A 55,985-nucleotide genomic window follows, 5' to 3' on the forward strand; every position below is an offset into this window, starting at 1 on the left:
ATTGGCCGCGCAGCACCCGAACGATCAGGCGACACAGCAGGCGTTGCAACAGGTCCAGCAGATGCTCACCCAGAGCCAGGCCGTCAATCGGCCAGCGGCCGTGGTACTGCGGGAGGTCGGGGCCTCGGTCGGGAAGCTGGTCGATCAGGGCAAGGCCAATGTCGATCAGAAGAGCAGTCAGCAGCAAATGGATATGTCGAGACTGCAGGAACTTACCAACAAAAGAAACGCGTCCATGTCCGTAATGACCGAATCCATGAAGAAAGCGGAAGCCTCCCGCTCCGAGACAGTGCGACAAATGCGCTGAGTTGACACCCACGCGCGCCTGATCGACAAAGGGCCTTTTATGGAGGACTGGCCATGCTACTTCAGGCGCGCGCATCGACCCTGCTGATCATCGACATTCAGGAACGCCTGTTCCCGGCGATTCACGACACTGAATCGGTGCTGGAACACAGCGGCTGGCTGCTGGCCATCGCGCGGCGTCTGGGTGTGCCGGTGCTGGCCACCGAGCAGTACCCGAAGGGGCTTGGGCCGACCGTGCCGGAGCTGCGCGATGAGCTTCGAGATGGCGAAGTACTGGAGAAAATCGCCTTCTCCGCCGTCGCTGATCCCGGCTTGTCGCAGTTGCCTGGCGGTGATCGCCGGCAGTTCGTGGTGTGCGGCACCGAGGCCCACGTTTGCGTACTGCAGACGGTGCTGGGCCTGCTGGCCGAGGACCGCGAGGTGTTTGTCGTGGCAGAGGCCGTTGGCTCCCGTCGCCCGCAGGACAAGGCGCTGGCGCTGGAACGGATGCGTCAGGCGGGCGCGGTGATCGTCTCGCGGGAGATGGTCGCCTTCGAGTGGATGGAGCGTGCGGGGACGGAAGTCTTCCGCGAGATCAGCAAGCAGTTCATTCGCTGATCGGTTCAACCTTCAGCGGGTGACGAATAGCCGGTCGCCGAGGAAGTCGAGGAATACCCGCAGTTTCAGCGACATGCGCCGGCCCGCCGGCCACAGCGCGTGGAAGCTGCCCAGGTGTGTGGTGTTTTCGCTCAGCACCTGCACCAGCCGGCCGTCGTTCAGCGCGCTGCGCACCGCAAAGTCGGGCAGGCAGGCGATGCCCATGCCCTGGCTGGCGACATTGATCAGCATGTCGGCGGTGTTGCAGATCAGCCCGCCGTCCAGGCGTGGTTCTGCTTCGCCGGGGGCGAGTTGCAGCGGCCAGCGCTGCACCAGCCCGCTGCTCGGGTAGCGGTAGTGCAGGCACAGGTGCTGGGTGAGGTCCGCCGGACGCCGCGGCCTGCCGTACTGGCGCAGGTAGCCGGGCGAGGCGACCAGCAGCAGGCTGAAATCGCCCAGCTTGCGCGCCTTGAGCCGCGAGTCGCGCAGCTCGCCACCGCGCACCACGAGATCGAAGCCTTCTTCGATGACGTCCACCAGCCGGTCGGTGAAGTCGATGTCCAGCTGGATGCGCGGGTAGCAGCGGAGGAATTCCGGCAGCACCTGCGGCAGCAGCCCAGCCACCAGCGGCATGCTGATCTTCAGTCGGCCGCGAGCCTGCTGGGTGGACAGCGCCAGTTCCTGCTCCGCTGCTTCCAGCTCATCGAGGATGCGCCGGCAACGTTCGAGGAACAGCTGGCCTTCGTTGGAGAGGCTCAGGCTGCGGGTGCTGCGATGGAACAGGCGCACGCCCAGGCGCTCTTCGAGGCGCGCGATGCTCTTGCCCACCGCCGAGGCGGAGAGGCCGAGCAGGCGCGCGGCCTGGGCGAAGCTCAGGGTGTCGGCCACCTGGAGGAAGACACGCAGACCGTTGAGGCTGTCCATGGACAGGTATCCGTGCGGGCGGGCAGCTATTGTGCCGCGTGATGGGTAATCGATTGCGGACGCTGATGTCCGTTATGTTCGGAATCCTAGCCTGTTTTTCCTCAATGTCGGGTTGATTAGCGTGGCACGGGTCTTCCTTGATTGATTACGGACCTGCCATGAGCCCTTCCCACGACCTCCCCGAAAACCGATCCGAGGCCTCGCGCTGGCTGCTGTTGCTCGCCGCCAGCCTGACGGCGGTGCTGATTCCCCTGTGCTTCACTGGCCCGGCCGTGGTGCTGCCGGCCATTGCCCATGAGCTGGGCGGCTCGGCGGTGGCGCTGAACTGGATCGTCAACGGCTACGTGCTGGCCTACGGCGCGGCGATGATGGCGGCCGGCAGCCTGGCGGACGTTTACGGGCGCAAGCGCATCTGGCTGGTCGGCCTGGCGCTGTTCTGCGTGACCACCCTGGCGATCCCCCTGGCCGGCTCGGTGGCGGCCATCGACGTGCTGCGCCTGGTGCAGGGCGCGGGTGGCTCGGCGGCCTTCGCCGCCGCCATGGCGGCGCTGGCGCAGGAGTTCGACGGGCCGATCCGCACGCGGGTGTTCAGCCTGCTGGGCACCACCTTTGGCGTCGGCCTGGCGTTCGGTCCACTGCTCGCCGGTTGGCTCACCGACGGGCCGGGCTGGCGCTGGGTGTTCCTGGTACCGGCGGTCTGCGCGCTGGCCTCGGTGCCGGTGGTCGTGCGCTACTGCCGCGAGACGCGCGACCCGCAGGCGCGCGGCCTGGACTGGTCCGGCGCGCTGAGCTTCACCGCCGCGCTCAGCCTGTTTACCTATGGCCTGCTGCTGGCGCCGGAGCAGGGCTGGGCTAGCTTCCCGGTAATCGCCACGCTGGTGCTGAGCGGCGTATTGCTGGTCGTGTTCGTTGCCGTCGAGCGTCGTGTGGAGCGGCCGTTGCTGGACTTGTCGCTGTTCAGCCAGTGGCGTTTCGTCGGTGTGCAACTTCTGGGCGCATCGCCGGCGTTCGCTTACGTGGTACTGATCGTGCTGCTGCCGGGGCGCTTCATCGGTATCGAGGGGCAGGGCGCGCTGCAGGCCGGCTGGACCATGCTGGCGCTGTCGGTGCCGCTGTTGGTGGTGCCCTTCCTGGCGGCGCTGCTGGCGAAACACTTCAGTGCTGGCAGCCTCTCGGCGATCGGCCTGCTGATCGTCGCGGGAGGCTTGCTCTGGCTGGCGCGCAACCTGGAGGTGGGTATTGCGCCGGATGCACCGCTGCTGGTGATCGGCATCGGTATCGGCCTGCCCTGGGGGCTGATGGACGGTCTGGCGGTGAGCGTGGTCGAGCGCGAACGTGCTGGCATGGCGACGGGTATCTTCAACACCGTGCGGGTGTCCGCCGATGCGGTGGCCATCGCCGTGGTCGGCGCCTTGCTGGCGACCCTGATCGCGGCGCAACTGGAGCCACTGGGTCTGGCCACGGCGGAGCGTTTGATGAGCGCCAACCAGCTGGCCATCGGCAACCTGGCGGCCGTGGTCGAGCAGTTGCCGCAGCTGGCGCCAGAGCAACTGCGCAGCGATTACGTCGCGGTGTTCAGCCGGGTGCTGGAGCTTCTGGCGGGCGTGACCTTCATGGTCGCCGGGCTGGTGTTCCTGCTGCTGGGTCGGGAACGCGCGCCGGTACTCGCCGCCGAGACTTGAGCGCGTTGGCGGCGCATAACGCGTGCCGCATTATGCGCCCTACGGTTGTGCTTGGCGCGAGGCGTAGGGCGGATAACCGCTTGCGGTTATCCGCCGAACCGTTGTCCGCGGGATGGCGGTGTGAATCAGTAGCGGCGGTGTTCCGGTTCGAGGAAGGTCCAGGCGACGAAGCGGCTCTGCTTCTGTCCCTGAGCCATGTCTACGGTGCGGATGGAGAGGGCGCCGGCCTTCTTCAGTGCGCGGCGGAAGTCGTCCAGGTTGCCGGCTTTGGACACCAGCGAGCTGAACCAGCGGACCTGCTGGCCGACCTCGGCGCTTTCCGCCGCCAGCTTGCGCAGGAAGGCGATCTCGCCGCCTTCGCACCACAGCTCGTTGCTCTGCCCGCCGAAATTCAGCTTGGGCAGCTGGCGCGACGGGTCGAGCTTGCCGAGGTTCTTCCATTTGCGCCGGCTGCCGCTGCTGGCTTCGTCGGGCGAGGAGTGGAAGGGCGGGTTGCACAGGGTCGCGTCGAAGCGCTCGTCGGCGCCGAGCAGGCCACGGAAGATGTGCTTGGGCTCGTGCTGCTGGCGCAGCTCGATAGCCTCGGCGAGGCCCGGATTGCCGTTGACGATGGCATGGGCGGAGGCCAGGGCGGCCGGCTCGATGTCCGAGCCGAGGAAGCGCCAGCCGTAGTCGCGGTGACCGATCAGCGGGTAGATGCAGTTGGCGCCAACGCCGATGTCCAGCACGCGCACTTCGGGCCCGCGCGGCACGCCGCCGCCGTTTTCCTCGGCGAGCAGGTCGGCCAGGTAGTGCACGTAGTCTGCGCGGCCAGGGATCGGCGGGCAGAGGAAGCCGGCGGGGATGTCCCACTGACCGATGCCGTACTGCGCTTTCAGCAGCGCGCGGTTGAACACGCGCACCGCCTCGGGGCTGGCGAAATCGATGCTCGGCTTGCCGTAGGGGTTGGTGATGACGAAGCGACCCAGCTCCGGGCAGCCCTCGATCAGCGCCGGGAAGTCGTAATGCCCCTGGTGGCGGTTGCGCGGGTGCAGCAGGTTCGGTCGCTTGGCGGCAGGGTCGCGCAGGGCCTGCGCAGGCTTTGCCTGGGCGGCGGGGCGTTTGGGCGGTCTGGGTGCTTTCGACATGAGGGTGCGCGGGGCTGGGAGGCGGTGGGCGATTTTCCCACAGATGGGCGCGTCAGCCGAGCAGCACGTTGCCCAGGCGGTCGAACAGCAGGCAGCAGAGCAGCAGCGGAATCGGCAGGCCGAGCAGGGTGCCGAGCATGTAGGGCCAGAAACCGATGCCCGACAGAGCCAGGCTGTAGTTCAGCGTCGGCGAGGTGATGAAGGCGTGGCGCAGCAGGAACACGCTGCTCGCCGGGCGCTGGTCGAGGTGGCTGAACACCGCGCGGGTGAGCTTGTTGTTCAGCAGGCGCAGGCCATTGCCGCCGACGGCGCGCACGATCAGGAAGGTGAAGCCGCAGGAGAATACCGCCGCGCAGTAGGTGATCAGCCCACCCCATAGCTTGCCCATGGCCAGCACGGCGGCGGCGAGGAACAGCAGGCCGGGGATGTGCAGCAGGTTGCCCAGGGCGAACAGCCCGACGAACAGCAGCAGGCCGCGCAGGCGGTGGTCGGTCAGCTCGTTGCGCAGGTAGTCGAGGCTGAACTCCTCGTGCAGCCCGCTGGCGCGGTACAGCAGCACCAGCACCACGGCAAAGGCGACCAGCAGGAACAGTCGGCGCAAGCGCCAGAGGGCGGGTGGGACGGCAAGCATACGGGCGGGCTCAGGGGTACTGCAGGATGTCCTTGATCTTCGGCAGGTGCGCGGCGATCCAGCGCGGATCGATGGCGCCCCAGTCGCGGATGCGGTAGTGGCCGGCGTTGTTGCGCTCGCCGTCGTGCTGCTCGAAGGCGCAGTCGATGTCCAGGTCGGCCAGCGCGGCCAGGGTGTCCTGGGCGGTGCGCCGGGGCATGCCGGTGGCGTCCATCAGCGCCGGGACGCTGGTGGCAGTGCCGCTGTCGATCAGCCAGGCGACATACAGGCGGCGGTAGAAACTGCTTTTGGTCTTGCTCACTTCCATCGAGACGATTCCTTGGCGATCTTGTAATGGGCGGCTACAGCGGCAGCAGCCAGGGTACCAGCACAACGCTGACGATCATCACCAGAATCGTGAAGGGTACGCCAACCTTGACGAAATCGGCGAAGCGATAGCGTCCCGGTCCCAGCACCAGGGTGTTCACCGGCGAGGAAATCGGCGTCATGAAGGCGGCCGACGCGGCCAGCGCGACGATCATCGCGAAGGCTTCCGGAGAGGCGCCCAGGGCCTTGGCCGTGGCGATCGCGACCGGCGCCATGAGCACGGCGGTGGCGGTGTTGGAGATGAACAGGCCGATCACCGCGGTCAGCACGAACAGGCTGGCGAGGATGGCGTAGGGCCCGGCGCCGCCAAGGGCGCCGACCAGGCCATTGACCGCCAGGGTGATGCCGCCGGTCTTCTGCAGCGCCAGGGCAAAGGGCAGCATGCCGACGATCAGCAGCAGGCTCTGCCAGTGGATGGAGCGGTAGGCACTGTCCATGTCGATGCAGCGGAACGCGCCCATCAGCAGGCAGGCGATCAGCGCAGCCATGACGTTGGGGACCAGGCCGCTGACCATCAGGATCACCATCACCGCCAGGCTGAACAGCGCATGGGGCGCCTGGCTGGCGGCGGGGGCAGCCTCGTCCACTTCCATCGGCAGGCCGAGCACGAGGAAGTCGCGACCACGGGTCTGCAACTGACGGATGTCCTTCCACGGTCCGACCACCAGCAGCGTGTCGCCGACTTTCAGCTTGGCTTCCAGCAGCCCGTCCACCACGGCTTCGCGGTTGCGGCGCAGGCCGACCACGTTGAGGCCGAACTGGCTGCGGAACTCCAGGTCGAGCACGCTCTTGCCCAGCAGGGCGGACTCCGGGGGCAGGGTCACCTCGGCCATGCCGACCTCATGGGAACGCTCGCTGAAGTAGTCGCCCTGCAGGCTTAGCGGCTCCAGGCCGTACTCGTGGTAGAGGCCCAGCAGGTCGGTGCGCTCGCCGAAGATATCCACCAGCAGCACGTCACCGGCCTGGAGCTGGATGTTGGCGTTGGGGCTGAGGATCTTCATGCGGAAATGCGCGGTGCGCTCGATGGCCACCACGTTGGTGCCGGCGCGGGCGCGCAGCTCCACTTCGCTCAGGCTCATGCCCACCAGCCGTGAATCGTGGCGGATGCGCAGGCGGCGCTCGCGGCCGGCGAGCTGGTAGTCGCGGATCAGGTCGCCCAGGGTGCGACGCTTGACGTTCTGCCCGGCATCGCTGTCGTCATCGCCCAGCCAGCGGCGCGCCACCAGCATGTAGGCGACGCCGAGCACCAGCACCACCAGGCCGAACGGCGTGAAGCTGAAGAAGCCGAAGCCCTTCGAGCCTTCGCGCACCAGCTCGCTGTGGATCACCACGTTGGGCGCGGTGGCGACCAGGGTGAGCATGCCGCTGATCAGCCCGGCGAAGCTCAGCGGCATCATTAGCCGGCGCGGTGATACGTGCAGGCGCGCGGCGATGCTCAGGACCACCGGAATGAAGATGGCGACCACGCCGGTGGAACTCATCACCGAGCCAAGCCCGGCCACGGCGAGCATCAGCAGCACCAGCAGGCGCGTCTCGCTGGCGCCGGCGCGGCGGGTCAGCCATTCGCCGATGCGGTAAGCCACGCCGGTGCGAACCAGGCCTTCGCCGATGACGAACAGCGCGGCGATCAGGATGACGTTGGGATCGGCGAAGCCGGCCAGCGATTCCTGCACGCTGAGGATGCCCGACAGCGGCAGGGCGACCATCACCAGCAGGGCGACCACGTCCATGCGCGGACGGTTGATGACGAACAGCCCGACGGCGGTGGCGAGCAGGGCGAGGACCCAGATCAGTTGCAGACTCATGCGCTTCCCTAGCGATTTCCCGGCGCCATTGTGCCCGCAGGAGCGGGCGCAATGCCTTGACCCGGTGCAGCTTAGCGAAGCCTGCGCTGCTGCGGGGGATGCTTGAAGTCCTCAGGGCAGCCGTGCGACCGGGGTGATCTGCTGTGGATCGGTGCGCAGTTCGATCAGCGCCGGCTTGCCGCTGGCCTGGGCACGCTCGAAGGCGGCGGCGAAATCCTCGGTTCTCTCCACCAGCTCGCCATGGGCACCGAAGGCGCGGGCGAGGGCGACGAAGTCGGGGTTGCGCAGCTCGGTTGCGCTGATGCGGCCGGGGTACTCACGCTCCTGGTGCATGCGGATGGTGCCGAGCATGCCGTTGTTGACCACGATGACGGTCAGCGCCGCGCCGTACTGCACGGCGGTGGCCAGCTCCTGCGGGTACATCATGAAGCAGCCGTCGCCGGCGAAGCACACCACGCTGCGCTGCGGTTCGCGCAGCTTGGCGGCGATGGCGGCAGGGAAGCCGTAGCCCATGGCGCCATTGGTGGGGGCCAGCTGGCTGCGCGGCGCGCGGTAGCGGTAGAAGCGGTGCACCCAGACGGCGTAGTTGCCGGCGCCGTTGCTGACGACCGCGTCATCCGGCAGCGTTTCGTTCAGGTACTGGACGACCTGGGTGAGGTCTACGCCCTGTGGCGGTTCTGCGTTCTGCGGTGGGGTGATGTAGCTGAGGTAATCGGCGCGGGCGGCGGCGGTCCATTCGGCCCAGGGCGTCTCGGCGAGCGGAGCGAGGCCGGCGAGGGCGGCGGCGATCTCCGGCATGCCGGCCTGGATGCTCTGGTCCGCCTGGTAGACGCGGCCCAGCTCGCTGGCGTCAGGGTAGACGTGGATCATTTGCTGCAGCGGGCGCGGGCTCTGGATCAGGGTGTAGCCGGCGGTCGGCGTTTCGCTCAGGCGCGAGCCAAGCACCAGCAGCAGGTCGGCTTCCTGCACGCGGGCGGTGAGCTTGGGCGAGGCGCCGAAGCCGAGCTGGCCGGCGTACTGCTCGTCGCGGTTGTCGATCAGGTCCTGGCGGCGGAACGAGGCCACCAGCGGCAGGCGGTTGGCGCGGGCGAAGGCGCGAACCTGCGCGCAGGCCTGCGGCGTCCAGCCGGTGCCGCCGACGATCAGCAGCGGGCGCCGGGCCTGGCTAAGGCGCTCGCGCAGTTCGGCCAGCGAACCGGCGCTTGGCGCTGCTCGGGTGATCGGCGTCGGCGCTACGTCGGCGACCTGTGCAGAGCCGAACAGCACTTCCTCCGGCAGCCCGATCACCACCGGGCCGGGCCGCCCGGACTGGGCGACGCGGAAGGCGCGGGCGACGATCTCGGGCAGGCGACGGATGTCGTCGACCTCGGTGGCCCACTTGGCCAGGCCGCCGAACATCTGCCGATAGTCCACTTCCTGGAAGGCTTCGCGGCCCTTGAATGCGCTTTCCACCTGGCCGATGAAGAGGATCATCGGCGTCGAGTCCTGCATCGCCGTGTGCACGCCGTTGGCTGCGTGGGTCGCGCCCGGCCCGCGGGTGACGAAGCAGATGCCTGGGCGGCCAGTGAGCTTGCCGTAGGCATCGGCCATGTTCGAGGCGGCGCCTTCGTGGCGGGTGACGATGGTCTGGATGGCGGCCGCGTCATGCAGCGCATCGAGTACCGGCAGGTAGCTTTCGCCGGGAATGCAGTAGACGGTATCCACCGCGTGGCGCAGCAGGGCATCGACGAGGATCTGGCCGCCGTTGCGGGCCGGAGTATCGGACATGGGCGTGGGGTTCCTTGGCAGGGGAGCAGGGTGCAGCTGTGCGCTGATCTTCGGCGAACCGGCGCGGTGATCCAAGCGAGCATTCTTCGCAAGGTCATTCCTCCGGGGAATGAACGGCGGCTCGAGGGAGGTGCATGCCAGAGCGGGCGCGACGACGAACCGCGCTGGCATTTCCCGATGTTTGTCTATGGTTGATGCACGGACGCAGACGCGTCCGCAGGACGATTTTGCTGCAAAAGGAGAACCTCCCATGTACCACCTCTCGTCCCGAGCACTGCTCGCCGGCTTCTTCGCCACCTCCAGCCTGCCCCTGTATGCTGCCCTGCCTTCGGCGCCGGGGTACGTCGATGACAGCGGCTACAGCGCCGCCGCGAAAACCCGCATCCTCCCGGCGATGTTCGAGCAGAAGCTCACCAGCACGAAGTACATCGCCAAGGCCGACAACCCGCTGATCACCCTGGCCGAATCCACCGGCTTCAAGCAGACCTCCGATTATCACCAGACCCGCGCCTGGCTGCAGAAGCTGGCCGATGCCTCCGGCGGCGCCATCATCCTCAGCGACCTGCCGGAGAACAGCGCCACCGGCGAGCCTATGCTGCTGGTGACAGCCAGCCGCGAGGCGGACAAGTCGGCAGCGGGGCTGAACAAGTCCGGCAAGCCGACGATCTTCGTCGAAGCGGAAATCCACCCCGGCGAGGCCAACGGCAAGGACGCCATGTTCATGCTGCTGCGCGACATGACCACCGGCGACAAGCCGCTGGCCGCGCTGCTGGACAAGGTGAACATCCTCTTCATCCCCACCGTGAACATCGACGGCGACCTGCGCCGCAGCCCCTACGGGCGGATCAACCAGAACGGCCCGGAGGTCACCGGCTGGCGCGTGAACGGCCTGAACTACAACCTCAACCGCGACTTCACCAAGCTCGACAGCGCGGAGATCCGCAACGTTGCCTCGGTGTTCAACCAGTACGACCTGAGCTTCTTCGCCGACACCCATTCCACCGACGGCGCCATGTACCCCTACGACAGCTCCTACTGCCACAACGGCAACGGCTGGTCGCCGGCTTCCAGCGAGTGGATGGACAAGGTCATGCGGCCGCCGGTGTACAAGGAGCTGGAAGGCGACGGGCATGTGGTCCACGAGTGCATCAGCTTCAACGACAACCAGGACCCGACCCAGGGCTACTACCCCTATCGCACCGACCTGGCGCGCTTCTCCAACCAGTACGGCGACATCCGCAATGTGCCGTCGATCCTCATCGAGCAGCACGCGCTGCATCCGTATGAAACCCAGGTGCTGGGCAACTACGTGATGCTCAAGGCGATGTTCCAGGTGATCGGCGACAACGCCGATTCGCTGAAACAGGCCATTGGCAAGGACCGCGAACGGCTGGCGGCGCAGAAGGAGGTGATCCTTACCTGGAAGCCGGGCGATGCCCAGCACACGCCGTTCACCGTGGGTGATTACCGCTACGAGGAGTCGCCGATCACCGGCAAGAAAACCATCGTCTGGAGCAACAAGCCCAAGCAGCTGAACGTGCCGGTCACCGACAACTCGGTGCCGGACCTGGTGGTGAAGCGGCCGAAGCAATACGTGGTGCCGGTGCAGTGGAGCGAGGTGATCGCGCGCCTGAAGTCCCACGGCATCCAGATGAAGACCCTGGACAAGGCGACGCCCATCGAGGTGACCCTGTACCGCATGGATAACATCAAGTTGGCCGGTGGCTTCGAGCCTGATCGCGCGGCCACCAACGAGATTCCCGGTTATGAGGGGCATCTGCTGGTCAGTGGCGTCGGCAAACCCTTCCAGCGCCTGCAGACCTACCCGGCAGGCTCGGTGGTGATCGACACCGACCAGCCGCTGGGCGTGCTGGCGGTCAACTTGCTGACGGCGGAAAGTCCGGACTCGTTCTGGTCCTGGGGCTTCTTCAACTCGACCCTGGTGGTGGCCGAGGAGCCGGAGGAATACGTGATGGAGCCGATGGCGCGCAAGATGCTCGCCGAAGACCCGAAGCTGAAGGCCGAGTTCGAGAAGAAGCTCAAGGACGACAAGGCCTTCGCCAAGGACGCCCAGGCACGGCTGCAGTGGTTCTTCGAGCGCACGCCGTTCCATGACGTGAATGCCTACGTGTACCCGGTGGGGGCGGTGTACTGAAGCCCGACCTGCAGAAATGACAACGGCGCCCGAGGGCGCCGTTGTTTTACCGTCCCAGGCCTTAAAGGCTGGCGATCTTCTCGCGCTGCTGGATCAGGTTGGTCACGGCCTGCTCGGCTTCAGCGAGCTTGGCGCGTTCCTTCTCGATCACTTCCGGCGGGGCCTTGGCGACGAAGCCTTCGTTGGACAGCTTGCCGCCCACGCGTTTGACTTCGCCTTCCAAACGCTGGATTTCCTTGTCCAGGCGCGCCATCTCGGCAGCCTTGTCGATCAGGCCGGCCATCGGCACCAGTACCTGCAGGTCGCCGACCAGCGCGGTAGCGGACATCGGCGGCTCTTCGCCTTCGTCCAGCACGCGGATGGTCTCGAGCTTGGCCAGCTTCATCAGCAGCGGCTCGTTGTCGGCCAGGCGGCGGTGGTCCTCGGGGGAGGCGTTGTTCAGCACCAGGTCGATACGCTTGGCCATGGAGATGTTCATCTCGCCGCGGATCTGGCGGATGCCCAGCATCAGGGCCTTGACCCACTCGATGTCGCCTTCGGCGGCGGCGTCGATCTTCGCCTCGTCGGCGATCGGCCAGGGTTGCAGCATCAGGGTGTCACCAGACTTCGCGGCGGCGCCCTTGATGCGCTGCCAGATTTCCTCGGTGATGAACGGCATGAACGGGTGTGCCAGGCGCAGTGCGGTTTCCAGCACGCGCGCCAGGGTGCGGCGGGTGCCGCGCTGGCGCTCGATCGGCGCGTTCTCGTCCCACAGTACCGGCTTGACCAGTTCCAGATACCAGGCGCAGTACTCGTCCCAGATGAACTCGTAGAGGGCCTGGGTGGCCAGGTCGAAGCGGAAGGCGTCGAGCTGACGCGCGACTTCGATCTCGGTGCGCTGCAGGGCGGAGATGATCCAGCGGTCCACCGAGGACAGCTCGACCGGCTCGCCATTCACGCCGGTGTCCTTGCCATCGGTGTTCTCGATGACGAAGTTGGCGGCGTTCCACAGCTTGTTGCAGAAGTTGCGATAGCCCTCGACGCGGCCCATGTCGAACTTGATGTCGCGACCGGTGGAAGCCAGCGAGCAGAAGGTGAAGCGCAGGGCGTCGGTGCCGTAGCTGGCGATGCCTTCGGGGAACTCGGCTTTCGTCTGCTTGGCGATCTTCTCGGCGAGCTTGGGCTGCATCATGCCGCTGGTGCGTTTCTCCAGCAGCTCGTCGAGGGTGATGCCATCGACGATGTCCAGCGGGTCGAGCACGTTGCCCTTGGACTTGGACATCTTCTGGCCCTGGCCGTCGCGCACCAGACCATGGACGTAGACGGTCTTGAACGGGATCTGCGCGGTGCCATCGCCATTCTTGATCAGGTGCATGGTCAGCATGATCATGCGCGCAACCCAGAAGAAGATGATGTCGAAGCCGGTCACCAGCACGTCGGTGGGGTGGAAGGTCTTCAGGTATTCGGTCTGTTCCGGCCAGCCGAGGGTGGAGAAGGTCCACAGGCCCGAGCTGAACCAGGTGTCCAGTACGTCTTCGTCCTGGCGCAGGTTGGCGTCGCCCAGGTTGTGCTTGGCGCGGACTTCGGCTTCGTTGCGGCCGACGTAGACGTTGCCGGCGTCGTCGTACCAGGCCGGGATGCGGTGGCCCCACCACAGCTGACGGCTGATGCACCAGTCCTGGATGTCGCGCATCCAGCTGAAGTACATGTTCTCGTACTGCTTGGGCACGAACTGGATGCGGCCGTCTTCCACGGCGGCGATGGCGGGTTCGGCCAGCGGCTTGGTGGAGACGTACCACTGGTCGGTCAGCCACGGCTCGATGACTGTGCCGGAGCGGTCGCCCTTGGGCACTTTCAGCGCGTGGTCGTCGATCTTCTCCAGCAGGCCGGCGGCTTCGAAGTCGGCAACGATCTGCTTGCGCGCGACAAAGCGGTCGAGACCGGCGTAAGCGGCTGGCAGGCTGGCGTCCAGCTCGGCGTTGACGCTGCCGTCGAGCTTGAACACCTGTGCGACGGCGAGGACGGCGGCGTCCTTGTCGAAGATGTTGATCAGCGGCAGGTCGTGGCGCTTGCCGACTTCATAGTCGTTGAAGTCGTGGGCCGGGGTGATCTTCACGCAGCCGGTGCCGAACTCGCGGTCGACATAGTCGTCGGCGATGATCGGGATACGGCGGCCTACCAGCGGCAGGTCGATGAAGGTGCCGATCAGCGCGGCGTAGCGCTCGTCTTCCGGGTGGACGGCGACGGCGCTGTCACCCAGCATGGTTTCCGGGCGGGTGGTGGCGACGATCAGGTGGTCCTTGCCGTCGGCGGTCTTGTTGCCGTCGGCCAGCGGGTAGCGCAGGTGCCAGAGGTGGCCCTTCTCGTCGTGGTTCTCTACTTCGAGGTCGGAAATGGCGGTGTGGAACTTGGTATCCCAGTTGACCAGGCGCTTGCCGCGGTAGATCAGGCCGTCCTCGTGCAGGCGCACGAAGGCTTCCTTCACGGCGTTGGACAGGCCTTCGTCCATGGTGAAGCGCTCGCGCGACCAGTCCACGGAGGAACCCAGGCGGCGAATCTGGCGGGTGATGGTGCCGCCGGACTGATCCTTCCACTCCCAGACCTTCTCCAGGAACTTCTCGCGGCCCAGATCATGACGGGCGATGCCCTGGGCGGCCAGCTGGCGCTCCACCACCATCTGGGTGGCGATGCCGGCGTGGTCGGTGCCTGGCTGCCACAGGGTGTTGCGGCCCTGCATGCGGCGGTAGCGGATCAGCGCGTCCATGATGGCGTTGTTGAAGCCGTGGCCCATATGCAGGCTGCCGGTGACGTTCGGCGGCGGGATCATGATGGTGTACGGCTCGCCGGAACCTTGCGGGGCGAAGTAGTTCTCTTTCTCCCACAGGGGGTACCAGTGGGATTCGATGGCGTGGGGCTGGTAGGTCTTGTCCATGAGCGCGGCGGGACCCTGATAAGGCTAGACGGAAAACCGCTGAGTATAACGGGAGGCGGGGAGTTCAGGCCACCGGGGGCTTATCGGCGGCTTTCGGGGTGCAGGCGTGGGCGGTCTGGCGCCGACGCCCGTTGTAGGAGCGGGCCATGCCCGCGATCGCGCCCATGGGGCGCTTCTATAGGCTGGCTCTGGTGTTTCCCCGGGCGGGGAGTCAAGTCTTGCGCTGGGCCAGCAGGCGCTGCATACGCGCTTCGAGCCGGCGTTGCAGTTCGGCTTCGATCTGCGGGGCGAAGTCGTCGAGGACGTCCTGCAGGATCAGTTGGGCCGCGGCGCGCAGTTCCAGGTCCAGGCGGTTCAGCTCGCTGGCGGCGGGAGTGGCCTGCGGCGCGGCGGGCTGGGTGGCTGCAGGCTCCGGCGCCTGGGGCGCGGGCGTGACGACGTCGGAGAGCAGCGGGATGTTGTCCGGCTCGAAGGATTCGGTGAGCAGGGGCGGCTCGGCGCCCGACTCGTCCAGCAGGTCCTGGATCTTCTTCAGGTCTTCCAGCAGGTGGTCGGGGTCGTGCGGGGGCTTGTGGTTGTCCATGGTGTCTTGGCTGAGACGCTCTCAAGGGCGCGGCAGGCGGTGGTCCTGCAAAGGATAGCCCTGCTCGCGGTAGCGACGGAAATTCTCCCGCGCAGCCTGACGAATCGCCGGCTCCTCGATCACCAGTTCGGCGACCCGGTTGAAGCGGTCGACGAAGGCAGGAATGGCCAGGGTCAGGTTGATCAGCAGGTCCCGGTGGCTTTCCGGCGGCTCGCCGAGGGCGAGCACGATCGGCGAGTCGGCATCTTCTTCCACCGCGTTGTGTGGGATGAAGGTTTCGTCCCGGAAGTTCCATAGCCGGGCGTCCAGCGCATCGCGCTGGGCCTCGTCGCTGCACAGCACGAAGATACGCATGCCTTGCCGCCAGGCTTTTTCAGCCAGGCGGCAGGCGATGGTCAGGCGTGCGTCGGGATCGGCGCTGGGAATGACGTAGAAATCCACACGCGTCATGCGTTCGATCCCATCGGCAGGTTGCACTGTGCCATTACTTGGCGCGATCCAGCAGGTACTGGGTCAGCAGCGGAACCGGACGGCCTGTGGCGCCCTTGTCCTTGCCGCCGCTGATCCAGGCGGTGCCGGCGATGTCCAGGTGCGCCCAGTGGAACTTCTTCGCAAAGCGCGACAGGAAGCAGCCGGCGGTAATGGTGCCGGCCTTCGGCCCGCCGATGTTGGCGATGTCGGCGAAGGGGCTGTCGAGCTGTTCCTGGTACTCGTCGAACAGCGGCAGCTGCCAGGCGCGATCGTCGGCGACTTCACCGGCCTTGAGCAGTTGCTTGATCAGCGCGTCGTTGTTGCCCATCAGGCCCGAGGTGTTGGAGCCCAGGGCGACGATGCAAGCACCGGTCAGGGTGGCGATGTCCACCACGGACTGCGGTTTGAAGCGCTCGACGTAGGTCAGCGCGTCGCACAGTACTAGGCGGCCTTCGGCGTCGGTGTTGAGGATTTCGACGGTCTGGCCGCTCATGGTGGTGACGATGTCGCCCGGACGGGTGGCGCCGCCGCTGGGCATGTTCTCGGCACAGGCCATCACGCCCACCAGGTTGATCGGCAGTTGCAGTTCCAGCACGGCGCGGAAGGTGCCGAACACGGAAGCGGCGCCGCACATGTCGAACTTCATCTCGTCCATGCCCAGGCCGGGCTTCAGGCTGATGCCGCCGGTGTCGAAGGTGATGCCCTTGCCGACCAGTACATGCGGAGCCTCGTCCTTTTTCTTCGCGCCGTTGTATTGCAGCACGATCAAGCGCGGTGGCTGGTCGCTGCCCTGGGCGACGGCGAGGAAGGAGCCCATGCCCAGCTCGCGCAGTTTCTTCTCGTCGAGGACTTCGACCTTCAGGCTCTTGTATTCCTTGCCCAGCGCCTTGGCCTGCTCGCCGAGGAAGGTCGGGTGGCAGAGGTTCGGCGGCAGGTTGCCCAGGTCGCGGGTCAGCGCCATGCCGTTGGCGATGGCCTGGGCTTCCTTGGCACCGTGCTCGACAGCAGCGGCGTCGGCCTTGTCGGCGAGCAGGGTGATCTTTTTCAGTTTTGGCGCTTCGGCCTTCTGGCTCTTGAAACGGTCGAAGACGTAGGTGCCGTCGGCCAGGGTTTCCACCTGCAGGCGGGCCTTGCCGTGGGCGTTGCGGCCTTTCACTGCCAGGTCGCCCAGGGCCAGGACGGCGTCGGCGCCACCCAGGTTTTTCAGATTGTTCAGGACGGCGGAAACCAGTTTGCGGTAGGCGCGGTCGGAGAGTTCGCGCTCTTTGCCGGCGCCGACCAGCAGGACGCGCTCGGCCTTAATGTTGGGTAAATCTTGCAGCAGTAGTGTCTGGCCCACCTTGCCTGCCAGATCGCCGCGCTTGAGCAGGTTGGCGATGGCACCGCCGGTGGCTTCGTCGACGGCCTTGGCGGTGGCGCCAAGCTTGCGGCCTTCGCCTACGGCGATGACCAGGGTGGCGGTCTTGAGAGTTTCCGGACGTACGCTTTTTACAAGGAATTCCATGGCTGAGTGTCCCCGGGATAAAGAGCAGAAAGGTCTGCGAATGAAGGTGGACTGCGCAGTGACAGGCCTGGCGAATCGCAGGATAATGCCGGCTATTTGCGCTGGGTCGCGTCCGCGCGTACCCGGCAATGCTTCACGGCGGCTAGTTTGAGCGTAGCCGCCTGAGCGTGACAACCCTGGAGTGTCCGGTTTGATTGTCTTCCGTTACCTGTCCCGTGAAGTGTTGATCACCATGAGCGCGGTGAGCGCCGTGCTGCTGGTCATCATCATGAGCGGCCGTTTCATCAAGTACCTGGCGCAGGCGGCCCAAGGCCTGCTCGATCCGGGTTCGCTGTTCATGATCATGGGCGTGCGCCTGCCGGGCTTCCTGCAGCTGATCCTGCCGCTGGGCCTGTTCCTCGGCATCCTGCTGGCCTATGGCCGCCTGTACCTGGACAGCGAGATGACCGTGCTCACCGCCACCGGCATGAGCCAGCAGCGCCTGTTGGTCATCACCCTGGCGCCGGCGCTGTTCATCGCCCTGCTGGTGGCCTGGCTGAGCCTGTGGCTGGCGCCCCAGGGCATCACCCAGATGCAGCTGCTGCTGAACAAGCAGGATGCGATGACCGAATTCGACACCCTGGCGCCCGGGCGCTTCCAATCGATGCGCGATGGCACGCGAGTGACCTATACCGAAACCCTGGCCAACGAGCGCACCGAGCTGGGCGGGGTGTTCATCTCCGACAAGAACCGCCCGCGCAATGGCAAGGACGGCGGCACTTCGGTGCTGGTCGGCACCACCGGCGTGCAGGAAATCCATGCTGACGGCAGTCGCTACCTGATTCTCAAGGACGGCTATCGCTACGATGGCACGCCCGGACAGGCCGATTACCGCGAGATCAAGTACGACACCTACGCGGCGCTTCTGCCCAAGCCGGAAGTGAGCAGCGAGATCGACGACCGCGACGCCATTCCCACATCCGACCTGCTGGGCAGCGACGATCCGCGCATGCAGTCCGAGCTGCAGTGGCGCCTGTCCATCCCGCTGCTGGTCTTCGTGGTGACCGTGCTGGCGGTGCCGCTGTCACGCGTCAACCCGCGGCAGGGCCGCTTCCTCAAGCTGCTGCCAGCCGTGCTGCTGTACATGGCCTATCTGGCGCTGCTGATCGCCGGACGCGGCATGCTCGACAAGGGCAAGATCCCCATGGCCCTGGGCCTGTGGTGGATCCATGGGATATTCCTGAGCATCGGCCTGTTGTTGCTGTACTGGGAGCCGCTGCGTCTGAAGCTGGCCGCCAAGCGAGCGAAGTCGGGCGGAGTGATGAAGCATGCGTAAGCTGGATCGCTATATCGGTACCACCGTTTTCGTTTCCATTCTTGCGGTGCTAGGGGTGATCCTCGGTTTGGCTGAGCTGTTCGCCTTCGTCGACCAGTTGGGGCAGATCGACGAGAGCTACACCCTGACCGAAGCGCTCAAGTTCGTGCTGCTCACGGCGCCGAGCCGCGGCTACGACATGCTGCCGATGGCCGCGCTGATTGGCTGCCTGGTGGGCTTGGGTACCCTGGCCAGCAACAGCGAACTGACCATCATGCGCGCCGCTGGCGTGTCGCTGCAGCGCATCGTCTGGGCGGTGATGAAACCGATGCTGGTGCTGATGTTCGCCGGCATCCTGGTGGGCGAGTATGTGATTCCCTACACCGAAACTGCTGCCCAGAGTGGTCGCGCCCTGGCCCAGAGCAGCAATGGCTCGCAAAGCTCCAAGTCGGGACTGTGGCACCGCCAGGGGCATGAGTTCATCCACATCAACGTGGTGCGCCCGGATGGCGTGTTGCTCGGTGTGACCCGCTACAACTTCGACGACAACCGTCGCCTGCAGAGCGCGAGCTTCGCGCGTCAGGCGGTGTTCGAGAACGACCAGTGGCAACTGCAGGATGTGACCACCTCCGTGCTGCACGCGGCTGAGAAGCGCAGTGAAGTCGTGAGCAAGCCCAGCGAGATCTGGAATATCCAGCTCAGTCCGCAACTGCTCAACACCGTCGTGATGGAGCCGGAGGCGCTGTCGATCACCGGCCTTTGGAATTACATCCATTACCTGCAGGACCAGGGCCTGAGCTCCAACCGCTATTGGCTGGCGTTCTGGACCAAGATCCTGCAGCCGCTGGTGACCGCCGCCCTGGTGCTGATGGCGATTTCGTTCATCTTCGGCCCGCTGCGTAGCGTGACCCTCGGCCAGCGCGTGTTCACCGGCGTGCTGGTGGGCTTCACCTTCCGTATCGCCCAGGATCTGCTCGGCCCGTCGAGCCAGGTATTCAACTTCCCGCCGCTGCTGGCGGTGCTGGTGCCGGCTGCGATCTGTGCCTTCCTCGGCACGCTCCTGTTGAAACGGGCGGGCTGAGTCCGCTCGCGGGATAGAACCTGCGCCCACAAAAAAGCCGGCAATCGCCGGCTTTTTTATTGCCCTCACGTCAGCCCCGTCCCTGCGTTGCCTTGCGCACCGCCTTGGGGATCTGGATCACCACGCTTTCCGAGTAGCGGTCCTGCCAGGTGCGCTTGTCCTTGTCCCAGAGCATCCAGAGGAAGCCCAGGCCGGCGCAGCCCCAGGACGCGATGGCGATGACAAAGCGCAGCAGCGCCTGCATCAGAGTGATGCGCGTGCCGTTGGCGTTCTGTACGCGAACGCCCCAGACCTGCATACCCAGTGTCTGACCGCTGTGAGTCCAGAACTTCGCGAAGAAGGCGAAAATGCTGATGAACAGCAGGCTGGACAGCAGTGGGTCACCGGTCAGCGCACCCTGGTCGGCCAGCATCCGGAGCTTTTCGCTGCCATAGATCAGGCGCAGGAAGCCTTGCTGGTAGACCAGCGTCACCACCATCAACAGGGCCACGCAGAGCAGGAAGTCGTAGAACATCGCGGCAAAGCGACGGAGGAGCGTGGCGGGCGGGAAGTCTCCCACGGGCTGGAGCTGCTGCGGCTTGGACATGAGCGTCTTCTGTGGTGATCAGGATGGATGGGGCCGGGATTATACGGATTCCATCACGCGGCGCCCGGTGGCGGAGGCTGTTCTAAGCTCAAACCACGTCGCTACCCATGGGGGAGTGGCAATGCGTCGCAGGTCGCGGCGCCGTCGAGCAAGGAACAAGGATGCCGCTTCGCAGCTATACCCGGCGCCGGCTGCTGCCCCGCCTGGTCTTCTCCCTTTCCATGGCCCTGCTGCCGTTGCTGCTGGGCAGCGCCATCATCTATTGGCAGGCCTTGCGCACCCTGAGCGTCGAGGCACGTACTGCTTCGAACGAGGCCGTTCGGCTGTTCGACGTGATGCTGGGCAATGCGGCAGGGGCCGCCAAGGTGGCCCTGCTGCATGTGGATGAGGGCTGCGACGATGCGACGCTCGTCCTGCGCGAACAGGTGGCGGTGGTGCCGTTCGTCCGGTCGGTCAACCTGACACGAGATGACCATATCTATTGCACGTCGCTCTTCGGCGATTTCGAAGCGCCCCTGGATCCGAGCCTGTATGTCTCCGGGCGGCTGCGGATGATGGCCGGTAATGAAGTCACGCCAAACTACGCGCTGTTGATCCTGCGGCGGGTCGAGGGGCGTCACGCCGCGCTGGCGACCGTGGATGGGCGTTACCTGAGCAACACGCTGCAACTGGTCGATCAACGCAGCGATTTGCAACTGCAGGTCGGCGGGCAGTGGATGGACGAGGAGGGCAGGGTGTTCGACAGCCAGCCCGCCCCCCTGCCGTTGGGGCATGTCGAGCTTTCCTCCGAGCGATTCCCCTACAAGGTCATCGGTGGCTTCCCCGAAGGGGCGCAATGGCGGCATATCCACGAAGATGCGTGGCCGCTGGTGGCGCTGTTGTTGATGCTGGGTGGGGCATCGGGCGTGGCCTGCTACTGGCTGTGGGGGCGTTCGGCGACGCCAAGCCTGGAGCTTGAGCGTGCCTTGCTCGCCGGGGAATTCGTACCGTACCTGCAACCGCTGGTCGACGCCCGGGACGGCCGCTGGGTCGGTGCTGAAGTGCTGATGCGCTGGGCCCATCCGCGTGAGGGTATGGTCGGTCCCGACTTGTTCATCCCGATGGCCGAACGCTCAGGGCTAATCGTGGCGATGACCCGCGAACTGTTTCATCAGGTGGCCGATGGACTGGCGCCGCACGCGCATCTGTTGGGCGAGGGCTTCCACCTGGGCTTCAACATCAGTGCCCGGCACTGCACGGAGCCGGGATTGTTCGCGGATTGTCGTGACTTCCAGGCGCGCTTCCTGCCCCATCGCCCGGAGCTGACCCTGGAGCTGACCGAGCGCGAACTGATCGTTTCCAGCGAGGTGACCGACGAGCTGTTCGACAATCTTCATGGCCTGGGCGTCAAGCTGGCCATCGACGACTTCGGCACTGGCAACTCCAGCCTGGCTTACCTGCATCGCTTCAAGGTGGATGCGCTGAAGATCGACAAGAGCTTCGTGGCGATGATCGGTGTGGACGCACTGTCCTCCCATATTCTGGACAGCATCGTCGAACTGTGCGGCAAGCTGGACCTGATGATCATCGCCGAGGGGGTGGAAACCGAGCAGCAGCAAGCCTATCTCGCCTCGCGCGGCGTGGAGGTGCTGCAAGGGTACCTCTTCGATCGACCGATGCCGCTGGCGGCATTTGTCGAGGCATTGCGGGATCTACGCTCCGGGAGCTGACCCTGCCCACGGGCCGCGCGCCGGATGCCCGCCGGGGCCGCCATGCAAAATCGCGCACCCTGCTGCGAGTGAATGGCGGCCCCCGGCTCGATCCGCATGATCAAGCTGTCTCGATAGTGAGCTGATCAATAGCTGAATTAGGATGTTCCTGAAGATTCAGAAAAATATTCTTTGGTTACTTAATTTATTTTGATAGTTAAAGGTTATCAGTCCGCTTGTGGTTAGCTTGCAATATGATAATGCCGCTTTGTTTTCATGTTTTTTTCACGCTTTATTGATGTGAATTCAATGGTTGGTACGGTTGTTCTGGGTGTCGCTATAGAAACTTTTCTAGTATTTGGATTGAGCGGGTAAGTGCCCGGAATATAGTCCTTGCTGCTTATGGTGCATTTCGCTCTGAAGCCTCGTGATACGTAGCCTGCGGCTTTGCTTGTGAGGCGGGTGGTTCGCGTTTTAATTAGCTATTTCTATATAGGGCTAAACTTCGGCGACGACTGGTATTGAAATAGATGGTCGGCGGGGTGGCGATTCGCCATTTAACTAATAGAGTCATGAAAAAGGGCCGGCAGAGTGAGTCTCGATAATGCCAGTTAGTTCCCGTGGTTTTACCCTGATCGAATTGATGGTGGTGGCGGCGATAGTGGCGATCCTGGCTGCCATCGCTTATCCCAGCTACCAGCAGTACATCATTCGCGGCAAGCGTTCGGCGGCCCAGGCGCAAATGATGGACATCGCCAATCGCCAGCAGCAGTACCTACTGGCCAACCGCTCCTACGCCACCAAGACGCAGCTGGAAAGCGGCGGCTACGCCCTGCCCAGCGAGGTGTCGAGCAATTACGGCTACTCCATCACCGTCGGCAGCGGGACCCCGCCGACCTTCACTATTACCTTTACCCCGAGCGGCGCGCAGGCCAGCGACGGCAATCTGACCCTGAGCAGTGACGGCAGCAAGACGCCGGCGGTCAAGTGGTGACCGACATGCTGACCTCCCGACAACGCGGCTTCACCCTGATCGAGTTGCTCGTCAGCATCCTTATCATCTCGCTGGGCCTGCTCGGCCTGGCCAAGCTGCAGATGCGCATGCAACTGTCGGACATGGAGTCCTACCAACGCGCCCAGGCGCTACTGTTGCTCAATGACATTTCCAGCCGGATGAACGCCAACGCGAAGAACTCTTCCAGCTACGTCACCGGCAGCAGCTCGCCGGTAGGTGCAGGCATGACCTGCCCGACCAGCAGCGGAACCCGTCAGCAAGCCGACCTCGCCGACTGGTGCAACAGCTTGCAGGGCGCGGCGGAGGTGGGCGGCGGCAGCGTGAAGGCCGGCGCCATGCTCGGCGGGCGAGGCTGCATCGAGTCGCTGGGCAGCAATCAGTACCTGATCACCGTGGCCTGGCAGGGCATGTCGCCGATCTCGGCGCCGCCTTCGAGTGTCGCGTGCGGCAGTGGTAGCTACAACGGTGGCTCCGGCTGCAGCAGCGACCTCTGCCGGCGGGTAGTCACGACCATCGTGCGGGTCGCTTCGCTATGAGCGGCGTATCCCGTCACCGAGGCTTCACCCTGGTGGAGATGATGATCGCCGTGACCATTAGCCTGCTGATCATGGTCGCGGTGCTGACGCTCTACCTCAACCTGCGCCGGACCAGCGACGACATGGCGCAGACCAACTCGCTGATCGAGAATGGTCGTTTTGCCGTCGGATTGCTGCAGGAGGACTTGGCCCATGCCGGATTCTGGAATGGCTATGTACCGCAGTTCGATGACCTGACTGCGACCGATCCACCTGCTGATTACCCCACGGCGTTGCCACCGGTGTGCTCGGCCTTTTCCACCTGGACGCAGCAGGACAGGATCAATTCCGTCGGCATCGTGGCACAGACCTTCTCCGCGGTGCCCCCAGGTTGTTCGGCAATAGTCACCAACCTGGCCAGCAACTCCGATGTGCTGGTGGTGCGGCATGCCGATACCTGCTCACCGGGTGTTGGCAATTGCGATGCACTGGCGGCCGGCAAGGTGTATTTCCAGTCGTCCTTCTGCAAGAACGAGACCCTCGGGGCCTTTGTGCTGGACACCACCGGGTTCACCCTGACGAGCCTCAATTGCCTGACCATCGCCGAGCGTCGCAAGTTCGTCATCGATCTGTATTACGTGCGCGATTACGCGGTGAGCGCAGGCGATGGCATACCGACCCTGATGCGCTCCACCTTCGATCTTTCCGGTGGGGCCACGCCGGCCAACGCGCTGCAGGCAGCAGTACCGCTGATCGAGGGGGTCGAGGCCTTCCGCGTCGAGCTGGGCCTGGACAGCCTCAGCAAGTCGAACGATCCGACCGATTACCTCGCGGCGCCGCATTGGGATGACCCCAATACCCGGGTCACCGTGACCAACCGTGGCGATGGCTCGCCCGACGGCAGCTTTGTCCATTGCGGGGCCGGTTCCTGCACGGTGGCCCAGCTGGCGAATGTGGTGGAAGCCCGGCTCTACGTCCTGGCTCGCGCCCGCACGCAAACCGCGGGCTACACCTCGGACAAGACCTACGCCCTGGGTAGCTCCACCCTGGGCCCGTTCACCGATGGCTACAAACGGCATCTGTTCACCTCCAGCGCCACGCTGGTGAACGTATCCCGTCGGAGGCAGACGCCATGACGACGCAGCGCAATTCGAGAGCCCAGCAGGGCGCGACCCTGGTGGTCGCCCTGGTGATGTTGCTGATGCTGATGCTGATGGTCGGCAGCGCCTACACCCTCAGCGGCACCAATCTGAAGGCAGTGGGCAACATGCAGTTCCGCAACGAGGCCATTGCCGCGGCTGATGTCGGTATCCAGCGGGTCATCGGCTCGGCCTTCACCGCCGCGCCGGCGGCCGAGCAGCTCAATGTCGACATCAATAACGACGGTACCACCGACTACCAGGTTTCCATGGCGTCGCCGGTGTGCATGAGCGCCAGGCCGAGTCCCTCCAATCTGGCTTGTGGTGGTGGCCAGGCAGCCATGTGTTCCACGGGATGGGACACCGTCTGGGGGCTCAACGCCGATGTCACCGATGCCGTGACCGGCACCTCGGTAAGAGTGCGTTCCGGGGTGCGGGTGCACCTGACCGATTCGCAGAAAGTCGCCGCGTGCGGAGCATGAACATGAACAAGAGCTGCCAGGCCGGAATGCTCCGGCGGATTTTCGCCCTCTGCCTCCTGTGCGTCGCCCAGTCGGCCGTTCGTGCCGAGGACATCGACCTGTTCGTCGGCACGCCCAGCGGTGCCACGGACGCGCCCAACGTCCTGATCATCCTGGACAACACCGCCAACTGGACCACGCCGTTCAGCAACGAGATGACTGCGCTGGCCTCTGTGGTCAACGGGCTGCAGGTGAACAAGTTCCGCGTCAGTCTGATGCTGTTCAGCGAGACCGGCAGCGGCAACAAGGGTGACGACGGCGCCTATGTGCGTGCCGCCATGCGTCTGCTCGACAGTTCGACCAAGCCCAAGTATCAGACGCTGGTCACCAGCCTGGACGTGGGGAGCGACAAGTCCAATGGCGGCAAGATCAGCAAGGCCATGGAGGAGGCCTGGCTGTATTACTCGGCGGGCACGCCCAATTCCGGCAACCAGAAGGTCAAGACCGACTTCGCCGGCAACGCCAGCGGCACCACCGCATCCAACGCGCTCTATGCCCTGAGCGGCAACGCCCTGGCGTCGAAGGACGCCACCACCTATAACAACCCGATCGTCGCTGGCTGCGCGAAAAACTTCATCATCTACATCAGTAACGGCGCGGCGCAGGACAACACCAACGATATCAAGCAGGCGACCAGTGCATTGACTGCTGCCGGGGGCAATACCACGGCGATCCCCATTTCCCCCAGCGGCTCGCAGGACAACATGGCCGACGAATGGGCGCGCTTCATGAAGAAGAGCACCCAGGCCATCACCACCTACACCGTGGATATCAACAAGGTCACCACCGGCCAGGGCCCGGGTTGGACCGCCCTGTTGAAGAGCATGGCCAACGTCAGCAGTGGCAAATATTTCGACGTGACGGCCAGTGGCACGCAAATATCCGATGCACTGAATGCCATCTTCTCCGAGATCCAGGCCACCAACAGCGTGTTCGCCTCCGTCACCCTGCCGATCAGCGTCAGCTCCCAGAGCACCTACCTGAACCAGGTGTTCGTCGGCATGTTCCGCCCCGACTCCGATTCCTTCCCGCGCTGGCCCGGCAACCTCAAGCAATACAAGGTGGGCGTGGTCAGCAGCCAGCTCACCACGGTGGACGCCAACGGCAACAGCGCAATCAACAGCGGCACCGGCTTCATCACCGAATGCGCCCGCAGCTTCTGGACGCCCACCTCGCTGGACAACTACTGGGCGTTCAAGCCGCAGGGCAACTGCCTGACCGTGACCGGCTCCGACCTGTCCAACTATCCCGACGGCAACATCGTCGAGAAGGGCGCCCAGGCCTATGTATTGCGCCAGGCCAGTTCGCGGACCATGAAGACTTGCGACCCCACGACCTGCACGACGCTGACCAACTTCAACACCGCCAACACGGCCGTCACCCAGGCCCTGCTGGGGGCGGCAGACGCCACCGAGCGGACCAACCTGATCGGTTGGGCCATCGGCGCCGACAATCAGGACGAGAACCTCAACGCCAACGTCACCGAGATGCGCTCCTCGGTTCACGGCGACGTCGTGCACTCGCGCCCCGCGGCGGTCAACTACGGAACCACGTCCTCACCCCTGGTGGTGGTCTACTACGGCGCCAACGACGGGCTGTTGCACGCTATCAACGGCAACCGCAGCGGAACCGTCGCGGGCGTCTCGGCCGGCAGTGAAATCTGGTCGTTCATGCCGCCGGAGTTCTACCCGCGGATCAAGCGCCTGCGGGACAACACCACCACCATCAGCTTCCCCGGCCATACCACGGGCACGCCCACGCCGCAGCCCAAGGACTACGGCATGGACGGCTCGGTTTCCGTGGTGCAGCAGGGCACCAGCACCTGGATTTACTCCGCCATGCGCCGCGGCGGCCGCTCGATCTATGCCTTTGACGTCACCACCCCGGCCAGCCCGACCCTGAAGTGGAAGATCGGTTGTCCCAACATGGCCAATGACACCAGCTGCGGTACTGGCCTCAGCGGCATAGGGCAGACCTGGGCGACGCCGGTTCCCGTCCTGGCGCAAGGCTACGGCAGCGGTGCGTCGACGATCCTGGCCATGGGCGGTGGCTACGACAAGTGCGAGGACGCCGATCCCAATACCTGCACGGCGACCTCCAAGGGCAATCACATCTATCTGCTGGATGCGGACACCGGCGCCTTGCTGAAAACCTTCGACACCGATCGCGGGGTCGTCGGCAGTGTCGCCCTGGTCACCAACAGCAGCGGCCTGATCGCCTACGGCTATGCCTCGGACCTGGGTGGCAACGTCTACCGGATTTCCGGCGTCGATGCCTTCAGTGCCATCGGCAGTACCCCGCCGGCCAACTGGACCATGACCAAGATCGCGTCCCTAGGGTGCGCGACGGCTACCTCCTGTGCGGCCAACCGCAAGTTCCTCTACGGCCCGGAGGTGGCCTCCGTCAACGGCGAGTACGTGATCCTGCTCGGCTCCGGCGACCGTGAGAAGCCACTGCTGACCTACACCTCCGCCGCCAGCGTGGCGAACCGCTTCTATGCCCTGCGCGACAAGCCCAGCGACGTCAACTGGCTGACCCTGGAGAACGCCACCTGCGCCGCCAACCTGATCTGCAACAACTCGCTGCTGCCCATTACCTCCACGGCAACGCCTACCAATACGCAGGTCGCGGCCTATCCCAAAGGATGGTACCTGGGCTTGCAGTCGACCGAGCAGGTGGTGACCTCGGCGCTGCTGCTTTACAACAACATCACCTTCAGCACCCACCAGCCTGCCGTGGCCAGCCCCACCAGTTGCTCCAGCCTGGGTACCGCGCGCGTCTACAACATCAGCTACCTGAACGCCGCAGGCACCGGTGACCAGCGCTTCGGCGTCATCTCCGGCGGCGGCCTGCCTCCGTCACCCGTGGCAGGGCGCGTACAACTCGACGACGGCAGCCTGAGGGACTTCATCATCGGTGGTTCTTCCGATTCACCGCTGAAGGTCTCCGAGCCGACCGCGCCGGGTACCAGTCCGCAGCCCAAATCCTGGGTGTTCTGGGATATCGAGCGATAGGAGGGGCGGCCATGAATGTGAGCTTCCGGCGTGCTTCCAGCGGTTTTACCCTCTTGGAGCTGATGGTGACCCTTGCGGTCTTGGCAATCCTGATCGGCATCGCAGTGCCTTCGCTTGGGGACGCGACCCTTAGCGGCAAGCTTGCCTCCAGTGCCAACGATCTGGTGGCAGGAGTCGCGATGGGGCGCAGTGAAGCGATCAAGCGCAATACGGTCACCAGCATGTGCGTATCCAGCAACGGTACCAGTTGCGGCTCGGGTGGATGGGAGCAGGGCTGGATCGTCATCTCCGGTTCCACCGTGATCCAGAAGCATCCCGCCGCGCCGACGGGGTTCAAGGTCACTTCCAGTGTCGCCAAGATCGACTTCCAGCCCAGTGGCGTTGGCAATACCCAGGCGAGCGTCACCGTCTGCCGCTCGGCGCCCACCGCGGGAGCCCAGGAGCGGGTGGTGAACGTCAGTGCGACCGGGCGTGCCTACGTCAGCAAGACCGCCACGGGAAGTTGCTCGTGAGGCTGTGAGGGGGCCGTCGCCCAAATCCGGCAGGGCAAATCGCAGACAACAAAAAACCGGCCAGAAGGCCGGTTTTTTGTGGGTTCCGGCAGTTCATCAGAACTGCCAGAACCATATGGTGGTGCCCCGGGAGAGACTCGAACTCTCACTCTGTCGCCAGAAACGGATTTTGAATCCGCCGCGTCTACCATTCCGCCACCGAGGCAATGGCGCGGCAGTATAGGGAGACGCTCTGCGCCGGTCAATCGGCTCGCATGGTCAGAAATGGGCAATTCCAGTAAGATGTGCGCCCCTTCGAGATAGCTCTTCCCATGCGCGTCGCTGACTTTCATTTCGACCTGCCCGAGGCGCTGATCGCCCGCCATCCGCTTCCTGAACGCCGCTCCAGCCGTCTGCTGGTGCTGGACGGTCCGAGCGGCGAGCTCAGCCACCGGCACTTTGCTGACATTCTCGGCTTCCTCAAGCCGGGTGACCTGATGGTGTTCAATAACACCCGGGTGATCCCTGCCCGCCTGTTCGGCCAGAAGGCCTCCGGCGGCAAACTGGAAATCCTCGTGGAGCGCGTGCTGGACAGCCATCGCGTGCTGGCCCACGTGCGCTCCAGCAAATCGCCCAAGCCGGGATCGAAGATCCTCATAGATGGCGGTGGCGAAGCCGAGATGCTGCAGCGCCACGACGCGCTGTTCGAGTTGGGCTTCAGCGAGGATGTGCTGCCGCTCCTGGAGCGCGTCGGCCACATGCCGCTGCCGCCTTATATAGACCGTCCTGATGAGGACGCCGACCGCGAGCGCTACCAGACCGTCTACGCCGAGCGCGCGGGGGCAGTGGCGGCACCGACTGCCGGTCTGCACTTCGACGAGGCCCTGCTGGAGTCGATCCGGGCCAAGGGCGTGGACACCGCGTTCGTCACCCTGCATGTCGGCGCCGGCACCTTCCAGCCGGTACGCGTGGAGCGCATCGAAGACCACCACATGCACAACGAATGGCTGGAAGTCAGCCAGGACGTGGTCGACGCCGTGGCAGCCTGCAAGGCGCGCGGTGGTCGGGTGGTCGCTGTTGGCACCACCAGCGTGCGGTCGCTGGAAAGCGCCGCCCGTGACGGCGTACTCAAGCCGTTCAGTGGCGACACCGATATCTTCATCTTCCCAGGGCGGCCGTTCCATGTGGTCGACGCCCTGGTCACCAACTTCCACCTGCCCGAATCCACCCTGCTGATGCTGGTCTCTGCCTTCGCCGGCTATCCCGAGACCATGGCTGCCTACGCGGCGGCAGTAGAGCAGGGCTATCGCTTCTTCAGTTACGGCGATGCCATGTTCATCACCCGCAACCCGGCACCGCGCGGCCCCGAGGACTGATCCATGAGCTTCATGAAATTCGAACTGCTGGCCACCGAGGGCAAGGCCCGTCGCGGCCGCCTGACCTTCCCCCGTGGCGTGGTGGAAACCCCGGCGTTCATGCCGGTGGGCACCTACGGCACCGTGAAGGGCATGCTCCCGCACGACATCGAGGGCATTGGCGCACAGATCATCCTCGGCAACACCTTCCACCTGTGGCTGCGTCCGGGCACCGAAGTGATCCAGAAGCACGGCGACCTGCATGATTTCATGCAGTGGAAGGGGCCGATCCTCACTGACTCGGGCGGCTTCCAGGTGTTCAGCCTGGGCGCGCTGCGCAAGATCAAGGAGGAGGGCGTGTACTTCGCCTCGCCGGTGGACGGCGCCAAAGTCTTCATGGGGCCGGAAGAGTCCATGGCCGTGCAGCGTGCGCTGGGCTCGGACATCGTGATGATCTTCGACGAGTGCACCCCTTACCCGGCCGAGTTCGACGTCGCCAAGCGCTCCATGGAGCTGTCGCTGCGTTGGGCCAAGCGCTCGAAGACCGCCCACGGCGATAGCCCGTCGGCGCTGTTCGGCATCGTCCAGGGTGGCATGCACGAAGAGCTGCGCATGCGCTCGCTCGAAGGCCTGCAGGAAATCGGCTTCGACGGCCTGGCCATTGGCGGCCTGTCGGTGGGCGAGCCCAAGGAAGAGATGATCCGCGTGCTGGACTTCCTGCCCCGGCACATGCCCGCTGACAAACCTCGTTACCTGATGGGTGTGGGCAAACCCGAAGACCTCGTGGAAGGTGTGCGCCGGGGCGTCGACATGTTCGACTGCGTCATGCCCACCCGCAATGCGCGCAATGGCCACCTTTTCGTTGACACCGGGGTGATCAAGATCCGCAACGCGGTGCACAAGCACGATGAGTCTCCGCTGGACCCGACCTGCGATTGCTACACCTGCAAGCACTTCTCCCGCGCCTACCTCTACCACCTGGACAAGTGCGGCGAAATGCTCGGCAGCATGCTCAATACCATCCACAACTTGCGGCATTATCAGCGGCTTATGGCTGGTTTGCGCGAGGCAATCCAACAGGGTACATTGGCGAACTTTGTCGACGCCTTCTACGCCAAGCGCGGCCTTCCCGTGCCGCCGCTGGCGGACTGACCTTATTCATCGAAAAAGCTTTGAGACAGGAGTTTCCAATGAGTTTTCTGATTCCCGCTGCCTACGCTGACGCCGCAGCTCCCGCCGCTGCTGCAGGCCCGGCCGGCACTGGCTTCGAGTGGATTTTCCTGGTCGGTTTCCTGGTCATCTTCTACCTGATGATCTGGCGTCCCCAGGCCAAGCGCTCGAAAGAGCACAAGAACCTGCTGTCCGGCCTGCAGAAGGGCGATGAAGTCGTCACTTCCGCCGGTATCGCCGGCAAGGTGACCAAGGTCGCCGAGGACTTCGTCGTCGTCGAGGTTTCCGACAACGTCGAGCTGAAGTTCCAGAAGGCCGCGATCGCCGCGACCCTGCCGAAAGGCACCCTGAAGGCGATCTGATCCTCCACCTAGAAACCCAACCGACGGGGCGCAAGATGCGCCCCGCGTCATAACGGGCGGTGTCATGCTCAACAAGTATCCCCTGTGGAAGTATCTGCTGATCCTGGCGGTCCTGGCCGTCGGTTTCATCTATTCCGCACCCAACCTCTATCCGGACGATCCGGCCGTCCAGATCAGTGGCGCGAGCACCGCGCTGCAGGTCACCCAGGCCGACGTCGACAAGGCCAGCAAGGCGCTCGCCGATGCCGGTATCGCCGTCAAGGCTGGCTCGCTGGGCAAGAGCAGCGGCCTGATCCGTCTGGTCAAGCAGGAAGACCAGTTGCCGGCCAAGGACATCGTCCGCCGCGCGCTGGGTGACGACTACGTAGTCGCCCTGAACCTGGCCCAGACCACGCCGAACTGGCTGCGCAATATCGCCGCCCACCCGATGAAGCTGGGTCTCGACCTGTCCGGTGGTGTGCACTTCCTGCTGGAAGTGGACATGGAAAAGGCAGTCGACGCTCGTATGAAGGTGTACGAGAACGAGGTCAAGAGCGCCCTGCGTAAGGAGCGCGTGCGCTACCGTAGCCTGCCTGTGCAGGACGGCGGCATCCAGCTGGGCTTCACTGAAGAAGCCGACCTGGACAAGGCCAAGTCGATCATCGCCAAGGATTTCCGCGATTTCGAAACCGCTCAGAGCGAGCGTAATGGCATGCAGGTCCTGCGCCTGGCCATGACCGCCACCAAGCTGGCCGAAATCCGCGAGTACTCGATCAAGCAGAACCTGACCACCGTCCGCAACCGCGTGAACGAGCTGGGCGTGTCCGAGCCGCTGGTACAGCGCCAGGGCGCCAACCGCATCGTCGTCGAACTGCCGGGCGTGCAGGACACCGCCGAAGCCAAGCGTATCCTCGGCAAGACCGCCAACCTGGAGTTCCGCCTGGCCGCCGAGCCGGATGCGATCAAGTCCTCCACCGAGACCTTCGATTTCCGCGAGCCGCGTCGTCCGCCGGCGACCTTGGAGCGTGGCGTGATCATCACCGGTGACCAGGTCACCGACGCCAGCGCCAGCTTCGACGAAAACGGCCGTCCGCAGGTGAACATCCGTCTGGATGGCCACGGCGGTGAGCTGATGAACCGCGCGACCCGCAACAACGTCGGCCGCAGCATGGCCGTGGTGTTCATCGAGCAGAAGCCGATCACCCGCTACACGAAGCAGGTCGTCGACGGCGTCGAGCAGGAAGTCGCTGTTCCGGCGTTCAAGGAAGAGAAGCAGATCATCAGCCTGGCGACCATCCAGTCGCCGCTGGGCAACCAGTTCCGCATCACCGGCCTGGACGCTCCGGGCGAGTCCTCGGAGCTGGCCCTGCTGCTGCGAGCCGGTGGCTTGGCTGCGCCGATGTACTTCGCTGAAGAACGCACCATCGGCCCGAGCCTGGGTGCTGACAACATCGCCAAGGGCATCGACGCCTCCCTGTGGGGCATGGTCTTCGTTTCCCTGTTCATTATCGTCATCTACCGCTTCTTCGGCGTGATCGCCACCGTCGCCCTGGCCTTCAACATGGTCATGCTGGTGGCGCTGATGTCGATCCTCGGCGCGACCCTGACCCTGCCGGGTATCGCGGGTATCGTGCTGACCATGGGGATGGCGGTGGATGCCAACGTGCTGATCTTCTCTCGAATAAGGGAAGAACTGGCGGCGGGTATGTCGACGCAGCGGGCGATTCATGAAGGCTTCAACCGTGCCTTCACTGCGATCATCGACGCCAACCTGACCTCGCTGCTGGTCGGCGGCATCCTCTACGCCATGGGCACCGGCCCGGTGAAGGGCTTCGCCGTGACCATGTCCCTGGGTATTCTCACCTCGATGTTCACTGCCATTCTGGTCACCCGCGCAATGGTGAACCTGATCTACGGCGGCCGCGACGTTAAGAAGCTGTGGATCTAAGGGGCCAGAGATGAATATCAAGATCGGTACTATCAACTTCATGGGCGTGCGCAACGTTGCGTTCGCCGCGACCCTGATCCTGACCCTGATCGCCCTTGGCAGCTGGGTCTTCAAAGGTATCAACTTCGGCCTGGACTTCACCGGCGGTACGTCGATCAAGCTTACCTACGAGCAGCCTGCCGATCTCTCCAAGGTGCGCGAGCAACTGGTCGCCGCCGGTTACAGCGAAGCCGTGGTGCAGAGCTTCGGTGATACCAGGGACGTGCTGGTGCGTATGCCCAGCGAAGACCCGGAACTGGGCAAGAAGGTCGCCACTGCGCTGCAGAAGGCCGATGCTTCCAATCCGGCCAAGGTGAACGGCGTCGAGTACGTCGGCCCGCAGGTGGGTGAGGAGCTGCGCGACCAGGGTGGCCTCGGCATGCTCCTGGCGCTTGGCGGCATCCTGCTGTACGTGGGCTTCCGCTTCCAGTGGAAATTCGCCCTGGGTGCGATCCTCTCGCTGATCCACGATGCCATCATCGTGATGGGCGTGCTGTCGTTCTTCCAGATCACCTTCGACCTGACCGTACTCGCCGCGGTGCTGGCGGTGGTGGGCTACTCGCTGAACGACACCATCGTGATCTTCGACCGGGTGCGCGAGAACTTCCGCGTGCTGCGCAAGGCAAGCCTGATCGAGAACATCAACATCTCGACCAGTCAGACCCTGCTGCGGACCATCGCCACCTCGGTGTCGACCCTGCTGGCCATCGCTGCTCTGTTGTTCTTCGGTGGCGACAACCTGTTCGGCTTCTCTATCGCCCTGTTCGTCGGCGTGATGGCGGGTACCTACTCGTCAATCTATATCGCCAACGTGGTGCTGATCTGGCTGAACCTGTCCACCGAGGACCTGATTCCGCCGCCGAGCAAGGAAGTCGACGAGCGCCCGTAATAGAGCGTTCCCGGCCTTCCAGAGAAAACTCCCGCTTCGGCGGGAGTTTTCATTTGTAGGTGCTGTGTCACGAAACGGCCGGAACTTTCTTACAAATCGATTGCTCCAAGGCAAGGTAAAGGGCGAGGCCCGAATGAGAAGAAAGACCAGGAGAACCCTATGAACAAGTCGTTGCTAATCGGTACCGTGCTGGGCGCTGTAGGCGTGACTGCCGGTGGCGCCGTGGCTACCTACAGTCTGGTGGACCGCGCGCCGCAATACGCCGAGGTGCTCGCCGTTCAGCCGGTCAAGGAAACCATCAAGAATCCGCGCCAGGTCTGCAAGGACGTGGCAGTGACCCATCAGCGTCCGGTCAAGGACACCCACCAGATTGCCGGTACGGCGATCGGCGCCATCGCTGGCGGCCTGCTGGGCAACCAGATCGGCGGCGGCAACGGCAAGAAGATCGCCACCGTGGCGGGCGCCATCGGCGGCGGCTACGCGGGCAACAAGGTGCAGGAAGGCATGCAGGAGCGTGACACCTACACCACCACCGAAACCCGCTGCAACACCGTCAACGACACCAGCGAGAAGGTTGTCGGCTACGACGTGAAGTATCTGCTCGATGGCAAGGCCGGTCAGGTCCGCATGGATCGCGATCCGGGCTCGCAGATTCCGGTCGACAAGAGCGGCCGACTGATCCTGGGTCAGCAATAAGCAGTCGCCAGGTGTGGAACGAAGAGGGCGCCCGATGGGCGCCTTTTTCTTTGGCTCCTTGTAGGAGCGAGCTTGCTCGCAAATCGCGCAAGGCTATGGCTTCAGGATAGAAAAGCTTCGCGGGCAAGCTCGCTCCTGCAGGATTTGCCTTCTCGCAGGCACAAAAAAGCCCGGCATTGCCGGGCTTTTTCTATCGTGGCTCAGGCTCAGGCTCAGCGCTTGAGCGACGCCGGCAGGTGCGGCTGGATGCTGGTCAGCAGTGCCTTGAAGCACTTGGTGTTGCCAGCGACGATCTGGCCTTTCTCGAGGAACTCGTGACCGCCGGTGAAATCGCTCACCAGGCCGCCCGCTTCCTGGATCAGCAGGGCGCCAGCGGCCATGTCCCACTCGGACAGGCCGAACTCCCAGAAGGCGTCGTAGCGACCGGCGGCGACATAGGCCAGGTCGAGGCTGGCGGCGCCGGCGCGGCGGATGCCGGCGGTCTGGCCGACCAGGCTGCGGAACATGCCCAGGTAGGCGTCCAGGTTGTCCATCTGGCTGTCGCGGAACGGGAAGCCGGTGCCGAGCAGGGCGCCTTCCAGGCTCTTGCGGTTGCTGACGCGCAGGCGGCGGCCGTTCAGTGCGGCGCCACGGCCGCGGCTGGCGGTGAATTCTTCCTGGCGGATCGGGTCGAGGACCACGGCGTGCTCGAGGCGACCGCGGTATTTGCAGGCGATGCTGACGGCGTAGTGCGGAACGCCGTGGATGAAGTTGGTGGTGCCATCCAGCGGGTCGATGATCCACAGGTAGTCGGCACCTTCGCCGCTGCCTTCGAGCATGCCGCCTTCTTCGCCCATGATCCCGTGGTTCGGGTAGGCCTTGCGCAGGGCTGTGACGATGGAGAGCTCGGCCGCGCGATCGACTTCGGTGACGTAGTCGTTGGCTTCTTTCTCGTTGACCGACAGGGTATCCAGGCGTTCGATGGAGCGGAAGATCAGTTCACCGGCGCTGCGAGCGGCGCGCAGGGCGATATTCAGCATAGGCTGCATGGAGAGGTCACCTGGGTCGTTAAAGAAAGCCGAATATTCTAGCAGAAAGCCATGGAGTTAATAGAGCGACCTGTCGCCTGCGTGGCGCAAGCCCCACTGCTGCGGTAGGATTCCCTCCCTTTTTCGCTTTTGTGTGGAGTCGCGCGTTGCTCGACAAAATTCGCGTGGTGCTGGTCAATACCAGCCATCCCGGCAATATCGGCGGTACGGCCCGTGCGATGAAGAACATGGGGCTGTCGCGCCTGGTCCTGGTCGATCCGATGGATTTCCCCAGTGGCGAGGCCCGTGCCCGCGCCTCCGGCGCCGATGACATCCTCGATGCGGCCGTGGTCGTTCCCACCTTGGAAGATGCCCTGGCGGGCTGCAGCCTGGTGCTTGGCACCAGCGCGCGGGATCGTCGCATCCCCTGGCCGCTGCTCGATCCGCGCGAGTGCGCCACCACTAGCCTGGAGCACGTCCAGCAAGGTGGTGAGGTCGCACTGGTGTTCGGCCGCGAATACGCCGGCCTGACCAATGAGGAGCTGCAGCGATGTCAGTTCCACGTGCACATCCCGGCCAATCCCGAGTTCAGCTCGCTGAACCTGGCGACGGCGGTGCAGGTGCTGGTCTACGAGGTGCGCATGGCCTGGCTGGCCGTTCAGGGGCAGCCGACCAAGCAGGAGAAGGTCGAGTCCACTGCGATGCTCAACAGCGTCCCGGTGACTTCCGATGAGCTGGAGCGTTTCTATGCGCATCTGGAGTCGACCCTGGTGGATATCCAGTTCCTCGATCCGCAGAAGCCGCGCCACCTGATGTCGCGCCTGCGCCGCCTATATGGCCGTGCCGGTGTCAGCAAGCTGGAGATGAATATCCTGCGGGGTATTCTCACCGAGACACGGAAGGCTGCCCGTGGGGAGCTTTCCAAGCGGAGTGATGAAGATGTTTGAGCGTGTACGCGAAGATATCCAGAGCGTATTCCATCGTGACCCGGCGGCGCGCAACGCTTTCGAGGTGCTCACCTGCTACCCGGGACTGCACGCCGTCTGGCTGCATCGCCTGGCTCATGGTCTGTGGACGTCCGGCTGGAAGTGGCTGGCGCGCATGGTGTCCAACTTCGGTCGCTGGATGACCGGTATCGAGATTCATCCGGGCGCGAAGATTGGTCGTCGCTTCTTCATCGATCACGGCTTGGGCATCGTCATCGGCGAAACCGCCGAGATCGGCGACGATGTGACCATCTACCAGGGCGTGACCCTGGGTGGCACCAGCTGGAACAAGGGCAAGCGCCACCCGACCCTGGCCGATGGCGTGGTGGTGGGGGCGGGCGCCAAGGTGCTTGGTCCGTTCACCGTCGGTGCCGGCGCCAAGGTCGGTTCCAATGCCGTGGTGACCAAAGAGGTGCCGCCGGGCGCTACCGTTGTGGGTATTCCCGGCCGCATCATCGTCAAGGATGACGCGGATCAGGCCGCCAAGCGCCAGGCCATGGCAGAAAAGCTCGGCTTCGATGCCTACGGCGTCAGCCAGGACATGCCCGACCCGGTGGCCCGCGCCATCGGCCAGCTGCTCGACCACCTGCAGGCGGTTGACGGCCGGCTGGAAGGCATGTGCAAGGCTCTGACAGCTCTGGGTAGTGACTACTGTGCGAAAGATCTTCCGGTTCTGCGGGAAGAGGACTTCGCCGGAGTCAAGGACGAGGAGAGCAGCAAGTCGGCGCAGTGATGCGCCGGCCCTTGCATTGCTGCTACAATACGCCGCCGTTCGCTGGCTAAATCCGACTAAAGTAATAGGTCTTATAGTTGACTTAAATAGTCGGAAAAGAGCATACTCCCGCCATACCAGCGATTCTTCCGGATTTTCCCATGCGATTGACCACCAAAGGCCGCTATGCCGTCACCGCCATGCTTGATCTGGCGTTGCACGCCCAGCGTGGCCCGGTTTCTCTCGCCGATATCTCCGAGCGCCAGGGTATCTCCCTGTCCTACCTGGAACAGCTGTTCGCCAAGTTGCGCCGTGGCAACCTGGTGGTCAGCGTGCGTGGTCCGGGCGGCGGCTACCAGCTGTCCCGCGACATGACCGGCATCCACGTCGCCCAGGTGATCGATGCGGTCAACGAGTCGGTCGACGCCACCCGTTGCCAGGGTCAGGGCGACTGCCACTCCGGCGATACCTGCCTGACCCACCACCTGTGGTGCGACCTCAGTCAGCAGATTCACGAGTTCCTCAGCGGCATCAGCCTGGCCGACCTGGTCGAGCGCCGCGAAGTTCAAGAGGTCGCTCAGCGCCAGGACGAGCGTCGCTGCTCGGGCACCAAGCCGCTGCGCCTCGACAAGATTGAAGCGTCCGCCATCGATTGAGCGAACGCCCGCCTGTAGGAGTTACCTGATGAGATTGCCGATTTACCTCGACTACTCCGCCACCACCCCGGTGGATCCGCGTGTCGCTCAGAAAATGGCCGACTGCCTGCTGGTTGACGGCAACTTCGGCAACCCGGCTTCGCGCTCCCACCTCTTCGGCTGGAAGGCCGAGGAAGCGGCTGAGAACGCCCGTCGCCAGGTCGCCGAACTGGTTAATGCCGACCCCCGTGAGATCGTCTGGACGTCCGGTGCCACCGAGTCCGACAACCTTGCCGTCAAGGGCGTCGCGCACTTCTACGCGACCAAGGGCAAGCACATCGTCACCTCGAAGATCGAGCACAAGGCGGTCCTGGATACCTGCCGCCAGCTGGAGCGCGAAGGCTTCGAAGTGACCTACTTGGAACCGACCCCCGAGGGCATCATCACCCCGGCGATGGTCGAGGCCGCTCTGCGTGACGACACCATCCTGGTCTCGGTAATGCACGTGAACAACGAAGTCGGCAGCATCAACGACATCGCCGCCATCGGCGAGCTGACCCGCTCGCGCGGCATCCTGCTGCACGTCGACGCTGCACAGTCGGCCGGCAAAGTGGACATCGACCTGGAGAAGCTCAAGGTCGACCTGATGTCCTTCTCCGCCCACAAGGTCTACGGCCCCAAAGGCATGGGCGCGCTGTACGTGCGCCGCAAGCCGCGCGTGCGCCTGGAAGCCCAGATGCACGGTGGCGGCCATGAGCGCGGCATGCGTTCGGGCACCTTGGCGACCCACCAGATCGTCGGCATGGGCGAGGCCTTCCGCATCGCCAAGGAAGAAATGCACCAGGAAATGGCCCGTATCGAAGGCCTGCGCAAGCGCTTCTTCGATCAGGTGCAGGACCTGGAAGAGCTGTACCTCAACGGCAGCCCGACTTCCTACGCGCCGAACATCCTCAACGTCAGCTTCAACTACGTCGAAGGCGAGTCGCTGATGATGTCGCTCAAGGACCTGGCCGTCTCGTCCGGTTCCGCCTGCACCTCGGCCTCGCTGGAGCCGTCCTACGTGCTCCGCGCCCTGGGTCGCAACGACGAGCTGGCGCACAGCTCCATCCGTTTCAGCTTCGGCCGCTTCACCACTGAAGAAGAGGTCGATTACGCCGCCAAGAAGGTGGTGGAAGCCGTTTCCAAGCTGCGTGAACTCTCGCCGCTGTGGGATATGTTCAAAGAGGGTGTCGACCTGTCCAAGGTCGAATGGCAGGCCCACTGACCCGCCCCATAGAAGTGAGGATTAGCCATGGCTTACAGTGAAAAGGTCATCGACCACTACGAAAATCCGCGCAACGTCGGCAAGCTCAACGCCGAAGACCCGGACGTCGGCACCGGCATGGTCGGCGCGCCGGCCTGCGGCGACGTAATGCGCCTGCAGATCAAGGTCAACGAGCAGGGCGTCATCGAAGACGCCAAGTTCAAGACCTACGGCTGTGGTTCGGCCATCGCCTCCAGCTCCCTCGCCACCGAGTGGATGAAGGGCAAGACCCTGGACGAAGCCGAGTCGATCAAGAACACCACCATCGCCGAAGAACTGGCCCTGCCGCCGGTTAAGATCCACTGCTCGGTACTCGCCGAGGACGCCATCAAGGCGGCCGTGCGCGACTACAAGCAGAAGAAAGGTCTGCTCTGAAGCGATTTGTTGAGTAAGGAGTTCCCATGGCCATCAGCATGACCGAATCCGCCGCCAATCACGTTCGCCGCTCCCTCGAAGGGCGCGGCAAGGGCGAGGGCATTCGTCTTGGCGTGCGTACCACCGGGTGTTCCGGTCTGGCCTACGTGCTGGAGTTCGTCGACGAGCTGGCAGCCGAGGACCAAGTCTTCGAGAGCCACGGCGTGAAGGTCATCATCGATCCGAAAAGCCTGGTCTACCTCGACGGCACCGAGTTGGACTTCACCAAGGAAGGCCTCAACGAGGGCTTCAAGTTCAACAACCCGAACGTGCGCGGTGAGTGTGGCTGCGGCGAAAGCTTCAACGTCTGAGGCTGGGTGTGGGTAGTCCCTGTCACTTCGCGCTGTTCGACCTGCAGCCGGGTTTCCGGATCGATCTGGAAACCCTCGGCAATCGCTACCGGGAGCTGGTGCGAACCGTTCATCCGGACCGTTTCGCCGATGCTTCCGAGCGCGAGCAGCGACTGGCGCAGGCCAAGGCCGCTGAGCTCAACGATGCCTACCAGACGCTGAAGAGCGTTCCGCGTCGTGCCCTGTACCTGCTGGCCCTGCGCGGCGATTCGCTGCCGCTGGAAGCCACGGTGCAGGACCCGGAGTTCCTCCTGCAGCAGATGCAGTTGCGCGAGGATCTGGAAGACCTGCAGGACAGCGCCGATCTCGACGGCGTGGCGCAGTTCAAGCGTCAGCTGAAGTCTGCCCAGCAACGGCTGGAAGATGATTTCGCTGATTGTTGGGATGATGCCGCCCGCCGCGACCTGGCCGAACGCCTGGTGCGTCGCATGCAGTTCCTCGACAAGCTGGCGCAGGAAGTGCGACAGCTGGAAGAGCGACTCGACGATTAATCCGCGCGGCTCGCGCCGCGCCCGATAGCCTGATTAGAAACCGCATGGCCCTACTGCAGATCGCCGAGCCCGGACAGACCCCCCAGCCGCACCAGCGTCGCCTGGCCGTGGGGATCGACCTGGGCACTACGAATTCCCTGGTCGCTGCCGTGCGCAGCGGCGTCGCGGCTCCGTTGCCGGACGTCCGCGGCGAAGTGATCCTGCCTTCGGCGGTGCGTTACCTCGCCGATCGCATCGAGGTGGGTGAGAGCGTTCGCGCCACCGCCTCGCAAGACCCGCTGAACTCAATCATCTCGGTCAAGCGCTTCATGGGCCGTGGCCTGGAGGACGTGAAGCAGTTGGGCGGCCAATTGCCGTACCGCTTCACCCAGGGCGAATCGCACATGCCCTTCATCGAGACCGTCCAGGGCGCCAAGAGTCCGGTGGAAGTCTCGGCAGAAATCCTCCGCGTCCTGCGTCAGCGCGCCGAATCCACCCTGGGTGGCGAGCTGGTGGGCGCGGTGATCACAGTTCCCGCCTATTTCGACGATGCCCAGCGTCAGGCCACCAAGGACGCCGCACGCCTGGCTGGCCTGCACGTACTGCGCCTGCTCAATGAGCCGACCGCTGCCGCTGTGGCATACGGTCTGGACAAGAGCGCCGAAGGCCTGGTCGCCATTTATGACTTGGGCGGCGGCACCTTCGATATCTCCATCCTGCGTCTGACCCGTGGCGTCTTCGAGGTCCTGGCCACCGGTGGCGACACCGCCCTGGGCGGCGACGATTTCGACCATGCTATTGCTGGCTGGATCATTGAGCAGGCCGGTATCTCGGCTGACCTCGATCCGGGCGCCCAGCGCCGTCTGCTGCAGACCGCCTGTGCCGCGAAGGAAGCCCTGACTGATAGCGCCAGCGTTGCCGTCGCCTACGACAGCTGGACCGGTGAGCTGACTCGCGCCCAGATGGATTCTCTGATCGATCCGATGATCCAGCGCAGCCTCAAATCCTGCCGCCGTGCCGTGCGTGATTCCGGCATCGAGCTGGAAGAGGTCAGTGCCGTGGTCATGGTCGGTGGCTCCACCCGAGTGCCGCGCGTTCGTGAACTGGTGGGGGAGCTGTTCGGTCGTGAACCGCTGACTGATATCGACCCGGACCAGGTGGTTGCCATTGGTGCTGCCATCCAGGCCGATGCCCTGGCTGGCAACAAGCGCGGCGAAGAGCTGCTGCTGCTGGATGTGATTCCCCTGTCGCTCGGCCTGGAAACCATGGGCGGGCTGATGGAGAAGGTGATTCCGCGTAACACCACCATCCCGGTGGCTCGCGCCCAGGAATTCACCACCTACAAGGATGGCCAGACAGCCATGATGATTCACGTGCTGCAAGGCGAGCGTGAGCTGGTCAAGGACTGCCGGTCCTTGGCGCGTTTCGAGCTGCGCGGCATTCCGCCGATGGTGGCGGGCGCGGCGAAGATCCGCGTCAGCTTCCAGGTCGACGCCGATGGTCTGCTGGGCGTGTCCGCCCGCGAGCTGTCGTCCGGCGCCGAGGCGAGCATCCAGGTCAAGCCGTCCTACGGCCTGACCGACGGCGAGATCGCCCGCATGCTGCAGGATTCCTTCCAGTACGCCGGTGATGACATGGCCGCCCGCACCCTGCGCGAACAGCAGGTCGAGGCCCAGCGTCTGCTCGAAGCCGTGCAGTCCGCGCTGGACGCCGATGGCGAGCGTCTGCTCGATGCTGACGAGCGTCTGGTCATCGATGCCGGCATGGACTCGCTGCGTGAGCTGGCTACCGGCAGCGATGCCACTGCCATCGAACTACAGATCAAGCGTCTGTCCCAGCTGACCGACGCCTTTGCCGCGCGCCGTATGGACGCCACCGTCAAAGCCGCACTGGCCGGTCGCCGGCTCAACGAAATCGAGGAATAAGCGAAGATGCCGCAGATTGTCTTTCTGCCCCACGCCGAACACTGCCCGGAAGGCGCGGTGATCGAAGCCCAGCCGGGCGAAACCATCATGAAGGCGGCGCTGCGCAACGGCATCGAGATCGAGCACGCCTGCGAGATGTCCTGTGCCTGCACCACCTGCCACGTGGTCGTGCGCGAGGGCTTCAACTCCATGGAAGCCTCTGACGAGCTGGAAGACGACATGCTGGACAAGGCCTGGGGCCTGGAGCCGGATTCGCGCCTGTCCTGCCAGGCAGTGGTCGGCGAGACCGATCTGGTGGTGGAGATCCCGAAATACACCATCAACCAGGTGTCCGAAGGTCACTGAGGCGGAGCGTCCATATGAGTCTGAAATGGGTTGATGTGCTCGAAATCGCCATCCAACTGGCCGAGTCCAAGCCGGACGTCGATCCGCGCTACGTAAACTTCGTCGATCTGCACCGCTGGGTGCTGGCATTGCCGGAGTTCAGCGATGATCCTTCCCGCGGCGGGGAAAAGGTCCTGGAGGCCATCCAGGCCGCCTGGATCGAAGAAGCCGACTGAGGGTGCGGCTCACTAGAGCCGCGTACCCATTTGTCATGAACCCGCGTATAATTCGCGGGTTTTATCTTTAGGTGAGCTGTCGAAAATTTCCCCAGGGGGATTTTCCGGCCGCCGGCCCTGTCGCAGTCGGGCCGGTTTCGCGGCTGCCGCCCCACGGGCGCAGCGCGCGGCAAACCCTAGAATCGCAGGAGCTCCTGGCCACGCCAGGGGCTTCTTGGCATTACCAACCTTGCTTTTCGGAGTTATTTCCATGGCCCTGCAACGTACCTTCTCCATCATCAAGCCCGACGCCGTTTCCAAGAACGTCATCGGCGAAATCCTGACCCGCTTCGAGAAAGCCGGCCTGCGCGTTGTCGCTTCCAAGATGGTTCAGCTGTCCGAGCGCGAAGCTGGCGGTTTCTACGCCGAGCACAAAGAGCGTCCTTTCTTCAAGGACCTGGTTTCCTTCATGACCTCCGGCCCGGTCGTTGTTCAGGTTCTGGAAGGCGAAGACGCCATCCTGCGCAACCGTGAACTGATGGGCGCCACCGATCCGAAGAAAGCCGACGCCGGCACCATCCGCGCCGACTTCGCCGTTTCCATCGACGAGAACGCCGTACACGGTTCCGACTCGGAAGCTTCGGCTGCCCGCGAAATCGCTTACTTCTTCTCCAGCACCGAGGTGTGCGAGCGCATTCGCTAATCCAGGCGAATGAGCGAGGGTGAATCCATGACTGATACCGCTGTAAAGGCCAACCTGCTGGGCATGACCAAGCCCCAGCTCGAGGAATTCTTCGAGTCCATCGGTGAAAAGCGCTTCCGCGCCGGCCAGGTGATGCAATGGATTCACCACTTTGGCGCCCTGGAATTCAGCGCCATGACGAACGTCGGCAAGGCCTTGCGCGAAAAGCTCGAGGCCGTTGCCGAAATTCGTCCCCCGGAGATCGTCAGCCAGGACATTTCCGCTGACGGTACCCGCAAGTGGGTGGTGCGCGTGGCCTCGGGCAGTTGCGTCGAGACCGTGTACATCCCGCAAGGCGGCCGCGGCACCCTGTGTGTGTCATCCCAGGCCGGTTGCGCGCTGGACTGCAGCTTCTGCTCCACCGGCAAGCAAGGCTTCAACAGCGACCTGACTTCCGCCGAGATCATCGGCCAGGTGTGGATCGCCAACCAGTCGTTCGGGACCATCCCGGGCAAGATCGACCGTGCCGTCACCAATGTGGTGATGATGGGCATGGGCGAGCCGCTGCTGAACTTCGACAACGTCGTGAGCGCCATGAGCATCATGATGGAAGACCTCGGCTACGGCATTTCCAAGCGAAAGGTGACCCTGTCCACCTCCGGCGTGGTGCCGATGATCGACAAGCTCGCCGAGGTGACCGACGTGTCCCTGGCCCTGTCGCTGCACGCACCCAACGACGAACTGCGCAACAAGCTGGTACCGATCAACAAGAAGTACCCGCTGGAGATGCTGCTCGACTCCTGCTACCGCTACATCACGCGCCTGGGCAAGGAGCGCGTGCTGACGATCGAGTACACCCTGCTGGCTGGCGTCAACGACCAGCCCGAGCATGCTGAGCAGCTGATCGCACTGCTCAAGGATTTCCCTTGCAAGATCAACCTGATTCCGTTTAATCCGTTCCCGCATTCCGGTTACGAGCGTCCGAGCAACAATGCCATTCGCCGTTTCCAGGACATGCTGCACAAGAGCGGCTTCAACGTGACCGTTCGTACCACTCGCGGCGACGATATCGATGCCGCCTGTGGTCAGCTGGTAGGCCAGGTGATGGACCGCACCCGCCGCAGCGAACGCTATATTGCCGTACGTCAGCTGGCCGCCGATGCCGACCAGGCCGCGCCCACTGGCAACAGAAACTGAACTAGGGAGGATTCCGATGACCCTGCGCGCCGCGCTGTGCTTACTGTTGGCAACCGTGCTGACGGGTTGCGTGACGACTGGTAAACAGGATCCTCTGAAAACCGAGAAGGGCCGGGACGAGGCGCGCGACGCCTATATCCAGCTCGGCATCGGTTACCTGCAGATGGGCAACACCGAGCAGGCCAAGGTGCCGCTGCGCCAGGCCCTGGATCTCGACTCATCCAGCGCCGATGCCCATGCTGCCCTGGCCGTGGTTTATCAGGTCGAGAAAGAGCCCAAGCTCGCCGAGAGCGAGTTCCGCAAGGCATTGTCCTCGCGCTCGGGCGATGCGCGCATCCTCAACAACTACGCAGGTTTCCTGTTCGAGCAGAAACGCTACCAGGAAGCCTACGACACCTACATGAAGGCCACGGAAGACGGCCTCTATTCCGAACGTTCGCGCATCTTCGAGAACCTCGGTCTGGTGAGCATGAAGCTCAACAACCGCGCTCAGGCCAAGGAATACTTCGAGAAGGCCATTCGCCTGAACCGCAATTCGACGGGGGCGCTGCTCGAACTGGCTGACCTGAATTACCAGGATCGCGAGTACGTGCCGGCTCGCGCCTATTACGAGGAATACCTCAAGCGGGGCCCGCAGACCGCGCGCAGCCTGCTGCTGGGGATTCGACTGGCCAAGATCTACGACGACCGGGATACCGCTGCCAGCTACGGGCTGCAACTCAAGCGCCTGTATCCCGCTTCTCCCGAATACCAGGCATACCAGGCGGATAAATGATGAATACGTCGCAGTCCGATGTCATCGGCACGACCCGCGCCAACCCTGGCGAAACCCTGCGCCAGGCACGTGAGAACAAGGGCTGGAGCACCGCTCAGGTCGCCGGCCAGCTGAACCTGACCGAGAACGCCCTGCGTTCGCTGGAGCAGGGCTCGTTCGAGCAGTTGCCGGGCCACACCTTCGCCCGTGGCTATATCCGCGCCTACGCCAAGCTGCTGGGCATGGACCAGGCCCAGATGGTTACCGCCTTCGACCAGTACACCGGCACCGACGCCACCGGCAGCAACGTCCAGGCCCTCGGCCGCGTGGTCGAGCCGGTACGCCTGTCGCGCAACCTGCTGCGCCTGTTCAGCCTGGCGCTGCTGGCCGTGCTCATCGGCTTCGGCTACTTCTGGTGGCAGGAACGTTCTGCGCGTCCGGCTGAGACCGGCAGCCTTAACATGGAGCACGTCGAGGTCGAAAGCGCCGACGGCACCACCGAAATCCACACCCTCGACGAGCCGGAAGACCAGGCTGTCGCCGAGGACCAGGCCAATACTCCGGCGGTTCCCGGCGAGCCTGCCGGCGACAACGGCAGCGCCGAGGCTCCGGCCGAAGGCACCCCGCCGGTCGCTGCCAACCCGGCAGTACCGGGCGCCCCGGCCGCCGCCGAAACCGCTCCGGCCCAGGTTCCGGTAGTCCCTGCTCAGCAACCGGCTGCACAGCAGCCTGTCGCTCCGGCCGCCCCTGTGGCTCCGATCGAGGCGCCTGCTGCTCCGGTGGTGGCTTCCGCGGGCCAGGGCGTGGTCAAGGTTCAATTCAGCGCCGATTGCTGGACCCAGCTCACCGATGCCGACGGCAAGGTCCTCGTCGAGGGCCTCAAGCGCAAGGGTGATTCGCTGGAGGTCGCCGCCAAGGCGCCCGTCCAGTTGCGCCTGGGCTTCGCCCAAGGTGCCCAGGTCAGCTACAACGGCCAGCCGGTCGAAGTCACGCCGGCGCGCGGTGGCACCGCTCGCCTGAAGTTGGGTGGACAGTAAGATGCATTGCGAGTCTCCGATCAAACGTCGCCTGTCCCGCAAGATCTGGGTCGGTAACGTGCCGGTGGGTGGGGATGCTCCCATCGCCGTGCAGAGCATGACCAACACCGATACTCTGGATGTGGCCGCCACCGTGGCGCAGATCCGTCGTCTGGAAGACGCAGGCGCCGACATTGTCCGCGTCTCCGTGCCCGACATGGACGCCGCCGAGGCGTTCGGCAAGATCAAGCAGCAGGTCAAGGTGCCGCTGGTTGCCGACATCCACTTCGACTACAAGATCGCCCTGCGCGTGGCTGAACTGGGCGTCGATTGCCTGCGCATCAACCCGGGCAACATCGGACGCGAAGACCGCGTGAAGGCCGTGGTGGATGCCGCCCGCGAGCGCAATATCCCGATCCGCATCGGCGTCAACGCCGGTTCGCTGGAGAAGGACCTGCAGAAGAAGTACGGCGAGCCGACCCCCGAGGCGCTGCTGGAGTCGGCCATGCGCCATGTCGATCACCTCGACCGTCTGGACTTCCAGAACTTCAAGGTCAGCGTGAAGGCCTCCGACGTGTTCATGGCCGTCGCCGCCTACCGCCTGCTGGCCAAGCAGATCGAACAACCCCTGCATTTGGGCATCACCGAAGCCGGTGGCCTGCGTTCGGGCACCGTGAAGTCGGCCGTCGGCCTGGGCATGCTGCTTGCCGAGGGCATCGGCGACACCATCCGCATCTCGCTGGCCGCCGACCCGGTGGAAGAGATCAAGGTCGGCTTCGACATCCTCAAGTCGCTGCGCCTGCGCTCCCGTGGCATCAACTTCATCGCCTGCCCGAGCTGCTCGCGGCAGAACTTCGATGTGGTGAAGACCATGAACGAGCTGGAAGGCCGCCTCGAGGACCTGCTGGTACCGCTGGATGTCGCCGTGATCGGCTGCGTGGTCAACGGTCCGGGCGAAGCCAAGGAGGCTCACATCGGTCTCACCGGCGGCACGCCGAGCAACCTGATCTACATCGACGGCAAGCCGGCGCAGAAGCTGCAGAACGATAACCTGGTGGATGAGCTGGAACGGCTGATCCGCGAAAAAGCGGCCGAGAAGGCCGAGGCCGACGCCGCACTCATCGTGCGCGGCTGACCGCAACAAGGATCCTAAGTGAGCAAGTCCCTGCAAGCCATCCGTGGCATGAACGACATCCTGCCGGACCAGACCCCGGCCTGGCGCTATCTGGAGCGCACCTTCGCCGGCCTGCTTGACCGCTACGGCTACAGCGAGATCCGCCTGCCGATCCTCGAGTTCACCGAGCTCTTCGCTCGTGGTATCGGTGAAGGCACCGACGTGGTCGACAAGGAGATGTACACCTTCCTCGACCGCAACGGCGAATCCCTGACCATGCGTCCGGAAGGCACCGCGGGCTGCGTGCGAGCCGTGCTGGAGCATGGCCTGTCGGGCGGTGGCCAGGTGCAGAAGCTGTGGTACACCGGTCCGATGTTCCGCTACGAGAAGCCGCAGAAAGGCCGTTATCGTCAGTTCCACCAGATCGGCGTGGAAGTCTTCAACCTGCCCGGTCCGGACATCGACGCCGAGCTGATCATCCTCACTTGGCGCCTGTGGCAGAAGCTGGGCATGGCCGATGCCGTGACCCTGCAGCTGAATACCCTGGGCTCCAGTGAGGCCCGCGCGCGCTATCGCGACGACCTGGTGGCCTACCTGCAGGAGCGCTTCGAGCAGCTGGACGAAGATAGCCAGCGCCGCATGACCACCAACCCGCTGCGCATCCTCGACAGCAAGGTCGAGAGCACCCAGGCGCTACTGGTCGGCGCGCCGAGCCTGCACGACTACCTGGACGAAGAGTCGATCGCCCACTTCGAGGGGCTGAAGGCCCGTCTGGATGCGGTCGGCCTGCGCTATGAGATCAACCAGAAGCTGGTACGCGGCCTGGACTACTACTGCCGCACTGCTTTCGAGTGGGTCACCGACAAACTCGGCGCCCAGGGCACCGTGTGCGGCGGCGGCCGCTACGATGGCCTGGTCAGCCAGTTCGGCGGCAAGCCGACGCCGGGCGTGGGCTTTGCCATGGGCGTGGAACGCCTGGTGCTGCTGCTGGAAACCCTGGGCGTGGTGCCTGCCGAGCTGAATCGCCCGGCCGACCTCTACGTCTGCGCCTTCGGCGAGCCGGCGGAGTTGGCCGCGCTGACCCTGGCCGAACAGCTGCGCGAGGCCATTCCGGGCCTGCGCCTGCTGGTCAACGCCGGCGCCGGCAGCTTCAAGAGCCAGTTCAAGAAGGCCGACAAGAGCGGTGCACAGTTCGCAATGATTCTGGGTGACGACGAACTGGCCAACCGCGTGGTAGGTTTCAAGCCCCTGCGTGGCGAGGGCGAACAACAGAATATCGCCTGGGATGCTCTGCCCGAGCACCTGGCTGCCTGCCTCAAGCGGGCCTGAATCGAGCGGATAGGAGTATTGGGGTGAGTAACCGTACCGAAGAAGAACAGATCGCTGACATCAAGGACTGGTGGCAGCGTAACGGCATGCCCCTGCTGACCGGCGCTGCTCTGGCGCTGATCGTGGTGTTTGGCTGGCAGGCCTGGAAAAAGTACCAGAACAACCAGTCCCAGGGCGCCTCGATCATTTACCAGGCCCTGTTGGAAACCGCACTGAACCCGGCCGGCAAGCCCGACACCGCCAAGGTCGCCGAGCTCGCTGGCAAGCTGAATACCGACTTCGCCGGCACTCCGTACGCCCAGTACGGCCGCCTGTTCGTCGCCAAGGTTGCGGTGGACAGCGGCAAGCTGGATGACGCCGTCCTCGAGCTGAAGGCAGTGGTCGACAAGCCGGTTGACGCCACCCTCGGCGAGCTGGCTCGCCAGCGCCTGGCGCGTGTCCTGGCGGCCCAGGGCAAGGCCGAAGACGGTCTGAAGCTGCTCGACGGCAACGTCGACAAGGCCTACGTCGCCACTCGCGAAGAACTGCGCGGCGACCTGCTGCTGCAGCTCAAGCGCAATGATGACGCCCGTGTCGCCTACGAAAAGGCCAAGGCTGCTCTGCCGGAAGACGCCGCCGTCGGCGCCCTGCAGATGAAACTCGACGACCTGGCCAAGGGAGACGCCTGAGATGTTGCGTTGGAAACACGTTGCACTGCTGGCACTGACCCTGATGGCTGTGGGTTGCAGCAGCAATAGCAAGAAAGAACTGCCGCCGGCCGAGCTGACCGATTTCAAGGAAGAGGTCCGCCTGGAGAAACAGTGGAGCCGTTCGGTCGGTGATGGCCAGGGCGACCTGTACAACCTGCTCGAGCCCGCCGTGGATGGCCAGACCATCTTCGCCGCGTCTGCCGAAGGCCGCGTCATGGCCATGCAGCGCGAAACTGGCGAAGTGCTGTGGAAGAAAGACCTCGATCTGCCGATCTCCGGCGCCGTCGGCGTGGGCAGCGGCATGGTCCTGCTGGGCACCCTGCGTGGCGACGTGATCGCGCTGGATTCCGGTTCGGGCGAGCAGAAGTGGCGCGCCAAGGTCACCAGCGAAGTGCTGGCTGCCCCGGCCACCAACGGTGACGTGGTGGTGGTGCAGACCCAGGACGACAAGCTGATCGGCTTCGACGCTTCCACCGGCAACCAGCGCTGGATCTACGAAGGCACCGTACCGGTGCTGACCCTGCGTGGCACTGGCGCTCCGCTGATCGCGGGCCGTCTGGCCCTGGCGGGTCTGGCCAGCGGCAAGGTCGTCGCGGTGGACGTGGAGCGTGGCCTGCCGGTCTGGGAAGCGCGCGTTGCGATTCCTCAGGGCCGTTCCGAGCTGGACCGCGTCGTCGATATCGACGGCGGCCTGCTGCTGGTCGACAACGTTCTCTATGTCGCCAGCTACCAGGGCCGCGCCGCGGCGCTGGACGTAGGCACCGGCCGCGTGCTCTGGCAGCGTGAAGCTTCCAGCTACGTCGGCGTAGCCGAAGGTACCGGCAGCGTGTTCATCAGCCAGTCCAGCGGCACCGTGGAAAGCCTCGACTCCCGTGGTTCGTCCTCGCTTTGGAGCAACGACGCCCTGGCTCGCCGCCAGCTGTCCGCTCCGGCCGTGCTGTCGAGCAACGTGGTCGTCGGTGACCTGGAAGGTTACGTGCATCTGCTGAGCCAGGTGGATGGTCGTTTCGTGGGCCGCGAGAAGGTCGACGGTGACGGCGTGCGGGTTCGCCCGCTGGTAGTCGGCAGCTGGATGTACGTGTTCGGCAACAGCGGTAAGCTGGCCGCCTACACGATTCGCTAAGCTGAGTGTTACTGCCGGCCGCTGCCGTGAAAAACGGCAGCGGCCGTCGTGTTTTCTGAAATTCAAATTCCTGGAGAGCCGCATGGTTCCCGTAATAGCCCTGGTGGGCCGCCCCAACGTCGGCAAGTCCACCCTGTTCAACCGCCTGACCCGCACCCGTGACGCCATCGTCGCCGAGTACGCAGGTCTGACCCGAGACCGCCAATACGGCGAGGCCAAGTGGCAGGGCAAGAAATTCATCGTCATCGATACCGGTGGTATTTCCGGTGACGAAGAGGGTATCGACGCCAAGATGGCCGAGCAGTCGCTGCAGGCCATCGAAGAGGCCGATGCCGTCCTGTTCATGGTCGACTCCCGCGCCGGCCTCACCGCCGCCGACGAGATGATCGGCGAGCACCTGCGCAAGAAGAACAAGCGCACCTACCTGGTGGCCAACAAGGTCGACACCGTCGATCCGGACATCGCCCGCGCCGAGTTCAGCCCGCTGGCCCTGGGGCATGCGATCCCGATCGCCGCCGCCCACGGCCGTGGCATCACCCAGATGCTCCAGGAAGCCCTGGGCGAGATGTTCGCTCCCGAGCCGGAAGCGCCGGAAGACAACGACCTGCCCGGCGAGATGGAAGAAGTCGCCGAAGGCGAGGAAGCCAAGCGCATTCCCGGCCCGAGCGAGAAGGATGGCATCAAGATCGCCATCATCGGTCGCCCCAACGTCGGCAAGTCCACGCTGGTGAACCGCATGCTCGGTGAAGAGCGGGTGATCGTCTACGACCAGGCCGGCACCACCCGCGACAGCATCTACATCCCCTTCGAGCGCAACGAAGAGAAGTACACCCTCATCGACACCGCCGGCGTGCGCCGCCGCGGCAAGATCTTCGAGGCGGTGGAAAAGTTCTCCGTGGTGAAGACCCTGCAGGCGATCCAGGACGCCAACGTGGTCATCTTCGTCATGGACGCCCGCGAAGGCGTGGTTGAACACGACCTCAACCTGCTCGGCTTCGTGCTGGAGACCGGCCGTGCGCTGGTCATCGCGCTGAACAAGTGGGACGGCATGGAATCGGCCGAGCGCGACTACGTGAAAACCGAGCTCGAGCGCCGGCTGATGTTCGCCGACTTCGCCGACATCCACTTCATCTCGGCGCTGCACGGCACCGGCGTTGGCCACCTGTACAAGTCGGTGCAGGACTCCTTCCGTTCCGCCGTGACCCGCTGGCCCACCAGCAAGCTCACGCAGATCCTCGAGGACGCCATCCAGGTTCACCAGCCGCCGATGGTCAACGGCCGCCGCATCAAGCTGCGCTACGCGCACTTGGGGGGCGCCAACCCGCCGCTGATCGTGATCCACGGCAACCAGGTGGATGCGGTGCCCAAGGCCTATACCCGCTACCTGGAGAAGACCTTCCGCCGCGTGCTGAAGCTGGTCGGTACGCCGATCCGCATCGAGTACAAGGGCGGTGACAACCCGTTCGAGGGCAAGAAGACCCAGCTCACCGATCGCCAGGTCAACAAGAAGCGCCGCCTGATGTCGCACCACAAGAAGGCGGAGAAGAAGAAGAAGGACAAACGTAAATAACGTCTGTCAGGCTTTAGACCGCAAGCCGCAGGCGATAGAGTAGGGACTTCCCTCTCATCGCCTGCGGCCTGTAGTCACGCCATGCTTACCAGCAAACTGCCGAATGTCGGCACCACCATCTTCACCCGCATGTCCCAGCTCGCCGCGCAAAGCGGAGCGCTGAATCTTTCCCAGGGTTTCCCGGACTTCCCCGGTCCCGCACCGCTGCTCGAAGCGGTTGCCCGCCACGTCATGGCCGGACACAACCAGTACAGCCCGATGACCGGCCTGCCGGCGCTGCGCGAACAGGTCGCGATCAAGGTCGCGAGCCTCTATGGCCGCAACGTCAGCGCCGACGCCGAGGTGACCATCGTTCCCGGTGCGACCGAAGGGATCTTCTGTGCGGTACAGGCGCTGATTCGCGCCGGCGACGAAGCCATCGTCCTCGACCCCTGCTACGACAGCTACGAGCCGTCGGTCGAGCTGGCCGGCGGCCGTTGCGTGCATGTTGCGCTGACTCAGCCGGACTTCCACATCGACTGGCAGCGCCTGGCCGATGCCATCACCCCGCGCACGCGCCTGATCTTCCTCAACAGTCCGCACAACCCCAGCGGTGCGCTGATCGACCGTGCCGACCTGGATCGCCTGGCCGAGCTGATCCGCGACCGCGAGATCTACGTGATCAGCGACGAGGTCTACGAGCACCTGATCTACGACGGCGTACAGCACGCCAGCGTGCTGGCCCATGACGAGCTGTATCCGCGCGCCTTCGTCATCAGCTCCTTCGGCAAGACCTACCACGTCACCGGCTGGAAGACCGGCTACGTGGTGGCGCCGCCGGCGCTGTCGGCGGAGATGCGCAAGATCCACCAGTACGTGAATTTCTGCGGCGTGACGCCGCTGCAGTACGCGCTGGCCGACTTCATGGCCGCGCACGCCGAGCACCTGCGCGAGCTGCCGGGCTTCTACCAGGCCAAGCGCGACCTGTTCTGCAACCTGCTGGAAGGCTCGCGTTTCACCTTCCAGCGTGCTGCCGGAACTTACTTCCAGGTAGTCGATTACTCGTCGATTCGCCCGGACCTCGATGATGTCGCCATGTCCGAATGGCTGACCACCGAACACGGCGTGGCCGCCATTCCGGTCTCGGTGTTCTACCAGCAGGCTCCGGCGGACACGCGTCTGGTGCGCTTCTGTTTCGCCAAGAAAGAGGAGACGCTGCGCCAGGCAGCGGAACGACTATGCGCGATCTGAGCCGCGACCCAAGCCACTTGGCGGACCTGAAACTCGCCCTCGTGCAGACCACCCTGGTCTGGCACGACGCGAAGGCCAACCGCGAGCGTTTCGAGGCGCTCCTGGAAAGCGCCCGTGGCGCAGACGTGGTGATCCTCCCGGAGATGTTCACCACCGGCTTTTCCATGGATTCCGAGGCGCTGGCCGAGGCGGAGGAGGGCGCGACCTACGCCTGGCTTCGCGAGCAGGCGGCCCGGCTCGATGCCGTGGTCTGTGGCAGCGTAATTATCCGCGCCGCTGACGGAAGTCATCGCAACCGTTTGCTCTGGGCACGCCCGGACGGCGAGATTCAGCATTACGACAAGCGTCACCTGTTCCGCATGGCCGGTGAGCACAAGCACTACACGCCGGGCGAGCAACAGGTGTTGCTGGAGTGGAAGGGATGGCGGATTCGCCCGCTGGTCTGCTATGACCTGCGCTTCCCGGTGTGGAGCCGCGACGCCCAGGACACTGACCTGCTGCTCTACACCGCCAACTGGCCGGCCGCGCGCCGCCAGCACTGGAACCGCCTTCTGCCAGCGCGGGCCATCGAAAACCTCTGCTATGTCGCTGCGGTCAATCGCGTCGGTGAAGACGGCAGGGGGCACGCCTACTCCGGCGACAGCCAGGTGCTGGACTTCCAGGGTGACAACCTGCTAGCCGCCGGCAGCGCTGACGGGGTCTTCCAGATTGCCCTGAGCGCAGCGGAGCTGGCGGCGTACCGCGAGCGCTTCCCGGCGAATCTCGATGCGGACGAGTTCAGCATCCACCGCTGAAGTCGATGTGCTTTTCGTAGGAGCGAGCTTGCTCGCGAACCGTCCCGCAGCGGGGATGTTCGCGAGTTGACCCGCTCCTACAGGTTCAATACGCGCTGGCGGTATTCAACCGCTGGATCGCCTCGTCACTGAGCTTCAGCTCCACCGCCGCAATCAGGTCGGGCAACTGCTCCAGCTTCGACGCACTGGCAATCGGCGCTGTGATGCTCGGGCGGGCCATCAGCCAGGCGAGTGCGGCCTGGGTCGGCGTGGCGTTCAGGTCGCCGGCCACTTCCTCCAGCGCATCGAGGATCGCGAAGCCGCGCTCGTTCATGAAGTTCTTCACCTTGTAGCCGCGCACGCTGCTCTTGCCCAGGTCATCCTCGCGGCGGTACTTGCCGGTAAGGAAGCCGGCGGCCAGGGAGTAGAAATTGATCACGCCCAGGCCCAGCTGCTGCACCGTGGGCTCCAGCTGAGTCTCGTAGTTGGCGCGGTCGTAGAGGTTGTAGTTGGGCTGCAGGCTCTGGTACTGCGGCAGCTTCAAGCGCGTGCAGAGCTCATGAGCTTCACGCAGGCGCTTGGCGTCGAAGTTGGAGGCGCCGATCACCCGCACCTTGCCGCGCTCCACGGCCTCGGCGAAGGCTCCCATGGTTTCCTCCAGCGAGGTGTGCGGATCGTCGCAGTGGGACTGGTAGAGGTCGATGTAGTCGGTCTGCAGACGCTTGAGCGAGCGCTCCAGTGCCTGCTCGATGTACACCGCCGACAGTCCCTTGTGGCCGTTGCCCATGTCCATGCCGACCTTGGTCGCGATGATTACCTGGTTGCGCTTGCCGGTCTTCTTCAGCCACTTGCCGATCAGGGTTTCCGACTCGCCGCCCTCGTGGCCCGGCACCCAACGCGAGTAAACGTCAGCGGTGTCGATGCAGTTCAGCCCGGCGTCGAGCAGCGCGTCCAGCAAGCGAAACGAGGTCGCCTCGTCGGAGGACCAGCCGAACACGTTACCGCCGAAGACCAGCGCAGGAATCTTCAGGCCCGATTGTCCGAGTTCGCGTGTACGCATCTGCTTTGACTCCTCAGCGGGTGTGCGGGAACCCTCAGTGTAGACGCGCAGCCGTTCGCCGCGGGGCGGATTGGCCGGCAGCGGTACGCCAGCTGGTCTATCATGGCAGCCAGCCCAATTGCCGAGTGCCCGTCATGACCACGACTCCCTACCTGCTGGACCAGCTGGAAACCGCCGACATGCTGTTGATCGACGGTCTGCACGCCTGGCAGTTCGAGCTCAACGAGGCATTGCTGGACCAGGCCGACGCCGCTGCCCACGCAGACCAGCCCTTCGCCAGCGAAGACGTGGTGCTGCAGATCGAGTCCATCGACGGCCGCGACCGCCGCGAGTGGCGCTTCAGCTACAACCAGGTGATGGAGGCCAGCTACCAGGCCGAAGACGAGACCTGGCTGCTCCAGGCCGGCGACCAGCAGCACCGACTCTGCTGTCTTGGCGCGGTCGCTGCCAGTGGCGACGACGAGTAAGCCTCCCCTGGACGAAGAAGGCCCCGCGAGGGGCCTTTTTCATGGCTTCA

The 55,985-nt window shown here is 64.4% G+C and carries 55 protein-coding genes and 1 tRNA gene (2 of these 56 only partly in view); 41 read left to right on the plus strand and 15 right to left on the minus strand.

The genetic code is table 11. The features are described 5' to 3' along the window. Together ACIPK7_RS12860 and ACIPK7_RS12865 are read left to right on the plus strand one after the other, a co-directional pair. Window positions 1-307, plus strand: the end of a protein-coding gene (locus ACIPK7_RS12860; RefSeq protein ID WP_401088096.1) for a hemagglutinin repeat-containing protein. It extends 9,053 nt beyond the left edge of the window; the window shows 307 of its 9,360 coding nt (coding positions 9,054-9,360); the start codon falls outside the window, past its left edge; the stop codon is at window positions 305-307. A gap of 53 nt (window positions 308-360) precedes the next feature. After that, window positions 361-903 carry a hydrolase gene (locus ACIPK7_RS12865; protein ID WP_401088098.1) on the plus strand — a complete coding sequence of 181 codons (543 nt, stop codon included), beginning with the start codon at window positions 361-363 and terminating at the stop codon, window positions 901-903. Window positions 904-915: 12 nt separating this feature from the next. Here the strand turns inward: ACIPK7_RS12865 and ACIPK7_RS12870 are convergent, their stop codons facing one another. Beyond that, a complete protein-coding gene (locus tag ACIPK7_RS12870; protein WP_401088100.1) occupies window positions 916-1,806 on the minus strand; it encodes a LysR family transcriptional regulator in 891 nt (296 codons plus the stop codon). 158 nt (window positions 1,807-1,964) lie between these two features. On the opposite strand from ACIPK7_RS12870, the gene ACIPK7_RS12875 reads away from it, so the two are divergent. Then, the gene (locus tag ACIPK7_RS12875) at window positions 1,965-3,488 is read left to right on the plus strand and encodes an MFS transporter (protein WP_401088102.1); all 1,524 of its coding nucleotides are present in this window, start codon (window positions 1,965-1,967) and stop codon (window positions 3,486-3,488) included. Window positions 3,489-3,613: 125 nt separating this feature from the next. Here the strand turns inward: ACIPK7_RS12875 and rlmF are convergent, their stop codons facing one another. From rlmF to ACIPK7_RS12900, 5 genes are all read right to left on the minus strand, one after another. Then, window positions 3,614-4,615 (minus strand): 23S rRNA (adenine(1618)-N(6))-methyltransferase RlmF, encoded by a 1,002-nt coding sequence (gene rlmF, locus ACIPK7_RS12880; RefSeq protein ID WP_401088104.1) that lies wholly within the window; start codon window positions 4,613-4,615, stop codon window positions 3,614-3,616. A 52-nt stretch (window positions 4,616-4,667) separates the two neighbouring features. Beyond that, window positions 4,668-5,246, minus strand: coding sequence for a VTT domain-containing protein (locus ACIPK7_RS12885; protein ID WP_192435238.1), 579 nt, complete (start codon window positions 5,244-5,246; stop codon window positions 4,668-4,670). 10 nt (window positions 5,247-5,256) lie between these two features. Then, window positions 5,257-5,553: a helix-turn-helix domain-containing protein gene (locus ACIPK7_RS12890; RefSeq protein WP_192435236.1), complete on the minus strand. Its 297-nt coding sequence runs from the start codon at window positions 5,551-5,553 to the stop codon at window positions 5,257-5,259. A 34-nt stretch (window positions 5,554-5,587) separates the two neighbouring features. After that, complete coding sequence (locus ACIPK7_RS12895; RefSeq protein WP_401088107.1) at window positions 5,588-7,417, minus strand: SLC13 family permease; 1,830 nt, start codon at window positions 7,415-7,417, stop codon at window positions 5,588-5,590. A 111-nt stretch (window positions 7,418-7,528) separates the two neighbouring features. Further along, the gene (locus tag ACIPK7_RS12900) at window positions 7,529-9,184 is read right to left on the minus strand and encodes a thiamine pyrophosphate-binding protein (RefSeq protein WP_401088109.1); all 1,656 of its coding nucleotides are present in this window, start codon (window positions 9,182-9,184) and stop codon (window positions 7,529-7,531) included. A 250-nt stretch (window positions 9,185-9,434) separates the two neighbouring features. Between ACIPK7_RS12900 and ACIPK7_RS12905 the strand changes: the two genes are divergently transcribed. Then, on the plus strand, window positions 9,435-11,339 hold the full coding sequence (locus ACIPK7_RS12905; RefSeq protein WP_401088111.1) for a M14 family metallopeptidase: 1,905 nt from the start codon (window positions 9,435-9,437) through the stop codon (window positions 11,337-11,339). 61 nt (window positions 11,340-11,400) lie between these two features. Here the strand turns inward: ACIPK7_RS12905 and ACIPK7_RS12910 are convergent, their stop codons facing one another. From ACIPK7_RS12910 to ACIPK7_RS12925, 4 genes are all read right to left on the minus strand, one after another. Continuing rightward, window positions 11,401-14,250, minus strand: coding sequence for a valine--tRNA ligase (locus ACIPK7_RS12910; RefSeq protein WP_401088113.1), 2,850 nt, complete (start codon window positions 14,248-14,250; stop codon window positions 11,401-11,403). A gap of 211 nt (window positions 14,251-14,461) precedes the next feature. Next, window positions 14,462-14,833, minus strand: coding sequence for a DNA polymerase III subunit chi (locus tag ACIPK7_RS12915; RefSeq protein ID WP_081516049.1), 372 nt, complete (start codon window positions 14,831-14,833; stop codon window positions 14,462-14,464). Between the two features lie 21 nt (window positions 14,834-14,854). Continuing rightward, entirely contained in the window at window positions 14,855-15,283 is a 429-nt protein-coding gene (locus ACIPK7_RS12920) for a DNA polymerase III subunit chi (protein ID WP_401088115.1), read from the minus strand. Between the two features lie 34 nt (window positions 15,284-15,317). Continuing rightward, a complete protein-coding gene (locus ACIPK7_RS12925; protein ID WP_192435215.1) occupies window positions 15,318-16,808 on the minus strand; it encodes a leucyl aminopeptidase in 1,491 nt (496 codons plus the stop codon). Window positions 16,809-16,998: 190 nt separating this feature from the next. On the opposite strand from ACIPK7_RS12925, the gene lptF reads away from it, so the two are divergent. Continuing rightward, window positions 16,999-18,123: an LPS export ABC transporter permease LptF gene (gene lptF, locus ACIPK7_RS12930; RefSeq protein ID WP_401088117.1), complete on the plus strand. Its 1,125-nt coding sequence runs from the start codon at window positions 16,999-17,001 to the stop codon at window positions 18,121-18,123. Further along, entirely contained in the window at window positions 18,116-19,183 is a 1,068-nt protein-coding gene (gene lptG / locus ACIPK7_RS12935) for an LPS export ABC transporter permease LptG (RefSeq protein ID WP_192435211.1), read from the plus strand. The genes lptF and lptG overlap by 8 nt, the downstream gene beginning before the upstream one ends. Window positions 19,184-19,253: 70 nt before the next feature. Here lptG and ACIPK7_RS12940 read toward each other — a convergent pair whose 3' ends face one another. Beyond that, complete coding sequence (locus tag ACIPK7_RS12940; protein ID WP_192435209.1) at window positions 19,254-19,769, minus strand: RDD family protein; 516 nt, start codon at window positions 19,767-19,769, stop codon at window positions 19,254-19,256. A 161-nt stretch (window positions 19,770-19,930) separates the two neighbouring features. Between ACIPK7_RS12940 and ACIPK7_RS12945 the strand changes: the two genes are divergently transcribed. The 7 genes from ACIPK7_RS12945 to ACIPK7_RS12975 all read left to right on the plus strand — a co-directional run bounded on the left by ACIPK7_RS12945 (window position 19,931) and on the right by ACIPK7_RS12975 (window position 28,173). Next, window positions 19,931-21,478 carry a cyclic diguanylate phosphodiesterase gene (locus ACIPK7_RS12945; protein ID WP_192435207.1) on the plus strand — a complete coding sequence of 516 codons (1,548 nt, stop codon included), beginning with the start codon at window positions 19,931-19,933 and terminating at the stop codon, window positions 21,476-21,478. Window positions 21,479-22,061: 583 nt separating this feature from the next. Continuing rightward, window positions 22,062-22,451, plus strand: a complete 390-nt coding sequence (locus tag ACIPK7_RS12950) for a type IV pilin protein (RefSeq protein WP_401088121.1) — start codon at window positions 22,062-22,064, stop codon at window positions 22,449-22,451. 5 nt (window positions 22,452-22,456) lie between these two features. After that, the gene (gene pilV / locus ACIPK7_RS12955; protein ID WP_401088122.1) at window positions 22,457-23,008 is read left to right on the plus strand and encodes a type IV pilus modification protein PilV; all 552 of its coding nucleotides are present in this window, start codon (window positions 22,457-22,459) and stop codon (window positions 23,006-23,008) included. Beyond that, a complete protein-coding gene (locus tag ACIPK7_RS12960) occupies window positions 23,005-24,123 on the plus strand; it encodes a PilW family protein (protein ID WP_401088125.1) in 1,119 nt (372 codons plus the stop codon). The genes pilV and ACIPK7_RS12960 overlap by 4 nt, the downstream gene beginning before the upstream one ends. After that, the gene (locus ACIPK7_RS12965; RefSeq protein WP_081516031.1) at window positions 24,120-24,608 is read left to right on the plus strand and encodes a PilX N-terminal domain-containing pilus assembly protein; all 489 of its coding nucleotides are present in this window, start codon (window positions 24,120-24,122) and stop codon (window positions 24,606-24,608) included. The genes ACIPK7_RS12960 and ACIPK7_RS12965 overlap by 4 nt, the downstream gene beginning before the upstream one ends. A 2-nt stretch (window positions 24,609-24,610) precedes the next feature. After that, entirely contained in the window at window positions 24,611-27,661 is a 3,051-nt protein-coding gene (locus ACIPK7_RS12970) for a pilus assembly protein (protein WP_401088128.1), read from the plus strand. Between the two features lie 11 nt (window positions 27,662-27,672). Beyond that, complete coding sequence (locus ACIPK7_RS12975) at window positions 27,673-28,173, plus strand: GspH/FimT family pseudopilin (protein ID WP_401088130.1); 501 nt, start codon at window positions 27,673-27,675, stop codon at window positions 28,171-28,173. 119 nt (window positions 28,174-28,292) lie between these two features. Here ACIPK7_RS12975 and ACIPK7_RS12980 read toward each other — a convergent pair. Further along, window positions 28,293-28,378 (minus strand) — tRNA-Leu (locus ACIPK7_RS12980). A gap of 106 nt (window positions 28,379-28,484) precedes the next feature. Between ACIPK7_RS12980 and queA the strand changes: the two genes are divergently transcribed. The 6 genes from queA to ACIPK7_RS13010 all read left to right on the plus strand — a co-directional run bounded on the left by queA (window position 28,485) and on the right by ACIPK7_RS13010 (window position 34,590). Next, window positions 28,485-29,528 (plus strand): tRNA preQ1(34) S-adenosylmethionine ribosyltransferase-isomerase QueA, encoded by a 1,044-nt coding sequence (gene queA, locus ACIPK7_RS12985; RefSeq protein WP_401088132.1) that lies wholly within the window; start codon window positions 28,485-28,487, stop codon window positions 29,526-29,528. 12 nt (window positions 29,529-29,540) lie between these two features. Then, complete coding sequence (gene tgt / locus ACIPK7_RS12990) at window positions 29,541-30,659, plus strand: tRNA guanosine(34) transglycosylase Tgt (RefSeq protein WP_138215487.1); 1,119 nt, start codon at window positions 29,541-29,543, stop codon at window positions 30,657-30,659. 38 nt (window positions 30,660-30,697) lie between these two features. Continuing rightward, on the plus strand, window positions 30,698-31,039 hold the full coding sequence (yajC, locus tag ACIPK7_RS12995; protein ID WP_017522301.1) for a preprotein translocase subunit YajC: 342 nt from the start codon (window positions 30,698-30,700) through the stop codon (window positions 31,037-31,039). Window positions 31,040-31,103: 64 nt separating this feature from the next. Continuing rightward, window positions 31,104-32,966 carry a protein translocase subunit SecD gene (gene secD / locus ACIPK7_RS13000; protein WP_401088134.1) on the plus strand — a complete coding sequence of 621 codons (1,863 nt, stop codon included), beginning with the start codon at window positions 31,104-31,106 and terminating at the stop codon, window positions 32,964-32,966. Between the two features lie 10 nt (window positions 32,967-32,976). Next, complete coding sequence (gene secF, locus ACIPK7_RS13005) at window positions 32,977-33,894, plus strand: protein translocase subunit SecF (protein WP_401088136.1); 918 nt, start codon at window positions 32,977-32,979, stop codon at window positions 33,892-33,894. 159 nt (window positions 33,895-34,053) lie between these two features. Next, window positions 34,054-34,590 (plus strand): glycine zipper 2TM domain-containing protein, encoded by a 537-nt coding sequence (locus tag ACIPK7_RS13010; protein WP_081515989.1) that lies wholly within the window; start codon window positions 34,054-34,056, stop codon window positions 34,588-34,590. Between the two features lie 212 nt (window positions 34,591-34,802). On the opposite strand, the gene suhB is transcribed toward ACIPK7_RS13010, so the two are convergent. Beyond that, the gene (suhB, locus tag ACIPK7_RS13015; protein ID WP_401088138.1) at window positions 34,803-35,618 is read right to left on the minus strand and encodes an inositol-phosphate phosphatase; all 816 of its coding nucleotides are present in this window, start codon (window positions 35,616-35,618) and stop codon (window positions 34,803-34,805) included. A gap of 146 nt (window positions 35,619-35,764) precedes the next feature. Here suhB and trmJ point away from each other — a divergent pair, with 146 nt between their 5' ends. From trmJ to ACIPK7_RS13120, 21 genes are all read left to right on the plus strand, one after another. After that, window positions 35,765-36,544, plus strand: a complete 780-nt coding sequence (gene trmJ, locus ACIPK7_RS13020; protein ID WP_192435191.1) for a tRNA (cytosine(32)/uridine(32)-2'-O)-methyltransferase TrmJ — start codon at window positions 35,765-35,767, stop codon at window positions 36,542-36,544. Next, window positions 36,537-37,316: a serine O-acetyltransferase gene (gene cysE / locus ACIPK7_RS13025; RefSeq protein WP_081515983.1), complete on the plus strand. Its 780-nt coding sequence runs from the start codon at window positions 36,537-36,539 to the stop codon at window positions 37,314-37,316. The genes trmJ and cysE overlap by 8 nt, the downstream gene beginning before the upstream one ends. A gap of 140 nt (window positions 37,317-37,456) precedes the next feature. Beyond that, the gene (gene iscR / locus ACIPK7_RS13030; RefSeq protein ID WP_017522294.1) at window positions 37,457-37,951 is read left to right on the plus strand and encodes a Fe-S cluster assembly transcriptional regulator IscR; all 495 of its coding nucleotides are present in this window, start codon (window positions 37,457-37,459) and stop codon (window positions 37,949-37,951) included. A 28-nt stretch (window positions 37,952-37,979) separates the two neighbouring features. Further along, window positions 37,980-39,194, plus strand: coding sequence for an IscS subfamily cysteine desulfurase (locus ACIPK7_RS13035; RefSeq protein ID WP_192435190.1), 1,215 nt, complete (start codon window positions 37,980-37,982; stop codon window positions 39,192-39,194). Window positions 39,195-39,221: 27 nt separating this feature from the next. Beyond that, the gene (iscU, locus tag ACIPK7_RS13040; RefSeq protein WP_192435189.1) at window positions 39,222-39,608 is read left to right on the plus strand and encodes a Fe-S cluster assembly scaffold IscU; all 387 of its coding nucleotides are present in this window, start codon (window positions 39,222-39,224) and stop codon (window positions 39,606-39,608) included. Between the two features lie 26 nt (window positions 39,609-39,634). Continuing rightward, on the plus strand, window positions 39,635-39,958 hold the full coding sequence (iscA, locus tag ACIPK7_RS13045; protein ID WP_017522292.1) for an iron-sulfur cluster assembly protein IscA: 324 nt from the start codon (window positions 39,635-39,637) through the stop codon (window positions 39,956-39,958). 8 nt (window positions 39,959-39,966) lie between these two features. After that, window positions 39,967-40,488, plus strand: coding sequence for a co-chaperone HscB (gene hscB, locus ACIPK7_RS13050; protein WP_192435188.1), 522 nt, complete (start codon window positions 39,967-39,969; stop codon window positions 40,486-40,488). 44 nt (window positions 40,489-40,532) lie between these two features. Further along, window positions 40,533-42,392 carry a Fe-S protein assembly chaperone HscA gene (gene hscA / locus ACIPK7_RS13055; protein WP_192435187.1) on the plus strand — a complete coding sequence of 620 codons (1,860 nt, stop codon included), beginning with the start codon at window positions 40,533-40,535 and terminating at the stop codon, window positions 42,390-42,392. Between the two features lie 6 nt (window positions 42,393-42,398). Continuing rightward, entirely contained in the window at window positions 42,399-42,737 is a 339-nt protein-coding gene (gene fdx / locus ACIPK7_RS13060) for an ISC system 2Fe-2S type ferredoxin (RefSeq protein WP_081515975.1), read from the plus strand. A gap of 14 nt (window positions 42,738-42,751) precedes the next feature. After that, window positions 42,752-42,952, plus strand: coding sequence for a Fe-S cluster assembly protein IscX (gene iscX / locus ACIPK7_RS13065; RefSeq protein WP_017522288.1), 201 nt, complete (start codon window positions 42,752-42,754; stop codon window positions 42,950-42,952). A gap of 250 nt (window positions 42,953-43,202) precedes the next feature. After that, a complete protein-coding gene (gene ndk / locus ACIPK7_RS13070; RefSeq protein WP_024762960.1) occupies window positions 43,203-43,634 on the plus strand; it encodes a nucleoside-diphosphate kinase in 432 nt (143 codons plus the stop codon). Between the two features lie 27 nt (window positions 43,635-43,661). Then, window positions 43,662-44,810, plus strand: coding sequence for a 23S rRNA (adenine(2503)-C(2))-methyltransferase RlmN (gene rlmN, locus ACIPK7_RS13075; protein WP_192435186.1), 1,149 nt, complete (start codon window positions 43,662-43,664; stop codon window positions 44,808-44,810). 16 nt (window positions 44,811-44,826) lie between these two features. After that, window positions 44,827-45,585: a type IV pilus biogenesis/stability protein PilW gene (pilW, locus tag ACIPK7_RS13080; protein ID WP_192435185.1), complete on the plus strand. Its 759-nt coding sequence runs from the start codon at window positions 44,827-44,829 to the stop codon at window positions 45,583-45,585. Further along, window positions 45,582-46,601, plus strand: a complete 1,020-nt coding sequence (locus tag ACIPK7_RS13085; RefSeq protein WP_401088144.1) for a RodZ domain-containing protein — start codon at window positions 45,582-45,584, stop codon at window positions 46,599-46,601. Before pilW ends, ACIPK7_RS13085 begins: the two co-directional genes overlap by 4 nt. A 1-nt stretch (window position 46,602) precedes the next feature. Continuing rightward, window positions 46,603-47,715, plus strand: coding sequence for a flavodoxin-dependent (E)-4-hydroxy-3-methylbut-2-enyl-diphosphate synthase (gene ispG, locus ACIPK7_RS13090; protein WP_017522283.1), 1,113 nt, complete (start codon window positions 46,603-46,605; stop codon window positions 47,713-47,715). Between the two features lie 18 nt (window positions 47,716-47,733). After that, window positions 47,734-49,023, plus strand: coding sequence for a histidine--tRNA ligase (hisS, locus tag ACIPK7_RS13095; RefSeq protein WP_192435181.1), 1,290 nt, complete (start codon window positions 47,734-47,736; stop codon window positions 49,021-49,023). A 23-nt stretch (window positions 49,024-49,046) separates the two neighbouring features. Continuing rightward, window positions 49,047-49,691, plus strand: a complete 645-nt coding sequence (locus ACIPK7_RS13100) for a tetratricopeptide repeat protein (protein ID WP_081515965.1) — start codon at window positions 49,047-49,049, stop codon at window positions 49,689-49,691. 1 nt (window position 49,692) lies between these two features. Continuing rightward, window positions 49,693-50,835 carry an outer membrane protein assembly factor BamB gene (gene bamB, locus ACIPK7_RS13105; RefSeq protein ID WP_192435179.1) on the plus strand — a complete coding sequence of 381 codons (1,143 nt, stop codon included), beginning with the start codon at window positions 49,693-49,695 and terminating at the stop codon, window positions 50,833-50,835. An 82-nt stretch (window positions 50,836-50,917) separates the two neighbouring features. Beyond that, window positions 50,918-52,405: a ribosome biogenesis GTPase Der gene (gene der / locus ACIPK7_RS13110; protein WP_081515961.1), complete on the plus strand. Its 1,488-nt coding sequence runs from the start codon at window positions 50,918-50,920 to the stop codon at window positions 52,403-52,405. 81 nt (window positions 52,406-52,486) lie between these two features. Next, window positions 52,487-53,635 (plus strand): pyridoxal phosphate-dependent aminotransferase, encoded by a 1,149-nt coding sequence (locus tag ACIPK7_RS13115; protein ID WP_401088148.1) that lies wholly within the window; start codon window positions 52,487-52,489, stop codon window positions 53,633-53,635. Then, window positions 53,623-54,429, plus strand: coding sequence for an amidohydrolase (locus ACIPK7_RS13120; RefSeq protein ID WP_401088150.1), 807 nt, complete (start codon window positions 53,623-53,625; stop codon window positions 54,427-54,429). The genes ACIPK7_RS13115 and ACIPK7_RS13120 overlap by 13 nt, the downstream gene beginning before the upstream one ends. 85 nt (window positions 54,430-54,514) lie before the next feature. Here the strand turns inward: ACIPK7_RS13120 and ACIPK7_RS13125 are convergent, their stop codons facing one another. Then, window positions 54,515-55,468, minus strand: coding sequence for an aldo/keto reductase (locus ACIPK7_RS13125; RefSeq protein ID WP_401088152.1), 954 nt, complete (start codon window positions 55,466-55,468; stop codon window positions 54,515-54,517). Between the two features lie 134 nt (window positions 55,469-55,602). Here ACIPK7_RS13125 and ACIPK7_RS13130 point away from each other — a divergent pair, with 134 nt between their 5' ends. Beyond that, window positions 55,603-55,935 carry a DUF5629 family protein gene (locus tag ACIPK7_RS13130; protein ID WP_081515953.1) on the plus strand — a complete coding sequence of 111 codons (333 nt, stop codon included), beginning with the start codon at window positions 55,603-55,605 and terminating at the stop codon, window positions 55,933-55,935. Window positions 55,936-55,982: 47 nt separating this feature from the next. Here the strand turns inward: ACIPK7_RS13130 and ACIPK7_RS13135 are convergent, their stop codons facing one another. Beyond that, a protein-coding gene (locus tag ACIPK7_RS13135; protein ID WP_401088154.1) for an OprD family porin crosses the window boundary here: on the minus strand, window positions 55,983-55,985 show its 3' end. It continues 1,236 nt past the right edge of the window; 3 of the gene's 1,239 nt are visible here — the last part of the coding sequence; the start codon falls outside the window, past its right edge — the gene reads right to left on this strand; its stop codon occupies window positions 55,983-55,985.

This window comes from Pseudomonas sp. NPDC086581 (genome assembly GCF_044746165.1).
Lineage (GTDB): Bacteria > Pseudomonadota > Gammaproteobacteria > Pseudomonadales > Pseudomonadaceae > Pseudomonas.

Coding starts and splice junctions, on each gene's coding strand:
- ACIPK7_RS12865 (WP_401088098.1), top strand. CDS start 361: ATGCTACTTCAGGCGCGCGCATCGACCCTGCTGATCATCGACATTCAG.
- ACIPK7_RS12870 (WP_401088100.1), bottom strand. CDS start 1,806: ATGGACAGCCTCAACGGTCTGCGTGTCTTCCTCCAGGTGGCCGACACC.
- ACIPK7_RS12875 (WP_401088102.1), top strand. CDS start 1,965: ATGAGCCCTTCCCACGACCTCCCCGAAAACCGATCCGAGGCCTCGCGC.
- rlmF (WP_401088104.1), bottom strand. CDS start 4,615: ATGTCGAAAGCACCCAGACCGCCCAAACGCCCCGCCGCCCAGGCAAAG.
- ACIPK7_RS12885 (WP_192435238.1), bottom strand. CDS start 5,246: ATGCTTGCCGTCCCACCCGCCCTCTGGCGCTTGCGCCGACTGTTCCTG.
- ACIPK7_RS12890 (WP_192435236.1), bottom strand. CDS start 5,553: ATGGAAGTGAGCAAGACCAAAAGCAGTTTCTACCGCCGCCTGTATGTC.
- ACIPK7_RS12895 (WP_401088107.1), bottom strand. CDS start 7,417: ATGAGTCTGCAACTGATCTGGGTCCTCGCCCTGCTCGCCACCGCCGTC.
- ACIPK7_RS12900 (WP_401088109.1), bottom strand. CDS start 9,184: ATGTCCGATACTCCGGCCCGCAACGGCGGCCAGATCCTCGTCGATGCC.
- ACIPK7_RS12905 (WP_401088111.1), top strand. CDS start 9,435: ATGTACCACCTCTCGTCCCGAGCACTGCTCGCCGGCTTCTTCGCCACC.
- ACIPK7_RS12910 (WP_401088113.1), bottom strand. CDS start 14,250: ATGGACAAGACCTACCAGCCCCACGCCATCGAATCCCACTGGTACCCC.
- ACIPK7_RS12915 (WP_081516049.1), bottom strand. CDS start 14,833: ATGGACAACCACAAGCCCCCGCACGACCCCGACCACCTGCTGGAAGAC.
- ACIPK7_RS12920 (WP_401088115.1), bottom strand. CDS start 15,283: ATGACGCGTGTGGATTTCTACGTCATTCCCAGCGCCGATCCCGACGCA.
- ACIPK7_RS12925 (WP_192435215.1), bottom strand. CDS start 16,808: ATGGAATTCCTTGTAAAAAGCGTACGTCCGGAAACTCTCAAGACCGCC.
- lptG (WP_192435211.1), top strand. CDS start 18,116: ATGCGTAAGCTGGATCGCTATATCGGTACCACCGTTTTCGTTTCCATT.
- ACIPK7_RS12940 (WP_192435209.1), bottom strand. CDS start 19,769: ATGTCCAAGCCGCAGCAGCTCCAGCCCGTGGGAGACTTCCCGCCCGCC.
- ACIPK7_RS12945 (WP_192435207.1), top strand. CDS start 19,931: ATGCCGCTTCGCAGCTATACCCGGCGCCGGCTGCTGCCCCGCCTGGTC.
- ACIPK7_RS12950 (WP_401088121.1), top strand. CDS start 22,062: ATGCCAGTTAGTTCCCGTGGTTTTACCCTGATCGAATTGATGGTGGTG.
- pilV (WP_401088122.1), top strand. CDS start 22,457: ATGCTGACCTCCCGACAACGCGGCTTCACCCTGATCGAGTTGCTCGTC.
- ACIPK7_RS12960 (WP_401088125.1), top strand. CDS start 23,005: ATGAGCGGCGTATCCCGTCACCGAGGCTTCACCCTGGTGGAGATGATG.
- ACIPK7_RS12965 (WP_081516031.1), top strand. CDS start 24,120: ATGACGACGCAGCGCAATTCGAGAGCCCAGCAGGGCGCGACCCTGGTG.
- ACIPK7_RS12970 (WP_401088128.1), top strand. CDS start 24,611: ATGAACAAGAGCTGCCAGGCCGGAATGCTCCGGCGGATTTTCGCCCTC.
- ACIPK7_RS12975 (WP_401088130.1), top strand. CDS start 27,673: ATGAATGTGAGCTTCCGGCGTGCTTCCAGCGGTTTTACCCTCTTGGAG.
- queA (WP_401088132.1), top strand. CDS start 28,485: ATGCGCGTCGCTGACTTTCATTTCGACCTGCCCGAGGCGCTGATCGCC.
- tgt (WP_138215487.1), top strand. CDS start 29,541: ATGAAATTCGAACTGCTGGCCACCGAGGGCAAGGCCCGTCGCGGCCGC.
- yajC (WP_017522301.1), top strand. CDS start 30,698: ATGAGTTTTCTGATTCCCGCTGCCTACGCTGACGCCGCAGCTCCCGCC.
- secD (WP_401088134.1), top strand. CDS start 31,104: ATGCTCAACAAGTATCCCCTGTGGAAGTATCTGCTGATCCTGGCGGTC.
- secF (WP_401088136.1), top strand. CDS start 32,977: ATGAATATCAAGATCGGTACTATCAACTTCATGGGCGTGCGCAACGTT.
- ACIPK7_RS13010 (WP_081515989.1), top strand. CDS start 34,054: ATGAACAAGTCGTTGCTAATCGGTACCGTGCTGGGCGCTGTAGGCGTG.
- suhB (WP_401088138.1), bottom strand. CDS start 35,618: ATGCAGCCTATGCTGAATATCGCCCTGCGCGCCGCTCGCAGCGCCGGT.
- cysE (WP_081515983.1), top strand. CDS start 36,537: ATGTTTGAGCGTGTACGCGAAGATATCCAGAGCGTATTCCATCGTGAC.
- iscR (WP_017522294.1), top strand. CDS start 37,457: ATGCGATTGACCACCAAAGGCCGCTATGCCGTCACCGCCATGCTTGAT.
- ACIPK7_RS13035 (WP_192435190.1), top strand. CDS start 37,980: ATGAGATTGCCGATTTACCTCGACTACTCCGCCACCACCCCGGTGGAT.
- iscU (WP_192435189.1), top strand. CDS start 39,222: ATGGCTTACAGTGAAAAGGTCATCGACCACTACGAAAATCCGCGCAAC.
- iscA (WP_017522292.1), top strand. CDS start 39,635: ATGGCCATCAGCATGACCGAATCCGCCGCCAATCACGTTCGCCGCTCC.
- hscA (WP_192435187.1), top strand. CDS start 40,533: ATGGCCCTACTGCAGATCGCCGAGCCCGGACAGACCCCCCAGCCGCAC.
- fdx (WP_081515975.1), top strand. CDS start 42,399: ATGCCGCAGATTGTCTTTCTGCCCCACGCCGAACACTGCCCGGAAGGC.
- iscX (WP_017522288.1), top strand. CDS start 42,752: ATGAGTCTGAAATGGGTTGATGTGCTCGAAATCGCCATCCAACTGGCC.
- ndk (WP_024762960.1), top strand. CDS start 43,203: ATGGCCCTGCAACGTACCTTCTCCATCATCAAGCCCGACGCCGTTTCC.
- rlmN (WP_192435186.1), top strand. CDS start 43,662: ATGACTGATACCGCTGTAAAGGCCAACCTGCTGGGCATGACCAAGCCC.
- pilW (WP_192435185.1), top strand. CDS start 44,827: ATGACCCTGCGCGCCGCGCTGTGCTTACTGTTGGCAACCGTGCTGACG.
- ACIPK7_RS13085 (WP_401088144.1), top strand. CDS start 45,582: ATGATGAATACGTCGCAGTCCGATGTCATCGGCACGACCCGCGCCAAC.
- ispG (WP_017522283.1), top strand. CDS start 46,603: ATGCATTGCGAGTCTCCGATCAAACGTCGCCTGTCCCGCAAGATCTGG.
- bamB (WP_192435179.1), top strand. CDS start 49,693: ATGTTGCGTTGGAAACACGTTGCACTGCTGGCACTGACCCTGATGGCT.
- der (WP_081515961.1), top strand. CDS start 50,918: ATGGTTCCCGTAATAGCCCTGGTGGGCCGCCCCAACGTCGGCAAGTCC.
- ACIPK7_RS13115 (WP_401088148.1), top strand. CDS start 52,487: ATGCTTACCAGCAAACTGCCGAATGTCGGCACCACCATCTTCACCCGC.
- ACIPK7_RS13120 (WP_401088150.1), top strand. CDS start 53,623: ATGCGCGATCTGAGCCGCGACCCAAGCCACTTGGCGGACCTGAAACTC.
- ACIPK7_RS13125 (WP_401088152.1), bottom strand. CDS start 55,468: ATGCGTACACGCGAACTCGGACAATCGGGCCTGAAGATTCCTGCGCTG.
- ACIPK7_RS13130 (WP_081515953.1), top strand. CDS start 55,603: ATGACCACGACTCCCTACCTGCTGGACCAGCTGGAAACCGCCGACATG.